This is a genomic window from Streptococcus sp. ELY_90, from assembly GCF_058314475.1.
This window is the reverse complement of sequence record NZ_JBZFUJ010000010.1, coordinates 1-57,671: the sequence shown is the minus strand read 5'-3', so window position 1 is coordinate 57,671 and position 57,671 is coordinate 1. Positions and strand designations below refer to the sequence as shown.

Below are 57,671 nucleotides of genomic sequence, written 5' to 3'. Positions count from 1 at the left end.
AGCAAAAGCGTGCTGCCTACGACCAATACGGTCCGGCGGGAGCTGGCGGAGGCTTCGGCGGCAATGGTGGTTTTGGCGGTTTTGACAGCTCAGGATTTGGCGGTTTCGAGGATATTTTTTCAAGTTTCTTCGGCGGCGGAGCGTCCAGAAATCCTAATGCCCCCCGTCAGGGTGATGATCTCCAGTATCGTGTTAATCTTCAGTTTGAAGACGCTGTTTTTGGAACGGAAAAAGAAGTTCATTATAACCGCGAAGCGACTTGCGGAACATGTAACGGATCAGGAGCTAAACCGGGCACCAGTCCTGTTACCTGTTCTAAGTGTCATGGCTCAGGCGTTATCAATATGGATACTCAGACGCCGCTTGGCATGATGCGCCGCCAAGTGACTTGTGATGTCTGTCACGGGACTGGTAAGGAAATCAAGGAACCTTGTCAGACTTGTCATGGAACGGGTCATGAAAAACAAAGCCATAAGGTTTCTGTCAAAATCCCTGCCGGTGTAGAAACCGGTCAGCAAATCCGTCTGGCAGGCCAAGGCGAAGCCGGTTTTAACGGCGGTCCTTACGGAGACCTCTTTGTCATTATCAATGTGATGAAGAGCGATAAATTTGAGCGTGACGGCTCAACCATTTACTACAGTCTGAACATTAACTTTGTTCAGGCAGCTCTCGGAGATACCATTGAGGTACCGACTGTTCACGGGGATGTTGAGCTGAGTATTCCTGCCGGAACACAGACAGGCAAGACCTTCCGCCTCAAAGGCAAAGGAGCACCGCGCTTGCGCGGCAATGGACAGGGCGACCAGCACGTGACCGTTAATGTCGTTACTCCGACAAAATTAAACGATGCTCAAAAAGAAGCCCTGCAGGCTTTTGCCAAGGCCAGCGGAATTGATCCGGTTCACCCTAAGAAAAAAGGCTTTTTTAACAAGGTAAAAGATGCTTTTGATGATATGTAAGAAATAAAAGACCAAGGGAATTCAAAACTGCCCAAAAGTTGGACAAAAATCTAACGGTTAGGACAGTTCAGGAAATCCTTTGGTCTTTTTCAATTTTAATCGTTTTAAGACAGCAGCCCAGATCAGTTTTTTTCTATATGGCTGGCGCAGCTGGCTGCGACTTGTCCCGATTTCCATGAGCTTTAAACTGTCCCCATACAGATAATAGCTCTTTATCTTGTCTCTCAGCTTTCAGCATGCTATAATGCAGCTATGGTACGTTATAAAGCGATTATTTCTTATGATGGAACAGCTTTTTCCGGCTTTCAGAGGCAGAAAAATGCCAGAACTGTTCAGGAAGAAATTGAGAAAACTCTTTGTCGATTAAATTCCGGTAAGGCTGTTAAAATTCACGGCGCAGGCCGGACAGATGCCGGCGTTCATGCTTACGGTCAGGTGATTCACTTTGATTTGGATGAAAAACGTGATTTAGAAAGACTGCGGTTTGGTTTGGATACGCAGACACCGGATGATGTTGATGTCATCAAGGTTGATAGTGTTTCTGAAAATTTTCATGCAAGATATTGCAAACACAGTAAAACCTACGAGTTTCTGGTTGACCTGGGACGTCCTAAAAATCCCCTCATGCGCCATTATGCAACGCATTTTCCCTATGCTGTTGAAGTTGCTGCTATTGAGCGAGCGATAAAAAAATTGCGTGGAACGCATGATTTTACAGGATTTACGGCTTCCGGAACGAGTGTTGACAACAAAGTAAGAACCATCAGCCGTGCAGATGTTGTTTTTGATGAGCAGAAACAATTTTTGATTTTCACTTTTACGGGAAATGGGTTTTTGTATAAGCAGGTTCGCAATATGGTCGGAACCTTATTAAAAATTGGCAATGGCCGTATGCCCATTGACCAGATTGACCGTATTTTAGAATCCGGAGACCGGCATCTGGCGGGTCCTACAGCCGGCCCAAACGGACTGTATTTAAAGGATATTAGTTATGAGGAATAAGTTTGTTTTAGCCATTTCAGGCAATGATATTTTCAGCGGCGGCGGTTTGTATGCTGATCTGGCAACCTATACCGTTAATGGTCTGCAGGGCTTTGTAGCAGTGACCTGTCTTACTGCTGTGACAGAGAAAGGCTTTGAAGTGTTTCCTGTAGACAGCGGCGTTTTTGCCAAGCAGTTAGACAGTTTGGCAGATGCTCGTTTTTCGGCAATCAAACTGGGTCTTCTTCCCAATGTGGCAATAGCTGAAAAAGCGCTGGATTTCATTAAAAAACAAACAAATGTTCCTGTGGTTTTAGATCCGGTTCTTGTCTGCAAGGAAAATCATGATCTGGAAGTCAGTGCCCTGCGAGATGAACTGATTCAGTTTTTCCCCTATGCCACTGTTGTGACGCCCAATCTGGCAGAAGCACAGCTCCTGACCCAAACAACCATCAAAAGTTTAGAGGACATGAAAGAAGCAGCTGGGATACTGCACAGTCTGGGGGCTCAAAATGTGGTTGTGAAGGGCGGCAACCGTCTCAGTAAAGATCGGGCTTTTGATGTCTTTTATGACGGGCAAAACTTTCAAGTCTTAGATTATCCTGTCTTAGAAACTAATAATACAGGAGCAGGCTGCACCTTTGCATCAAGCATTGCCAGCCATTTGGTGCTTGGAAAGACTGTTCAAGATGCGGTCAGAGAAGCTAAAGAGTTTGTCTATCATGCGATTGAGCACTCAAATGATTTCGGAGTAAAGCAGAATTATGAAAGATAACAAGGTACGACATTTAAGTCTGATTGCAGTCCTGACCGCTCTGAGCCTTGTTTTGGGGCTGTTTTTAAAGATTCCGACACCGACAGGCTTCTTAACTTTTCTGGATGTCGGTATTTATTTTACGGCCTTTTACTTTGGCAGTAAGACAGCAGCGGCTGTTGGGGGGATGTCCGGCTTTTTGCTCGATTTGACTGCCGGCTATCCCAATTGGATGGTGTTTAGTCTTTTGGCACACGGGCTTGAGGGGTATTTTGCCGGATGGAAGGGTAAAAAACGCAGTTTAGGTCTTGCTTTAGCTTCTTTGGCCATGGTTGGACTCTACTTTTTGTTTTCTATTCCTTTTTATGGTCTGGGAGCGTCACTTGCAGGTATCTGGAGCAATGTGCTGCAAAACTTTTTTGGCATGCTGATCGGTTACCTTATCTATTTAGCTTTTAAAGGTTTAGAAAGGAGATAAGATGGATTTACAAGAGTTGGAAACAAAGACGCAGGCGATTATTGCTGATTTGGCTGAACGCAGCGGAATTAAAAAAGGTCAGATTTTTGTGCTGGGCCTATCCAGCAGTGAGGTTTCTGGCGGTGTGATTGGGCAGAATTCCAGTCTTGAGATTGGCGAGGCTGTGGTTAAAACGATTTTATCTTATCTTGATGACAGAGGGATTTACTTGGCGGTTCAGGGATGTGAGCATTTGAATCGTGCTTTGGTGGTTGAGCGTGAACTGGCTGAGAAAAAAGATTTGGAAATTGTCAATGTTCTGCCGACACTCCATGCCGGCGGGAGCGCTCAGCTGGCAGCTTTTAAATACATGAACGACCCTGTTGAAGTTGAAGAAATTACTGCCTATGCGGGTCTTGATATCGGCGACACAGCTATCGGTATGCATGTTAAGCGTGTGCAGGTTCCTTTGAGACCTGTCCTGCGTGAATTGGGCGGAGCTCATGTCACTGCCCTGGCCAGCCGTCCTAAGCTGATTGGCGGGGCGCGTGCTAACTATCAGAGCGATCCTATTCGTAAATTTTAAAAAACATCCCCTTAGCAGATTGGCTCTGACAAAGGGGCTGTTTTGTTTTATTTTTGCGCTTGAGTCTGAGGCATAATATTAGCTGTAGGCAGAGCAATACCGGCAGCGGTAAGCGCTTCTTGATAAAGGCGGTAAAAAATGTAGTAAATCTGGATTTGTTTGCCGTTTTGCACAAAGATATCCACCCGAAAGACCATCTGTCCTGTAGTTGCAGAAGCTGTCGCACCCAAGATATTGGGAACGCCGACAATTTCAGGATAATTGGGAACATTTTCCTCGCTGACTTTTTTGATAATGGAAGTTACTGTTTCAAGATTGGTATTAGCATAGATAGGAATATCGATCTGCGCACGCATATCGCCGCGTGACAGATTGCTGACAATGGAAATATTGCGGTTGGGAATGAAATGCAGGGTTCCGTCAAAGTCGCGAATTTGTGTAGTTCGGATACCAACATTGGACACTGTTCCGGCAATGTTTCCGGTTACTGCATTCAGTCTGACAGAATCGCCGACATCAAACTGACGCTCAAGCAAAATGAAAAAACCATTGACCAAATCAGAAAGAAAGCCTTGGGCTCCGAGCCCGATAGCAACACCTGCAATTCCTGCACCGGCCAATAAACTGGAAACTGGCAGCCCGATAATCGCTAACATCCAGTAAATCAGCAGAAAATACAAGCTGTAATCCATCAGGTTATGAAAGAGTTTCGCCAAAGTTTTTTGCCGCGCCTGACTGTATTTAGCCAGAGAGATGGATTTTGCAATAGCTTTTTTAAAAAGATAATTGATGAGCTTTTTGGCAATTGCAAAAACTAAGAGTAAGAGGATGATGGACAAAAGTTTAGAAGAAAAAGCAAATATGATCTTCTCAAAATCAAAATTATCCAGATAAGAAGTTATAAATTTCATGGTCTTAGTGTATCAAAAAAATAGAAAATTAAAAAGAGCATGAGAAAAAAGTCTTAGCTAATTACAATGCCCAAATCAGCGGTCTTTTCCGGTTTTCATTCCTTTACGAAAACAAGATAAAAATAAAAAGCGAAGCAAAATCAGCAGCTGAAAGAAAATGATTTTGTTTCGCTTTCGTATTTTGGTTTACTGTTCCTTGTGCGGGGTTTTTGTTTGATTGAGCCAAGCGTAGGCTAAACCGATGAAAACACCGCCGCCGATCCAGTTGCCAAAGAACACGACAATCCACTGGCGCAGGACATTGATCAGTTCGAGCCCTTTAATATGTTCAACAGAGCTGAAAGCTGCCAGCATGAAAGAAGCAAAGTTGGCGATCAAATGCTCATTGACTAAGAAGACAAACATGAAAATGGCAGAAAGGGCGATTGTGATTTTGGCGCTTTCTTCTTTGAGGAGCATGTAGCCCAGAATAGCAATATTAACGAACATGTTGGCTGTAATACCTTCGAAAAAGTTTTGCCAATCCGATTTAGCTAGCTTAGTTTGAACGGCATTGACTAAAAAACTCTTGTTTGTCAGCTGATCAAAGGAGAACGACTGATTGAAAAGCCAGGCCAAAATAATGGCACCGATCAGATTGAAAAAAGTACAGGTTAGCAAAATGACTGCAGCCTTTTTGAAGGAAATCTGCTTGTAGTAAGCTCCCGAAGACAGATACATCATATTTGATGTTGCCAGCTCACCGTTAAAGAGCAGGACATAAACCAAGCCAAAACTAAAAATAAAAGCAAAAGCAAAGCGTCCAAAGGCAGGAGAAAACTGGGAAATGACGTCGGCAGCGATGGCACCGACAGCAGTACTCATTGTTAAATAGGCTCCTGCAAACATGGAACGTAAGGCATAGCGTCCGAGGCTTTCATCAAAAAGAGCTTCTTTTTTGCGGCAGGCGGCAGCTATTTTTTCCTGAAAAGGACTGGCTGCAGCAGTTGTGGTATGGACCATAAGGAAACCTTTCTAAAAACTATTTTGAAAACTTCTATTGTTTTTCTTTACAATTATACCTTTTTTCCAGGGAAATGAAAAGGGTTTCAGAAAAATCAGCGGGCTTTCTCAGTTTAAAACAGACCCTGTTGCTTTTTCCAAAATTTAGCCGCTTTTGAATGGAAGAAAAAACTTCCAAATTGACAATAAATGTGATAAACTGGAAAGTGCAAATAAATTTTAAGGAGAAATGACTTCATGTCTACATCATTTGAAAACAAAGAGACAAATCGTGGGGTTGTTACATTCACGATTGGCCAAGATAAGATTCAGCCGGCTCTTGACCAAGCCTTCAATAAAGTGAAGAAAGATATTTCAGTTCCAGGATTCCGCAAAGGACATCTGCCGCGTGCCGTTTTTAATCAAAAGTTCGGTGAAGAAGCTCTTTATGAAGAAGCTTTGAACAGTATCCTGCCATCAGCATACGAAGGAGCTGTTGCAGAGTTGGAACTTGACGTTGTGGCTCAGCCAAAAATTGATGTTAAATCAATGGAAAAAGGCCAAGACTGGGAAATCACAGCAGAAGTTGTTACTAAACCAGAAGTAAAACTCGGTGATTACAAAAATCTTGAAGTATCAGTTGAAGAATCTAAAGAAGTTACTGATGCAGAAGTGGACGAAAAAATCGAACGCGAACGCAGCAATCTGGCTGAACTCGTTCTTAAAGAAGACGCAGCCGCTGAAGGCGATACTGTCGTTATCGACTTTGTCGGTTCGGTTGACGGCGTTGAATTTGACGGCGGCAAGGGGGATAACTTCTCACTTGAACTCGGGAGCGGTCAGTTTATCCCAGGTTTTGAAGACCAATTAGTAGGCAAAAAAGCCGGAGAAACAGTTGATGTAAACGTTACTTTCCCAGAAGATTATCAAGCAGCCGACCTTGCCGGCAAGGATGCTAAATTCGTCACAACTATCCATGAAGTCAAGGCTAAGGAAATTCCTGAATTGGATGATGAATTGGCTAAAGACATTGACGAAGAAGTGGAAACTTTAGATGAATTGAAGGCTAAATACCGCAAGGAACTTGAAGCGGCTAAGGAAACTGCTTATGATGATGCAGTTGAAAGTGCAGCTATTGATTTGGCTGTTGCCAATGCTGAAATTGTTGAACTGCCGGAAGAAATGGTTCACGATGAAGTTCACCGTGCTATGCAGGAATTCATGGGCAATATGCAGCGCCAAGGAATCTCATCAGAAATGTATTTCCAATTGACGGGTACAACTGAAGAAGACCTTCACAAACAATACGAAGCAGACGCTGACAAACGTGTGAAAACTAACCTGGTTATCGAAGCCATTGCTAAGGCAGAGGGCTTTGAAGCTTCAGATGAAGAAATCGAAAAAGAAATTGCTGATCTTGCAGCTGAATACAGTATGGATGCTGAACAAGTGCGTTCACTCCTTTCACCGGATATGCTCAAGCATGATATTGCAATGAAAAAAGCTGTTGATACAATTACAGAAACAGCAACTGTTAAATAAGACTCAGCAAGAGCTGCTTTGGTTTTTTAAAATAGGACTTGGGGATTTTGCCTCAAGTCTTTCATTTTTTACGGGTTTTATAGGACAAGCAGAAGCTCCGCCGGCCCGTTCTTGCGTAAAACCGGAAAAGCGAATCTAGACACAGATTTTTTCGTGTTTTTCTAGTAAGGCGTTTAACAAGTTGTTATAATAAGGTTGAAGAAAGCACTCAATCACATTCGGTCTTATATGGAGGAGCTGCCTATGATAAAGCTAATTGTTTTTGATATGGATGGTGTCATTGTTGATACGGAATATCTGGATTTTCAATTACAGCAGGCCTATATAAAGGAAATCGCCAAAGAACCGTCTAAACTGACGCACGAAGATTTTTCGCAGCTTGTCGGACGATCCGGAAAAGATTTGGTCACGCGAATTAAAAAACTTATTCAGCTGGATCTTGCTGATGAAGAAATTGAGCAGGGCCTGCAAAAGGTTGAATTGCAAAAATACCGCAAGGAAAGCTATCTGCCGCTGTTTCGAAAAGACATTCTTGCTGTTTTAGACTATGCTAAGGCTCATGATATAGCCTTAGGAGTTGCTTCATCAACACAAAAAAAGTACATTATCGAAATTCTTGATAATTGCGGCATCAAAGACTGCTTTGATGTTATCGTCAGCGGTGAGGATTTTGAAGCAAGCAAGCCCGATCCGGCTATTTATCTGTCGATTCTTAAGCGTCTGGGGATTCCGGGAGAACAGGCACTCGCTGTTGAAGACTCTCCTTCAGGGATTGCGGCGGCTAAGAAAGCAGGCATGAAGACAGTTGCCTACGAAGAGAAACGCATGTCTGTTGATCAGTCGCAGGCTGATTATATGGCTAAGGATATGCTGGCTATTCTAGAGTATGTCAAGTCTTTCAGCTAAAAGCGGTGCTGTAAGTAAAGCGTTGGCAGGAGCGGCTCTTGCATAAATCTCTTTTGACTTACTGCTGAAAATATCGTAAAATATAAGTTAACGACAAAATAAGGAGAACCACCTTGGAATTAGAAGTATTTGCTGGACAAGAAAAAAGTGAACTCTCAATGATTGAAGTTGCCCGTGCTATCTTAGAAGAACGCGGCCGGGACCATGAGATGTATTTTAGTGACCTTGTTAATGCTATTCAAGTTTATTTAGAAAAGTCAGATGCAGACATTCGTGAAGCCTTGCCGTTTTTCTACTCAGATTTAAATGTTGACGGCAGCTTTATTCCGCTCGGTGACAACAAATGGGGTCTGCGCTCTTGGTATGGCATCGATGAAATTGATGAAGAAATTGTCACTCTTGAAGATGACGAAGACGGTGCGCCAAAACGTAAGCGAAAACGCGTCAATGCCTTTATGGACGGCGATGAAGATGCTATCGACTACAGCGATGATGATCCGGAAGATGAGAGCTTTGATTCGCCTGAAGAAGATACTGATTACGATGATGACAATCCGGATGATGAAAAATCTGAAGTTGAATCTTACGATTCTGAAATCAATGAGATTATCCCCGATGAAGATCTGGATGAAAATGTTGATTTAGATGAAGAAGATGACGAATATTCTGACGACGATGAGGAAGAGGAAGACAGCGAAGAAGAGTAGCTTGCTCTGTCTTAGATGTGTCCAATTCTTCATTGACAAATGAAGTCAGATAGTTTATATTATTTACTGGGCACCTCTTTTGAGGTCGGTATAAGCTCCCTAGTTTTAGGGGGCATTTTTCTTTTTTCTCCCAAATTAAGTAAAGGAGCATTTAATGACAAAGTATATTTTTGTAACCGGCGGTGTTGTTTCTTCAATTGGTAAAGGGATTGTGGCTGCAAGTCTCGGCCGCCTTTTGAAAAATCGCGGTCTCAAGGTGACCATTCAAAAATTTGACCCATATATCAATATTGACCCGGGGACAATGAGTCCTTATCAGCACGGTGAAGTTTATGTGACCGATGATGGTGCTGAGACAGACCTGGACCTCGGACATTACGAACGCTTTATTGATATCAATCTCAATAAATATTCAAATGTGACAACAGGAAAAATATACAGCGAAGTCCTTCGTAAAGAACGCAAAGGAGAATACCTTGGAGCGACGGTTCAGGTTATTCCGCATATCACAGATGCTCTCAAAGAAAAGATTAAACGCGCTGCTACAACGACTGATTCTGATGTGATTATCACTGAAGTCGGAGGAACGGTCGGCGATATTGAAAGTCTTCCTTTCCTGGAAGCTCTGCGCCAAATGAAGTCTGATGTAGGTTCTGATAATGTCATGTATATTCATACTACTCTGCTGCCTTATCTGAAGGCAGCTGGTGAGATGAAAACCAAGCCGACTCAGCACTCAGTGAAAGAGCTCCGCGGTTTGGGTATTCAGCCCAATATGCTGGTCATTCGGACAGAAAAGCCTGCCGGACAAGGGATTAAAAATAAATTAGCTCAATTTTGCGATGTGGCTCCGGAAGCTGTCATTGAATCGCTCGATGTAGACCATCTCTACCAGATTCCGCTTAATTTGCAGGCGCAAAATATGGATCAGATTGTCTGCAATCATTTAAAACTGAATGTGCCGGCTGCTGATATGACAGAGTGGTCTGCCATGGTTGATAAGGTGATGAACCTGAAGAAAACCACAAAGATTGCTCTGGTCGGCAAATATGTGGAACTGCCGGATGCTTACCTGTCTGTTGTTGAAGCTCTGAAGCATTCAGGCTATGTCAACGATACAGCTATTGATTTTGATTGGATCAATGCTAATGATGTTAGCGCTGAAAATGTTGGTGAATTGCTAAAAGACGCAGACGGAATTATTGTTCCGGGCGGCTTTGGCCATCGCGGTACCGAAGGCAAAATCGAAGCCATTCGCTATGCGCGTGAAAATGATGTGCCTATGCTTGGTATCTGCCTTGGCATGCAGCTGACCTGTGTGGAATACGCCCGTCATGTGCTCAATCTTGAAGGGGCTAATTCTGCTGAACTGGATCCGGACACTAAGTATCCGGTTATCGATATTATGCGCGATCAAATTGATATCGAGGATATGGGCGGTACACTGCGTCTGGGGCTTTACCCATGTAAGCTGAAACCGGGCAGTAAGGCAGCAGCGGCCTATGACAACCAAGACGTTGTTCAGCGCCGCCACCGCCATCGCTATGAATTTAACAATGCCTATCGTCAGCAGTTTGAAGAAGCCGGCTTTGTCTTTTCAGGAGTATCTCCGGACAATCGTTTGGTAGAAGTTGTGGAACTCTCAGACAAGAAATTCTTTGTTGCAGCCCAGTACCATCCGGAACTGCAATCACGTCCTAATCGTCCTGAGGAATTATATACGGCCTTTGTGACAGCAGCAGTAGAAAATAGTCATTGATAATAACATAGGATTTAGACAAATTAGGCTCTGTAATCTCCGCAGCAGATAATAGCTTTGGAGATTGCAGAGCTTTTGCTGTCTATCAAAAAAGCCCCATATAACTATAATAAACAGCAAGAGAGCCATTATCGTAAGTCATATGGGACAACCTTAAGTAGCATAGAATTGATTGAATAGATATCCGACTAACAAAATATTGTTTAATTCAAAAATGAAAAAAACATATTAGCTATTACTAAGATGCATTCCAGTATAAAAATTCCAAAACAGATAAGCTTGACAGCACCACTTTGACTGTGCTTAGAAATTAAGACTAATACTGCAAAACTTAATAATATTAACGAGTAAATAGCATATATCATATATTTAACTCAACCTCTTTATAATGGTGTATTATAGCCAACTCCAGCGCCAACCCAGCCTTGACCTTGAATTTGAGCAAGATTATCAGCATCCAAAGATTCGAACGCCTCGAAAGCTAAAGTATTCATACTGAATCTCCTTTAAATAAATGTGATTTTTATACTCATTGTGCTAAAGAAAATTGATTAACAAAACGAATACGCCTATAGTCTAGGTCTTTTGACAGAAAAATTCAAGGGGATTTTCAGTATTGTTATTAATTACTCATTTTGGAGGAATCTTTTGATTATTTTTCTGAATTTTTTAATTTACTTCTCATCGACATATAAAGACCTTGTTTTCAGTGCCTCTCTAATGTGTATAATGTCGGCTGCAGTGATGACAGGATCTCTCTGCGTCACCTTTTCAACTATCCAGCCGGCTAACTTCATGTTAGAACTTTTAAGAAAAAGACAATTTGAGGATTTTTATAAAAATATGGGAAATATCCTTGACAGCAATATAGGAAGTTGATATAATTTATTTTGTTGCTGCGGGGATGGCGGAATTGGCAGACGCGCAAGACTAAGGATCTTGTGACCGCTTTTGGTCGTGAGGGTTCAAGTCCCTCTCTCCGCATATCAGCTGGCCTTTGGCCGGCTTTTTTGTTTTGATGAGTTTTCAAGAAAAGGCTGGAAATTTTACTGTAAAAGTGATAAAATAAACAATGTAATGGGTTTGACCCAAAAAATATTTAGGAGGCCTTTAAAAATGGCAATCGTTTCAGCAGAAAAATTTGTCCAAGCAGCTCGTGACAACGGTTATGCAGTTGGTGGATTTAACACAAACAACCTTGAATGGACACAAGCGATCCTGCGTGCAGCGGAAAGCAAAAAAGCTCCAGTTCTTATCCAAACGTCAATGGGTGCTGCAAAATACATGGGCGGTTACAAACTTTGTAAAGTTTTGATTGAAACTCTTGTAGAATCAATGGGTATTACTGTACCAGTTGCAATTCACCTTGACCATGGTCACTATGAAGATGCGCTTGAATGTATCGAAGTTGGTTACACTTCTATCATGTTTGACGGTTCACACCTTCCAGTTGAAGAAAACCTTGAAAAAGCTAAAGATGTTGTTGCAAAAGCACATGCTAAAGGTATTTCAGTTGAAGCTGAAGTTGGTACTATCGGCGGCGAAGAAGACGGAATCGTCGGCCGCGGTGAATTGGCACCAATCGAAGATGCTAAAGCAATGGTTGAAACAGGCATTGACTTCTTGGCAGCAGGTATTGGTAACATCCACGGTCCATATCCGGAAAACTGGGAAGGTCTTGATCTTGACCACTTGAAGAAACTGACAGAAGCTGTTCCAGGTTTCCCAATCGTACTTCACGGCGGATCAGGTATTCCTGATGATCAAATTCGTGAAGCTATCAAACTTGGTGTTGCTAAAGTTAACGTTAATACAGAATGTCAAATTGCATTCTCAAATGCAACTCGTGCCTTTGCGCGTGCTTATGATGCAAATGAAGCTGAATACGATAAGAAAAAACTCTTTGACCCACGTAAATTCTTGGCTGATGGCGCTAAAGCTATCCAAGAAGCTGTTGAAGAACGTATTGATGTCTTTGGTTCAGAAGGTAAAGCTTAATTGTCTGACCATAGAAGTAACAAAAAATCTCGCCTAGGCGGGATTTTTTGTTATACTGAATAAAACGAGATTTCTAAAGCAGAGAATTGATAAGGAGCTTGTATGATAGAAGCAATTACTGAGATTATTTTTCATGTTTTGTTTGACGTTCCAAAAGGGAAAAAGCTTCGCTCTTTAATTGTTTGGTTGGCTTTTTATCTTGCGCTGACTTTTCTGATGGGTCTTTTAATCGGTCTTTACGTGCTCATTGTGATGATTTGGACGTTGTTGAAGCCCCTAGCTATTTTCTTGCTTCTTTTGTTGTTTGCCCTAATTGTTTTTATTGCTGTAGTGTTGAAAAGTTTGTATCAGTTATGGAAGCAAAAAGGGAACATTAACTTATTGGAGAATAGCCATTTCTCAGAAGATTCTTAAATGGCTGCGCCTATTCTATTGACAAAATTTTTAGAAATAGTAAAATATTACTGTTAGCCGATTTAGCTCAGCTGGTAGAGCAACGCACTCGTAACGCGTAGGTCACAGGTTCAAGTCCTGCAATCGGCATTAGTTAGCTGCAAGCAACACTTTAAGATTTGTGTGATAGGTCTTAAGGTGTTTTTTCATATTTTCAACTGGCTAACGTCATTTTAGAATTTTCACATCTGTGCTAAGCCGTAGTTCTGGAAAAATATTTGAAGAGGCTATTGTCAAACGGTTGGTATTTTGCTATAATATTACGGTATGTGGTGACTTCACCCTTAGACTAAGCAGGAGGATGACAGATAAATGGCGAAAGTATGTTATTTTACAGGACGCAGGACTGTATCAGCAAATAACCGTTCACACGCAATGAACAAAACCAAACGCACAGCAAAACCAAATCTTCAAAAAGTGACTGTTCTTATTGACGGAAAACCTAAAAAAGTTTGGGCTTCAGCACGTGCGCTTAAATCTGGTAAAGTAGAACGCGTTTAAAACGAAAGAAGAGTCTTAGGGCTCTTTTTTTGTTATGTTTTTACAAGCTATCTATATTATGGTAAAATAAGCTGATAAAAACTTTTTGAGGTAGCAAAATGACAGTAAAAATTAATACAAAAGACGGTCAGATTGAATTGTCTGATGACGTGATTGCCACAGTTGTTGGCGGTTCAGCCAATGAAATTTTCGGGGTTGTCGGCATGGCCAGCAAGAGCGCTATCAAAGATAACTTTCAGGCTCTGCTGCGCAAGGAGAATTATTCTAAGGGTGTTGTTATTAAATCAACCGATGCCGGTATCTCAGTTGATGTTTACACTGTGATGAGTTACGGTGTTAAAATCAGTGAAGTATCGAAAAATATTCAAGAGCGCGTCAAGTTTAATCTTGAAAATCAATTGGGCATTTCTGCTGATATGGTTAATGTCTATGTCCAAAATATTAAAGTTGTGGGAGAAGATTAGTGGCTAATATTACAACAAGTTTATTCCAAGGGATGATTCAGGCAGCTGCAACACGCCTTGGTAAACAAGCAGAATATGTCAATTCACTGAATGTCTTTCCTGTCCCGGATGGCGATACAGGTACTAATATGAGCATGACCATGGATAATGGTGCCAAGGAAGTCTCTGATAAGCCGGCTTCAACGGTTGGAGAAGTCGGTCAAATTCTTTCCAAGGGATTGCTGATGGGCGCACGCGGTAACTCAGGTGTTATCACTTCTCAGCTTTTCCGCGGTTTTGCCCAAAGCATCAAGAATAAAAAAGAGCTGACAGGCAAAGATCTGGCTCAGGCGCTTCAAGCCGGGGTTGAGGTGGCTTATAAGGCCGTTATGAAGCCGGTTGAAGGAACTATTTTGACAGTGTCGCGCGGAGCCGCGACAGCTGCCATTAAAAAGTCTGAAAATACGGATGATGCTGCTGACGTGATGCAGTCTGCGGTCAATGGTGCCAAAGCTGCTTTGGCTAAGACACCGGATCTGCTTCCTGTTTTAAAAGAAGTGGGTGTTGTTGATTCGGGCGGCCAAGGTTTAGTTTTCATCTATGAAGGTTTTCTGTCAGCTTTAACTGGCGATTATATTCTGTCAGAAGATTTTCAGGCCACTCCTGCCAATATGACAGAAATGATCAATGCCAAGCATCATAAGTCTGTTGCCAGTCATGTGGCCACAGAAGACATTACCTTTGGCTACTGTACAGAAATTATGGTGGCACTAAAGCAGGGTCCGACTTATGTCAAAGATTTTGACTACGAAGTCTTTCAAAATTACCTGAGTAATTTAGGGGATTCTCTGTTAGTTATCAATGATGATGAAATTGTTAAGGTTCATGTTCATACTGAAGATCCGGGTCTGGTTATACAAGAAGGACTCAAATACGGGGCTCTTGTCAAGGTAAAAGTTGACAACATGCGCAATCAGCATGAGGCTCTTCAGGAAAAAGAGGCAGAACCAAGAGCTAAAGAGCTGAAAGAATATGCTCTGATAGCCGTTGCGGCCGGCGACGGTTTGGCGGAAATTTTTAAATCACAAGGTGTAGATTATATCATTTCCGGCGGCCAGACTATGAATCCTTCGACAGAAGACATTGTCAAGGCTATTGAGTCTGTTAATGCGAAGAACATTATTATTTTACCGAATAATAAAAACATCTTCATGGCTGCCCAAAGTGCCGCGGACGTTGTTGATGTTCCGGCTGCGGTTGTGGAAACGCGGACTATCCCGCAAGGTTTTACCAGTCTTTTAGCTTTCAATCCTGCCAATTCCTTGGAAGATAATGTCGCTGCTATGACAGACAGCATCACAGATGTTGTCAGCGGAAGCGTAACGATGGCTGTTCGTGATACGACTATTGATGGTCTGACTATTCATAAGGATGATGTTTTGGGAATGGTTGACGGCAGCATTTTGGTTTCAACGCCAGATATGGATCAAGCCCTGCGCCAAACCTTTGATAAAATGATTGACGGTGACAGTGAAATTGCCACTATTTATGTTGGAGAAGACGGCAGTCAGGATCAAGCCCAAAGCCTGTCAGATTATCTGGAAGACCATTACGAAGATTTAGAAGTTGAAATCCATCAAGGCAGCCAGCCTGTCTATCCTTATATAATGAGTGTAGAATAAAAAATAATATCAAAGAAAGCAGATGGTGCTTTCTTTTTTGTTTTGCCAATAACTGGGTTCGCTGTCAGAGGTGAAAAATTTAAAAAGCTGATATTCGTATTTGAATATTTCTTAAAGCGGCAATTTTCTGTGATAAAGTATATTCGGAACTGTTAAACAAAAGAGTTCACTTTGTATTAGATAAGCTAACAAAAGGAAAAGTTATGCGGACATTTTTTACCGAAAATAAACACTTTACACAACTAATTGGTATTAATTTACTGTCGAAAGTCGGTGATAGATTATTTTATACTGCGATGTTAACAGCAGCGGCTTCTTTACCGAATGGCAGTTTAGCAGTTATGATTGTGTCGGCTTCAGAGACACTTCCTATTTTGATGAGTTTATTTCTAGGTGTGGCAGCTGACAGACAGCAGCAAAAACTAGGTCACTTAGTTAGCAGCTCGCTTTTTAGAACACTGATGTATCTTGGTATCGGCTTTATCTTTAGCTATCCGCCAACCCTGCTTTTAATCCTGGCAGCTTCGCTTTTAAACTTATTATCAGATATTAGTGGAAATTATTCGACGGCACTTTTTTCACCCTTTACTAAAACTTTGGTGAAAGCAGACGATATGGAAGAAGCTCAGGGACTTGTTAGTTTGGGAACCCAGTTGGTGAGTGTCTTAGCAACTTTTGCCGGAGCATCCTTGCTGACAGTTTTTAGGGAAAGTTCTTTAGCGCTGATAAATGCCTTGATTTTTTTAGCGGTGGCAATACTTTATGGGCTGATGCGGCCCTTTCTTAAAGAGCAGGAATCTAAAATAAAGACAATTAAAGAGAAAACGACTCTTTCAGCGGTTAAAGATAATTTCAAATCTTTTCTGGCTGACCGGATTTTACTGATTAACCTGATTCAGTTAACCCTGTTAAATGGTTTCTTCGGTGGCTTGATGCCTTTGTTTGCTTTATTTATCAAGGAAAATCATGAATTAGCGACGGTGAGCAGTCCTCTTAAAATTTCGCTCTTATCAGGAATCATTACCGTGTTTATGATAATCGGAAACAGTTTAACAGCTAAAGTGTTTAGAAAGCATTCTATTTTGGTTATCAATCTTTGGGCTGATCTGACGATTCTTCTGGCGGGGCTGGGGTTTATAGCTGATAATATCTGGCTAATTTTCTTGGCAAACAGTCTCCTTGCTTTTTTAGTAGGGATTGTTTCTCCGCGCTTTTCAGCTGATATTGTCAATCGTTACCCCGTCGAAAGAATTGGCGGCATTGTCACCAGTGTTAATTCTCTTTTGGTATTGGCACCGCCTGTGACAAGCTTGCTGTTTCCGCTCTTATCAACCATCAGCAGCTCTCTGGCTTACTTTGGCTTCATCATTTATGCCTTATTATTACTAATCATCAGTTTAGGTATGAAAAAGAACTCTTGATGTCTCAAGAGCTCTTTTCATCAGCTAACAGATTCGTTAAGTTTTCTTGGAGAAATGCTGCAGTTTCTTCCTGTCCCACGTTTCTGATATCATGAATATAATCGTCTAAGACAGACTTATCGGTGATTTTTCTTTCCTGATAGGCGAGAACTTTCTTTAAAAAAATGAGAACCGTCTTTGCAAACATATCTTGATAGGTCAAGGTATTTTCCAGGTGTTTCATAAAATAATCGGCATGGCTGTTCTGCTTTCTCTCTAATAACACAAAGATAATATTTAAGAAAAGCAATTGCGTTCGATGTTTGTTATTGGGGATTGACAAATAGGCGGTGGCTCTTTCAATAAAAGCTTTTCCCAGAAAAATTAAGTCACTGTCCGATAAAATGGACAAAGTGTTCCCAAAAATATAGAGCTCATATTCTGTCCACGCTTCAATATTATAAAGATAGGCTGTGACTAATTCTCTGTCCTTTTCTGTGATACGATGCTCTGGCTTTAAATCATGAATGGCACAGCGGATGACAAGTTTATTGAGCTGATTGTATGTATCGTAAACTTCAGAATTTTCGTCATAACTGTTCAGAAGTTCTTCCAATCCCGTTATATCCTTATTTGCATGGTGTTCAGCGATTTTTTTGGCCAGCTGGAAAAAGGAACTGTCTTCATACTGATGATAAGCATGTTCAAATTCAGCAAGGCTCATGTGGATAGCGGAGATGGCAGTTATTAGTTTATCTGCAGAGAGCATGGTCTGTCCGTTTTCAAATTTAGACAGCTGAGATTGTGATAGCTTGTCATTTGCAATATCTTTCATTTTAAGTCCTCTGGCTAGTCTGAGCTCTCTGTAAAGTTCGCCGAGATTGAATGAATCTAATTTGGTCAAAGCAGCCTCCTTTGCTTATCTTCATTATTATTTATTCTAGCAAAAAAATCTTCTTTGCAACAGAAGTCAGCTACGTGACTAGCCATGCTAAGTTGTTAAGCATTTGATGGATGATGCGAAAAAGCATTTGCGTCGGCACGATCATTCATAAGAATTCACCAACCTTTTTTGCCTATAAAAAGAATGAAAATAAAGCTCAGATAATTGCAGAAGGGACTTGCAAAATTTTTCAAAAATGTTATGATATTAACTAAGTGATTTGAATTTTTTGAAAATTTGAACAATAATTGCAAAGGAGGTTCCCGTGGAAAAAATACAGCTTAAAAATCCGAGATCAGGATCAGAATTACTGCTTGATACCTTGGAAAGTTTAGCAATCACAACCATTTTTGGGTATCCCGGCGGTGCTGTCTTACCGCTCTATGATGCGATCTATAAAAATGATACGATCCGCCATATTTTAGCCCGTCATGAGCAGGGAGCAGTGCACGAAGCAGAAGGTTTTGCCAAATCTACCGGAAAACTTGGTGTCGCTGTGGTGACAAGCGGTCCCGGTGCAACAAATGCCATCACCGGTATTGCTGATGCTATGAGCGACAGTGTGCCTATATTGGTCTTCACTGGTCAGGTTGCAACCCCCGGTATTGGTAAGGATGCCTTTCAGGAGGCTGATATTATTGGTGTTACGATGCCTATCACCAAGTACAATTATCAAGTCCGCGATGCAGCAGATATTCCGCGTATTGTAACAGAGGCTGTTCATATTGCAACGACCGGGCGTCCCGGTCCAGTTGTCATTGACCTGCCTAAAGATGTTTCTGAGAAAATGGTCAGCTTTTATTACAAGACCGATCTGAATGTACCCGGCTATCAGCCGACTGTTGAGCCAAACAACCTACAGGTTAAAAAGATTTTGTCTCAGCTTAAAAAAGCCAAAAAACCGTTGATTTTAGCAGGCGGAGGCGTTAATTATTCGGGAGCTTCTGCGGAATTAGTTGCCTTTGCCGAGCGCTATAATATTCCGGTTGTGTCGACGCTTTTGAGCTTAGGGGTGATGCCGATTGAACATCCTCTGTCTCTTGGTATGGGAGGCATGCACGGCTCTTATGCGTCAAACATGGCGCTGACAGAGTGCGATTTCCTGCTCAATTTTGGTTCGCGTTTTGCCGATCGGCTGACAGGCAATCCTAAAACCTTTGCTAAAAAGGCCGTGGTTGCCCATGTGGATATTGACCCTGCTGAAATTGGGAAGGTTGTCAAGACCGCTATTCCGGTTGTCGGAGATGCCAAACAGACTTTGAAACAGCTCTTGGAAGCAGATAAAGTTTCCACAAGACACCGGGAATGGACAGATAAGGTCCTGCAAAATAAGGCCAAGGCTCCTTTTAGCTATAAGTTTGATGAAGACATTATCAAACCGCAGCATGCGATTGAAACGATTGGCAAGCTGACTAAAGGAGAGGCGATTGTTATCACAGATGTCGGACAGCATCAGATGTGGGCGGCTCAGTTTTATCCTTATAAAAATGAACGTCAGATTATCACATCAGGAGGGCTTGGAACAATGGGCTTTGGTATTCCTGCAGCCGTTGGTGCCAAGTTGGCAAATCCTGACAAAGAAGTTGTTCTGTTTGTAGGTGACGGCGGTTTTCAAATGACCAATCAGGAACTGGCTATTTTGAATGGTTATGGTGTTCCAATCAAGGTCGTTTTGATCAACAACCATTCGCTGGGCATGGTTCGCCAGTGGCAGGAGTCCTTCTATGATGAGCGCCGGAGTGAGTCAACTTTTGATGATGAGCCGAATTTCCAGCTTTTGGCTGAATCATACGGTATCAGTCATTATAAGTTTTCCGACCCTTTGACGCTGGAAAAAGATCTGGAAGTTATTTTGGAAAACAAGCCGATGCTGATAGAGGTTAATATTTCCAATCGTGAGCATGTTTATCCAATGGTACCGTCAGGTAAGAGCAATGCGGAAATGTTGGGGGTGACTTTTAATGCGTAGAATGTTAACAGCCAAACTTCAAAATTCCACCGGAGTCCTCAATCGTTTTACCGGGGTACTTTCCCGCCGGCAGGTGAATATTGAGTCTATTTCAGTCGGTCATACCGAGGTGCCCAATATTTCCAGAATTACCATCATTATTGATGTCGATTCACTGGAAGAAGTAGAGCAGATTATTAAGCAGCTCAATCGCCTGATTGATGTTGTCCGTGTCCGCGACATTACGGATCAGCCTCACTTGGAACGTGAAGTCATCCTGATAAAAGTAGCGGCTCCGACCAGCAAGCGTGCAGAGATTCTAGCGATTATCCAGCCTTTTCGTGCCAGTGTTATTGATGTGGCGCCAAAGTCAATCACTATCCAGATGACAGGAGATGCGGATAAGATTGAAGCTTTGATTCGAGTGATTCAGCCTTATGGTGTTAAAAATATTGCCCGGACAGGCGCAACAGGATTCACAAGGGATTTATCTTAAAAGCTTTAAAGAAGTTATCCAACCTTAGCAATAATAAAAATAGAAAAGAGAGATATATTATGGCAGTAGAAATGTTATATGAAGCAGATGTAAAAGTTCCCGCACTTGACGGTAAAAAAATTGCCGTTGTCGGATATGGTTCGCAGGGTCATGCCCATGCGCAAAACCTGCGTGATTCCGGTCACGATGTGATTATTGGTGTGCGTCATGGTAAATCTTTTGACAAGGCGAAAGAAGACGGCTTTGATGTCTATGAAGTGGCAGAAGCTACTAAATTGGCTGATATCATCATGATTTTAGCACCGGATGAAATTCAGGCAAAACTCTATGCTGATGAGATTGCACCAAACTTGAGTGCCGGTAAAGCTCTTGGCTTTGCTCATGGCTTTAACATCCGCTTTGAATACATCAAAGCACCGGAAGATGTTGATGTCTTCATGGTTGCGCCAAAAGGACCCGGACACTTAGTGCGCCGTACCTACCAAGAAGGCTTCGGTGTACCTGCGCTCTTTGCTGTTTACCAAAATCCAAGCGGCAATGCACAAAATATTGCTATGGACTGGGCTAAAGGCATCGGTGCTGCACGCGTTGGGCTTTTGGCAACAACCTTCAAAGAAGAAACAGAAGAAGACTTGTTTGGTGAACAGGCTGTTCTTTGCGGCGGTTTAACTGCTCTTATTGAAGCTGGTTTTGAAGTGCTTACTGAAGCCGGCTATGCGCCGGAATTGGCTTATTTTGAAGTGCTGCATGAAATGAAATTAATCGTTGATTTGATTTACGAAGGCGGCTTCAAGAAAATGCGTCAGTCTATTTCAAATACCGCTGAATTTGGTGATTATGTATCAGGTCCGCGCGTGATTACAGAGCAAGTCAAAGAAAATATGAAGGCAGTCCTTGATGATATCCAAAACGGCAAATTTGCTCAGTCATTTGTTGATGATTACCAAAACGGACGTCCGCGCCTGGAAGCTTACCGCAAAGAAGCTGCAAACCTTGAAATTGAAAAAGTTGGAGCAGAGCTCCGCAAGGCTATGCCGTTTGTCAATCAAAATGATGACGATGCTTTCCAAATTTATAACTGATAGAATTACTGAAATGCCGGATTTTTTCCGGTATTTTTTTAGTTTAAAAATATCAGATGCCATAAGTTACAGGACTTTGCACTCTAAAAGTTGAATATTTCTGACGTATGCCGGAGTCTGTCTTATTTGCAGGCTCTGTCTATCATTTTATGGCTTTTTTTGTTATAATGAATAGACTGAATATTTTGAAAAAGAGGAGAATTATGATTTCAGCTAGAGATGTGGTTGCAGCCAACGAAGTGTTAAAAGATGTCGTTGTCCGTACACCGCTTGAATTTGACCGTTATTTGTCTGAAAAGTACCAAGCGACTGTTTACCTAAAACGTGAAAATATGCAAAGGGTGCGTTCGTTTAAACTGCGCGGTGCTTATTATGCCATTTCACAGCTGTCTGATGAGGAAAAGGCGCAGGGTGTTGTCTGTGCTTCTGCGGGCAATCACGCGCAGGGTGTTGCTTATACCTGTCATGAAATGAAAATTCCGGCAACTATTTTCATGCCTGTAACAACTCCTCACCAAAAGATCAACCAAGTACGATTTTTCGGTGGCTCCTTTGTTGATATCAAACTGGTGGGAGATACCTTTGATGCTTCGGCTCAGGCTGCACAAGACTATACTAAGTCCGAAGGAATGACTTTCATTGATCCTTTTGATGATGAAAACGTTCAGGCCGGGCAAGGAACCGTTGCCTATGAGATCTATGAACAGGCTCAGGAAGATGGTCTGAGCTTTGATGCCATTTTGGTGCCGGTTGGCGGCGGCGGCTTGATTTCAGGCATTGCTGCCTACATCAAAGATGTCGCACCGGAAATTGAAGTAGTCGGTGTTGAGGCTATGGGAGCACGCAGCATGAGAGCTGCTTTTGATAAGGGTCATCCGGTTAAATTGGAACACATTGATAAATTTGCTGATGGCATTGCAGTGCAAAAAGTCGGCCGTTCAACCTATGAGGTGGCCAGAAAATATGTTGACAGATTAATTGGTGTTGATGAAGGCTTGATTTCAGAAACCTTGATTGATATGTATTCTAAGCAGGGCATCATCGCTGAACCGGCAGGCGCAGCCTCTATTGCGGCACTGGAAGTCATGAAAGAAGATATCAAGGGCAAGACAGTTGTCTGTGTGATTTCCGGCGGTAACAATGATATTAACCGCATGCAGGAAATGGAAGAGCGTGCCTTGATTTATGATGGCGTTAAACATTATTTCGTTGTTAATTTTCCGCAGCGTCCGGGAGCTCTGCGTGAATTTGTTAATAACATTTTAGGGCCTGATGATGACATCACGCGTTTTGAGTATATCAAGCGTGCCAATAAAGGAACCGGACCGGTTCTGATCGGAATTACTCTGGCCGATAAGAATGACTATCAGGCTCTGATTGATCGCCTGAGTGCTTTTGATCCAAGCTATATCAACCTTCATGGGAATGAAAGTCTCTATAATATGCTGGTTTAGTTTTTCTTGTCAAGCACCAAAGAATAGTTTATAATAAGTGAAACACAGAAATAGGAGATTGTTATGATCATTTTTATCTTTCTTTGCCTTGTATTGTTATTTTGCATTATTTTAATTGCCAGCGGTCTGTATGTTGTCCGTCAGCAGACAGTTGCTATTATTGAACGTTTTGGCCGCTACCAAGTCACAGCCAGCAGCGGGATTCATATTCGTTTGCCTTTTGGTATTGACAAGATTGCTGCGCGCATTCAGCTGCGTTTGCTGCAGTCTGAGATTATCGTTGAAACCAAAACCAAGGACAATGTCTTTGTAACCCTTAATGTTGCAACGCAGTACCGTGTCAATGAACAAAACGTGACGGATGCTTACTATAAACTGATGCGCCCGGAGGCGCAGATCAAATCTTATATTGAAGATGCTCTGCGTTCATCTGTTCCCAAGCTGACTTTGGATGAACTGTTCGAGAAAAAAGATGAAATTGCCCTTGAAGTTCAGCATCAGGTGGCAGAAGAGATGTCAACTTATGGATATATTATCGTTAAGACCTTGATTACCAAGGTTGAACCGGATGCTGAAGTTAAGCAGTCAATGAATGAAATCAATGCTGCTCAGCGTAAACGTGTGGCAGCTCAGGAATTAGCAGAAGCTGATAAGATTAAGATCGTTACGGCAGCCTCTGCGGAAGCAGAAAAAGACCGTTTACACGGTGTCGGTATTGCCCAACAGCGTAAAGCGATTGTTGATGGTTTGGCTGAGTCTATCGCTGAGCTTAAACAAGCTAACGTTGGAATGACAGAAGAGCAAATCATGTCTATTCTTTTGACCAACCAATATCTTGATACTTTGAATCAATTTGCTGCAGGCGGCAATCAAACCCTCTTTTTGCCTAATAATCCGGAGGGTGTCGAAGATATGCGGACGCAGATTTTATCAGCTTTAAAAGCACAGTAATATAAAAAGAGAGTTTTCCGCTTCAGATTTCCCAGAGGGTTTGAGCGGATTGACTCTCTTTTTGTTTATAGAAAAAAGGAAATAGGGAGCTGTTCAGTCTGCTTTCTTAAAGGCATTTAGTTTTTTGTCAGGGTCAAGAGTGTCAGGATTTGTTTTTCGATGAGAGCCAGATCTTCTTGCTCGTCTGAGCTGGGGATGCCAAAAATAAAACGCTGAGCAAAGTAAGCAAAGAGCAGACCGATATTAATTCGGACAGCCTCCAAGGCACTGAGATTGCTAATCTGAGGATTGTTTTCTTTTAAAATCTGCCAATAGTCCCTAAAATCTGCGGCTATCGCTGTTTCAATAGTTGTCAGCAGTGTTTGCCGCAATTCGGTATTGACCAGACATTCCTGAATGAGAATTTTAATCAGCTCTGCATTTTGTGCTAAAAACTGAAAACGATCCTGAACGATAAAGTGGACAGCTGCTTGCAATTCGGTATGGGTCTCTAGTTGCGGAAGAAAGGCCTTTTTTAACTCTGGAATCATGGGCTGCATGATTTCTGCCAGCAGGTCGCTTTTGGTTTTAAAATATTTGAAAATAGTTGCCTGACTGACGCCGGCCTTATCAGCAATTTGCGCGGTAGAAGTACCGTTGTAGCCTCGTTGAGAGAAAAGCTCGATAGCAGCGGCCAGTGTTTTCTTTTTGCCGGCCGGCATTTGATGATGTTCCAGCCAATCACGGTAGCTGCCTAAAATGTTATTTTTATCCATAATTACCTCATTCTTATCTTCATTATACCTTGCGGTAGCGTTTAAGTCCAATAATGTTAAGACTTGTCAAACTGAAAAGAAAAAGAAAGAGGATCGATACATCGCTTTGAAGATTTAACAGACTGCTGCCGTTCAGGATAATTTTGGACAGAGCATGTCCGGCATAATACAGAGGCAGGATTTTCCCCAGAGACTGCACCCAGTCTGCCATAGAGTCCAGAGGAATGATGCCTGAAAAGAAAATTTGCGGAACGACAATAATAGGAATAAACTGCATCATTTGAAATTCTGATTGAGCTAAGGTAGACAGCAAAAGGCCAAAGGCTAAAGCAACAAGAGCAAAAAGGATGTTAATCAGGATTACATGGCTAATACTGCCGACTACCTGAAGATCTAAAAGCCAGATGGTTGAAAAAACAATGACTGTTGTTTGAAGAGCAGCGATAAGGCCGTAAGACAGCATGTAGCCAAAGACAATATCGGAGCGTTTGACTGGTGTCGCTAAGAGCCGATCCAGTGTCCCTGCTGTACGCTCTTTAAGAAGAGCCATGCCTGAGATAAGAAAAACAAAGAAGAAGACGAAAAATCCCATAAGAATCGGTATCATCTTGGTAAAGAAAGTTGTATCTTTGTTTCCGTAATTATAACTTTCAGACAGGTCAAACGCGCTTTGTTTGCTATCAATTTCGTTTTGCTTATCGTCAGTATTATTGGCAGCTGATGCCTGCGTGCGGTCATTATTTTCAGACTGCTGGGGATTAGCTTGTTCTTGTGCGGATTGTGCCTGCGCTTTCTTAGCAGCTTTGGCACTTGCTTGCCGGGCTTTTTTGAGATTTTGAACCAGTTCTTGAACTTGAGTCTGTTTCAGAGTGTTTTTGATGGCTTGGCGAGCCAGATTGGTTTTGCTGGAATCCGTATTTGCATAGGTAATGTCATAGTGTTTCTTATCTTTATAGACAAGAACAGCGTCAGCTTTTTCACCGTTTAAGGCCTTGATGGCACTGCTTTTATTATCGTAAGTTTTAAGGCTGATATGGTCGAGTTTATCCAGTGAATCATAAACGGTCTTCGGAAGATCAACTGCAGCAAATGCCACCTTAGTTTCAGTACTGGCAGAAAAAGCAGCGTTCATCAGCCACATGATGAAAACAGGTGCTAAAAACAAAAGTAGCAGCGAACGTTTATCGCGCAGCAGTTCCGTCAAAACCTTTTTTGAAATGGCTAAAATTCTCATCATAATTCTCCTTCTGCTTTTAAGAAAACCTCTTCAATAGAATGAACGCCGTAAGCTGATTTTAGGTTTTCCGGGCTGTCAAAAGCTATCATTTTGCCATCCAGCAGCAGGGCAACCTTATCTGTCAGTTCGGCCTCATCCATGACATGGGTTGTCAGTAAGATGCCGATACCGTCTTTTTTTAACTGGTGCAGTTCCTGCCAGACCTTGCGGCGCAGTGCGGGGTCAATTCCGACAGTCGGTTCGTCCAGAATCAAAAGACGGGGCTTGCCCAGCAAGGCAATAGCTAGGGACAGACGGCGCTTCATACCGCCTGAATAGCCTGAAACAGCCTTGGTTAGATGCTCAGATAAGTTGACAATTTGACAGGCATACTCAATAGCTTCCGGAATCTCACGTTTAGGGAGTCCTTTCATTTGGGCGAAAAATTTCAGATTTTCTAAGCCGGAAAGTGAATCATAAAGGGCATCGGACTGAGCCATATAGCCGATTTCTCCAAGAACATGGCGGTCGGGCATATGGCGGCTGAGAACAAGAGCGTCTCCGCTGTCTGCCTTCTCCATGCCCAGCATGGTTTTTATCATGGTTGATTTCCCTGCTCCGGACGGACCGATCAAGCCGACAATTTCACCTGAGTTTAATTCAAAACTGACTTTATTGAGAACAACTTGCTTGCCGAAGTTTTTTCTCAAAGCCTGCAAATTCAGTAGTTTTTCCATACTATAGCCTCCAACAGCAGGTTGGTGAGTAATCACTAACTTTTATGACAACTATTATAGTGAGTGTTTACTCACTTGTCAAGAAAAAGATTGTTTTTTATAAAATTTACGGCAAACAAAAAAGGAACAAGCGAGACAATCAGCCAGCGGCAGTGATTGTTCCTGTTCCTGTATCGTAAAGGGTCCGTCATTTAAAGCCTGTAAAGAGTTTGTTCAGGCTTATTGTGTTATGGCTGGTGAGCTTGGCGGACCATATGTCCTTCAATCCAGCTGGGCAGGCGGCTGATATGGAGCATATTGCCAATAAGCAGACTGATAAAGTTTAAGCTGATGTCACCTAAATCCAAAACACCGAGATGAAAGACATACTGGCAGCTTTCTAAAAGAATCAGCCCCAGCAAGGACAGACTGACATTGGTTTTTGACGGTGGGTACAAAAATCCTATAGGAATAAACATCAGTAAGTTCATTACCGGAACGAATCTGCTGCCGTTTGCCATGTCATGGATAAACGAGAAGGGATTGAGGATCAGTCCTTGGTGGCCGATATTTTTCAAGAGGATAACATAAACAAGCAGGAGGCTGTAAATGAAGTAGGAAATGACGATGCTGGTGTTTTTAATTTGCTGGGTGCAGCAGAATTTGAACAAAACAAAAGTAAAGTAAGACAGTATAAGAGTGATGATAAGATTTAAAAATAAGGCAAAGTCCATACCGTAATTTGAAATATAGTGAGCATAAACTCTTAAAAAGCTATCATAAAACCATTTTGCAGCTATAAAAGAGGTAAAAAAGAGCAGGACGTTAGCAGCAGAATTATTTTGTTTAATTACCATAGTTTTGTCCTCCTTTGCGTTTTGATCAAGTATAGCGGAGAAAACTTATAATTTCTTTAAGGCAAAAAATAAAAAAACAAGCAGCTGCCTCATGGAGCTGCTTGTTTGACTTAACTTTAGTTCAAAAAACGCTGTAAGAAAATCTTAGTTCTTTCTTCCTTAGGGTTTTCAAAGATTTGCTGAGGAGTGCCGCTTTCGGCAATAACTCCTTGGTCCATAAAGATCACGCGGTCTGATACATCGCGGGCAAAGTCCATTTCGTGGGTGACAATCAGCATGGTAAGGCCTGACTGAGCCAAATCTTTAATGGTTTTTAGGACCTCTCCGACCATTTCAGGGTCAAGAGCAGAGGTCGGCTCATCAAAAAGAATGGCTTCAGGGTTGACAGATAAGGCACGGGCAATAGCGACACGCTGCTTTTGACCACCGGAGAGCTGACTGGGTTTTGCTTTCCAGTACTGCTCAGTCATTCCGACCTTGTTGAGGTTTTCCTTAGCGATTTTCTCAGCCTCGGCATGCGGGCGTTTAAGCACAGTGGTCTGAGCAACAATGGCATTGTCTAAAACATTGAGATTATTGAACAGATTAAAAGACTGAAATACCATGCCCAGATTTTCACGGTATTTGGTAAGATCATAACCTTTTTCAAGCACATTTTGACCGCGGTAGAGAATTTCACCGCCGCTGGGTTCTTCCAGCAGGTTGATCGAGCGCAGCAGGGTGGATTTGCCCGAACCCGAGGAGCCGATGATTGAGATAACTTCCCCTTTTTTGACAGTCAGAGAAATATCCTTGAGGACCTCGTTCTTGCCGAAGGATTTTTTTAAATGGTTGATTTCTAAAATAGTATCGGTCATCAGTGCGCCTCTCCTTCAATTTGGGTGTAATTATCCTGGTCCATCTTTCTTTCAATCAAGCGAAGAATCCGCGTCACAGTAAAGGTTAAAATGAAATAAATGACAGCGATAATAAAGAATGTTTGGAAATATTGGTAGGTCTGTGTGGCTACGGTGTTTCCGGAGAAATAGAGTTCCACAACGGAGATCACATTCAGTACGGATGTATCCTTGATATTGATAACGAATTCATTGCCGGTAGCTGGCAGGATGTTGCGGATGACCTGAGGCAGAACAATTTTTCTCATGGTCTGTCCGTGGGTGAAACCAAGGGCTGTCGCAGCTTCGAACTGTCCCTTATCAACGGCAAAGATACCGCCGCGGACGATCTCACTCATGTAGGCTCCGGTATTGATGGAAACGATAAAAATTGCGGCCAGCGTACGGTCAAGAGAAATACCAAAAGCTTGGGCAGTACCGTAATAAATAACCATGGCCTGTACAATCATTGGCGTTCCGCGGAAGACTTCAATATAGACATTGAGCAGCCAGCCGAAAAGTTTTTGCAGCCAAGCCAAAATAAGATTAGAAGCCTTTGGTGCTGTGCGGTAAACACCGATTAAGAGCCCGATAAGGAGCCCTGCAACCGTACCGATGATTGAAATCAGCAGTGTTACTCCGGTTCCACGCAGCAAAGCTTTCCAGTTGTTTTTAAGAATCTTGCTGACTTGGTTGAAAAAGCTGGTTTTGGTTTTGCCTTGGCTGCTGTCATCATGACTGGGCTGCAGCGGAATAATCTTATCCATCAAAGCAATCTGTTCTTTTAAAGGAAATTGGGCGAGGGCAGCATTGACCTGACTCAAGCGCGGATCGCCTTTGCGCATACCGACAGCGATGGCAACGTCAGATTCACTGACCTTAAAGCCCTTCTTCAAAGAGACCATCTTAAAGTCTTTATTGGCCTTGATGGATGAGGTGGCTTCAGGACGTTCGGAAACATAAGCATCAATAACATTGGAAGCCAAGGCCTGCCTCATTTGAGAAAAGTCTCCCATGGCTGTTTCCTGCGAAACATTAGGAATCTGGCTGATCAGATTGTAAAGGTAGATGCCTTGCTGGGAGGTTACCTTGGCACCTGAAAAGTCATCAAGGCTCTCAGCTTTAGCATATTTTCCGTCTTTGCGAACCACAAGAACGGGCTCGCTGGTATAGTAGCTGTCAGAAAAGGCAATTTGCTTTTTGCGTTCTTCTGTCGGGCTCATTCCGGCGATAATCATGTCGATTTTACCGGATGTCAGAGCCGGCACAAGCCCTTCCCATTTTGTTTTTACAATTAACGGCTTTTTGCCTAAAGCCTTGGCAATTTTTTTAGCTGTCTGCACATCATAACCGTTGGCATACTGCTTTGTGCCTTCAATTGGAACAGCGCCGTTGCGGCTGGTGTCCTGGGTCCAGTTGAAAGGAGCATAAGCAGCCTCCATCCCAACGCGTAAGTACTCATCTGCCTGAACTCTTGTCATGCCAGCAAACAGCATAAAAAGAGCAGCAAGACAGCTTAAAAATGTCTTTTTCATTAGAAGACTCCTGTATAAAATTTTTCCTCTATCATTTTACAGGAAAAAGAGCTGTATTTCAATATAAGTATCGAAATATAGGGTATATTCCAAACAAAAAGTACCAATAATTTTTGACATCGGATTAAAGTTTTATAATGTTGCTGTGAAAAGAGACACAGTGAGTCTCAAGTGATATTGATTTGACAGAATTTCTCGGTGCTTCATCAAGCAATTGTTATAACGGCATTAATGTCAGGTGACATTAATGTCGTTTTCTTTTTGTTTTTTATCCTTTATAATAACGCCATACTGTTTAAGAAAGGAAAACGTATGAATACCCCAGTTATTGTTGCCCAAAGTATTAAAAAATCTTTTAATAAGACTCTTGCACTTGATGCAATTAGTTTTTCGATTGAAAAGGGCCAGATTTTTGGATTTCTTGGTCCTTCGGGATCAGGAAAAACGACAACTATCAATATTTTAACCGGACAGCTGACACCAGACAGCGGAAGGTCCTCTATTTTAGGACAGGATTCGCATAAATTAACGGAGCAAGAATTAAAGGGAATTGGCTTAGTCAGCGATACCAGTGGTTTTTATGAAAAGATGTCTCTTTATAATAACCTGCTTTTCTATGCTAAATATTATGGAATAGCTAAAGCCGCTGTTGATGCTCTCCTCCGGCGGGTAGGCCTCTACAACAGTCGCAAGACAGTGGCCGAAAAACTCTCGACAGGCATGAAACAGCGAATGCTTCTGGCTCGTGCACTCATTAATAAACCTCGGGTTTTATTTCTTGATGAGCCAACCTCAGGCCTTGACCCAGCCACTTCTCATACTATTCATGAGTTGATTTTAGAACTGAAAAAATCTGGGACAGCCATCTTTTTGACCACCCACGATATGAACGAAGCGACTTTGCTTTGCGATAAGCTGGCCTTACTTAATCAAGGTCGGCTGGTTGAACAGGGCAGTCCCAAAGATTTAATCCAAAAATACAATCAGGACAAACAGGTAAAGCTGAGCTATCAGAACGGCTCAGAAAGAACTGTAGATTTTGCTGAACTGGCGCAAGTAATGGCTAGTGATGATGAAAAAATAATTGCTGTGCACTCTTGCGAACCGACATTAGAAGATATTTTTATTCAATTAACAGGAGGGAAACTCAATGTCTAGACAATTTACGGCTCTTCTTTGGCTGCGCTGTCAGATTATCCTATCTAATAAGAGCGTTCTCTTGCAAGTACTTATGCCTGCGGCCTTGATTTATCTTTACCGTTTCATGATAGACAGTCAATCTGGTCCAAAAGACCAAATAGCTCTTGCCTATCTCATGATCTGTATTCCTTTTGCCATTGTCCTGGCTGTGGGCAGTCCGATCTTGACTATTTTGGCAGAGGAAAAAGAAAAGAACAATCTAAAAACGCTGTTGCTAAGTGGTGTTGGCACTAATAAATACCTCTTATCAACATTGGTTGTTCCAATAGTTTTATCAGCAATCTACCTGATAATTGCTCCGCTTATTTTGGCTGTGCCGATTGATAATTTACCGAACTATTGTATTATTGGCAGCGCTACAGCTTTAGCAATCGTACTTCTCTATTTATTGCTAGGTTTACTTGTGAAATCACAGGTTATGGCACAGGTTGTTACGGTTCCAACGATGTTAATTTCAGCTTTCTTACCGATGCTCTCCAGCATGGATAAGGCGGTTGCCAAGGTAACAGACTACAGCTTTATGGGCCTTTTTACTAAATTTTTTACCCAATGGGAAGATTTTTCCTGGCATCGTGCCATCTTACAAACATCAAGTTTGATTGTCTGGATTATGGTACTTTTAGTATTAATTGTTCTAGCAGCCAGACAGCAAAAGAAAAGTTAGAGAGTAAGCCATTGAAAGGAGGTAAGATTGTGCAAAAAGAAAATGATACAGAATTACAGATTTTTGAAGAAGTTACTGTAGAGGAATTAAACACTAACTTTGGGAAATTAATTTGGAAAGCATTGCTGCAACCGGTTATTCTATAAGCCGGTGAAATGCTCAATATGATTTTGAAAGGGGGGTGGAATGGAAGAAAAAGTTTCTCAATAGATACAATTTGAGGAAATTAATTCAGAAGAATTAAATGGTTGGGGATCTTATGCTTTAGGCGTGGCAGTAGGCGCAGGAGGAAGTTTAGCCCTTGCTGCTGCAGTTCTAACTTAAATATAGCGAGGAGTTCCTGTGAAAATATTACTTTCAAGAAAGCTATTCTATTTTGAAGTTTTTATAACATTAATATTAGTATTTTTAGGTTCAAGTTTTTTAAAGAATCATGAGGTGCTAACGAATTTTCAAATTTTATTAGTTAGTATGTTGTCGATTCTTGCTATTTTTACAGCAGGAGTTGCAGTTGCAAATTTAAAAACAAATCAAAAAATTAAAAAGAAGGAGAAAAAATGATGGAAAAAGAGTTGTTATTTGAAGAGGTCACAGTTGAAGAATTGAATGGAGTTAATCTTAATGACTTTAATAATGGGGTTCTGGCAGGAGCAGGAGTTGTTGCAGCAGGAGCGGGACTTGCTGCTGTTCTAACATAGGCAGATATAATTCTTTAAGATGGAGACAAACTTCCTTGTGGAGGCTTGTTTTTTTGTTTATTCATTTGAATAGGTTACAGTAAAAAGTGTTCTGTCCTAATCTGATAAATCAAAAAAAGCCCTGTAATACTCCTAGCAGATGAATATACCCACTAAAGATATCATAGAGCTATTTACTATCATTAATAACTTATTGGAAATTGCCTAACTAGGGGAAATGTTTCCTAATAGGTGTTCATTATTAACGCACGGCCATTACTAACATAACAAGGGTCGTTAAAACTTCCAATACTTTTTTCAAGTTCATTTGATAAGTCTATTTTACTCCAGATTCCTCAAAGCAGCAACGACATTGATGTCACCTCTTGTAAAAAGATGATGATACCTAAAATACTAAAAAGGATGTTTTCCTAAAGAGGATCATCCTTTTTATACTAGTGACTTTACCCCATTACTTTAAGAGTACAGCAGTTAAAGTCATTTGTTATGATTAGAAAGTCTAATGACATCTCTTACTAGTCTATCCCATCATTGGCCATCTCCATCTTAACATCAGCAACGATATTAGAATCGCCTAAGATCTCTCCCATCATCAAGGCTTGCTGGTAGAGTTCCTTGGCTTTTTTCTTGTCCTTAACGACCTTGATATAGTACTTGGCTTCAAGCTCTAAAAGGGCTGGTTTATAAGTGGGAAGCTGAGCCTTGTCAATAATTTGCTGAGCCTTCTCCAGCAAGGGAAGAAGATTCTGGTAATCATCATGAAGGACATAAACCGAAGCAGCTTCAATAACAGCAATCAAAAGTTCAATATTATAAAGTTCATCTCCCGTCAGTTCCTGCTTAAGCAATTTTTGTTCAAGCAGTTTGAAGGTTACCCGATCATAATCTGCTGTTTTGCCGCACTTCTGTAAAAAATAACTCATGTAAAGATAGTCATTAAAGGCAAAGATTTCTTTCTTGAGGACTTGTTCAAAGGCATCGTCGTAAATCTCCTCAATGTTAGGAATATCTTTCTCATGGAAACTGTCTAAGATGTTTTCTGAAAGATCCAAAAAGAGTAACTCATCTTCAGGCAGGATATCAAAGTACTTGTCATAAATTTCTTCGATCAGTTCCTGTTTTTGCTGGAGCCTTTCCCTGTTGGCATAGGTGGGAAACTTGACAATCTGCGCCTTTAACTCCCAGTAATCGTCTGGCAGCTGAATATCGCTGCCTTCGAGTAGATCAGCTATTTTAATTCCTAAGCGATCAGCAATGAACTCTAATTTTTCTAGAGTTGGCAAAGACTGTCCGCCCTCAATCCGCTGAAGCTGTCGAATGGTCAGCTTTGTTTCGTCTCCGCACAAAAGGCTTTGTGTCAGTTGCTGTTGATTTCTTTCGTCTTTAATCCGCCGTCCTAAGTCTTCTTTTATTGCCATGGTGGTCTCCCTAGTCTTTTTGTATGTTCATTATACCGTTCTCCCCTATATTGTGCAATATCATGAAAGGGACAATTTGATGACGATTTAAAGATCACTGGTTTATGAATATCAACAAAGTTTATCTTTAAACAGTTTTTATGATAGAATAGGGAAAAGGATTTTTGGGAGAGAGCATATGAAAAAATTACTGCTACTTTTGACCATCTGCTGCAGTCTGATGATGTCAGGTCTGGCCGCGGCTGACGATGTTGATTACAGCATCCGTCTTTATAAGGGGGAGCTGACAATCCATAAGGATAACAGTGCTGATTTTCGGCAGGATATTGTCTATGACTTTGACTCTGACTATAGAGGCCAGTATGTTACTCTGGGAACGGCGGGGAAAGTTCCTAAGGGTTTTCAAATTGACAGACATCCGGATGTTGCTGCTTACAAAATAGACAAGAAAGGACAGCGCCATAAAAGCTCAGTAAATGTACAAGTTGAACAGCTGTCTGAGGGCTATCGTGTAAAAGTCTATAATGGAGGACAGCGCGGCGACCGGATTGTCCTTTCTTTGAACTGGAAAATAGAACATTTAACGAGTGTTTATTCGGACATTGCTGAGCTCAATTGGTTTCCAATCAGTGACTGGGATGCTGCCTTGGATAAGGTAGTTCTGACTGTTAAAGGACCGGAAAGTTCCCTCAAAGGCAGCAGGCTCTATGCGCACACAGGCTATTTTAAAAGGCAGCCTAAGGTCAGCCGCAAAAACGGTACCTATAGGATAAACCTCAATCATTTAGGCGAAGGCAAACAAGTGGAACTGCATGCCTATTGGCCAAGTTCGGCGTTTTCGCTTGCAAATGCTGCGTCCGGTAAAAAATTAGAACAGTTTCAGGCTGTCGAAAGGGGAATTGCCCGCAAGCAGAAATTCTATCCTTTCCTTGTCGGTAAAATGTTGCCGCTTGCTGCAGCCGGCTTACTGTTGCTGTCTGTTATCGTTTATGTGATCTGGGTAGCGATGCTGGGACAGAAAAAAGTTTCCAGGAATACCCATCTCTTCAGTCCGCCGGCAGATTTGCCGCCCTTGCTCTTGGCACGCTATGCCTATGATTTAGAGATCAAGGAACTCGCTCCTGTTAAGGGGAGAAAACGCCGTTACGATCTGGACTTTAAGGAAGTGGTTCAGGCCGGTCTTTTGGATTTGATCGATCAAGGCAAACTTAAAATTTCCGATAATCACAAATTCTTTACCATCACTGATCAGCAGAAGCTGGAGCCTTATGAGCAGGCTTTTATCACCTTTGTTTACGGAGAAGGTGTCATGACGATTGAAGATGCTTTTGCTGATTACAAAATAGATAAAAGTATTCTCAAAAAGAGCAATGAAGCAGCGATTCGCCAGCGCGGCCAAAATATTCTTAATCTGTTTGAAGAGCGTGTTCAAAACTTAGATAATCGGATTACAGAAGCGGTTGCAGATTTAGGCCTGGAAACAATTCATCGCGAACGAACGGAAAAAGAGCAGCTTGTCCTGTCAGCAGTTTATTGGCTTGCTGGTCTTGCTTCATTGCTGTCCTTGATTGTAGCTATCTTTAGTTTGTTTAAGGGCTACTGGTTTGGCTTGGGAATCAATGCTTTCGTGTTGTCCTTATCCTTCATCTTTTTGATTGTTTATTATCGAAAAGATGACTATTACAAGGTCTCGGGTCTGCTGACTCAGGAAGGTCTTACAGTCAGACAGAGCTGGGATGCCTTTAAAAATATGATTCGCGATGTGAAGACATTTGATGATGTTGAGTTAGAAGGTGTTGTCGTTTGGAACCGAATTTTGGTTTACGCTACTTTATACGGCTATGCCGATCAGGTTCAGGACTATCTGAAACTTAAAGACATCAGATTGGATAATCCGCAGATGATCAGCTATATGGATATCAACCCCGGCTATTATGTGGGGCTGTCGGCTGGTTATTTGTCAAGCTATACCTCAGTCGCCGGTCTTGCCTCCAACTTTTCGGTATCCTCGGGAGGCTCAATAGGCGGCGGTTTCTCTGGCGGAGGCGGAGGTGGCGGGGGCGGAGCCTTTTAATCCGCAGCCTTTCACCGCCAATTGCTCAGACTAAATAAAAGGAGACGATATGTTATTAATTGAACTCATCAAAGCCATTATTTTCGGGATTGTAGAAGGCATCACGGAATGGCTGCCCATTTCCAGCACCGGACACTTGATTCTGGTAGAAGAATTTATTAAATTTAAGGATGCCAACGCTCCTTTTACCAACATGTTTAATGTGGTCATTCAGCTGGGAGCCATTTTGGCGGTTGTTGTTATTTATTTTGACAGGCTGAACCCTTTTAAAAAAGGGAAAACAGAGCGTGAAGTGCGGCTGACCTGGCAGCTTTGGCTCAAAGTCATTGTTGCTGCCTTGCCGGCCGCTGCTATTGGTCTGAAATTAAATGACTGGCTGGATGCGCATTTTCAAAACTTTTTCACCGTGGCTTTGATGCTGATTATTTACGGTGTAGCCTTTATCTATGTGGAAAAACGCCACGAAAATGTTGTACCAAGCATTACCCGCTTAGCAAACATGCCCTATAAAACAGCCATTTATATCGGGCTGTTTCAGGTTTTATCGCTCATTCCCGGCACCAGCCGTTCAGGAGCGACCATCTTGGGCGGGATTTTAGTAGGCACCAGCCGTGAAGTTGCGACAGAATTTACCTTTTTCCTAGGTATTCCGATCATGTTTGGCGCCAGTCTGTATAAGGTTTTAAAGTTCATTCAGTCAGGTACCGTTTTAATGGGCAGCCAGCTCCTGATCCTGCTTGTCGCTATGGTGGTCGCGTTTGCAGTCAGCCTTTATGTTATTCGCTTCCTGACAGACTATGTTAAAAGCCATGACTTCACCTTCTTTGGGAAATACCGCATTGGTCTGGGGGCGCTCTTAATCATGTATGGTCTGATTACAGCCATTTTTGGTTAATCTGTCTGCTTTTGCTGTTTTTCTTCTCCAAAATTGAAAAAAGTAGGCTTTTCTTGTATAATGAAATAACTACTCGCATGAGGTAAAGATTATGGAAATGAAACAAATCAGCGAAACAACGCTAAAAATCACTATCAGTATGGAAGATTTGGAAGAAAGAGGCATGGAATTAAAAGACTTCTTGATTCCGCAGGAAAAAACAGAAGAGTTTTTCTATACGGTTATGGATGAATTAGACCTGCCTGAGAATTTCAAAGACAGCGGCATGCTGAGCTTTCGTGTGACACCGAGAAATGACCGGATTGATGTTTTTGTGACAAAATCAGAAATCAATAAGAACCTCAATTTGGAGGATCTGTCTGACTTTGATGATATTTCAAAGATGTCTCCTGAGGATTTCTTCAAAACTTTGGAAGAAACCATGAGAGAAAAAGGAGACACGGCAGCTTTAGATAAACTGGCCGAAGCAGAAAGAAAAGAAGAAGAGGAAGCCCGAAAGCACCAAAAACAAAATGAGGGAAGCAGCCAGCCGGACTACATTCATTTTGTGCTTGATTTTCCAAGTTTGAGAGAAGCCGTTAACTTTGCTAAAACGGTTGATTATGATGTAGAAGCATCGGAACTCTTTAAGGAAGCCGACGCCTATCACATGACGGTCCTTCTAAACCTTGAAGACAAGCCGGATTATTATGCCGATCTGATGTTTGCCAGAATGTTAGAACATGCTGACAAAGGAACTAAGACACGGGCCTATCTTTTAGAGCACGGCGTTCAGCTCATTATGTCAGATGCTCTGCAAGAACTGCAAATGATTGGATGATATAGATGATACCAATTACACTGAAATTTGTTCTTGTACTGATTGCGACACTGCTGATATCCCTTATTTTGACGCCCTTAGTCAGATTTTTCTCTTTCAGAGTGGGCGCAGTGGACAATCCTAATGCCAGACGGATTAACAAGGTGCCCATGCCCAGTGCCGGCGGACTGGCTATTGTGATTTCTTTTACTGTCTCTGCGCTGGTGCTGATGCCCATGATTTTAAAAACGCAGATCTGGGGTCAGTCTTATTTTGAGTATATTCTGCCGGTTGTTATCGGAAGCTTGGTGGTCATGCTGACCGGCTTTCTTGATGATGTCTATGAACTGTCGCCCAAGGCAAAATTTCTGGGCATTCTGATTGGGGCTGTTATTATATGGAGTTTTACGGACTTTCGTTTTGACAGTTTTAAAATTCCTTTTGGCGGTCCGATGCTGCAGTTTAATCCCTTTTTAAGCTTCTTTCTGACTATTTTGTGGGTCGTAGCTATTACGAATGCAGTTAATTTGATTGACGGCTTAGACGGTTTGGTCAGCGGTGTTTCCATTATCAGCCTGACAACCATGGGGCTGGTTTCGTATTTTTTTCTTTACGATTCTGATATCTTTTTGACCTTTACCATTTTTGTTTTGATTTTTGCTATCGCCGGTTTTTTCCCTTATAATTACCACCCTGCTATCATTTATCTGGGGGATACCGGTGCTCTCTTTATTGGCTTTATGATTTCCGTTTTGTCTCTGCAAGGGCTAAAAAATGCTACTGCGGTTGCTGTGGTAACGCCGATTATTGTTTTGGGTGTCCCTATCGTTGACACAGCAGTTGCCATTATCAGACGGACTTTGTCGGGGAAAAAGTTTTATGAAGCTGATAATATGCACCTGCACCACAGGCTGCTGGCTATGGGATTTACCCATCGCGGAGCAGTTTTAGTCGTTTATGGTATTGCCATGTTCTTTTCCCTTGTGTCCCTGCTCTTAAATATCTCCAGCCGTCTGGGGGGGATTCTCCTTATGCTGGGGGTCGGCTTTGCCTTAGAGGTCTTCATCGAAGGTTTGGAGATTTGGGGGCCCAAGCGAACACCGCTGTTTAAACTTCTGGCCTTTATCGGCAACAGCGACTACCGTCAGTCAGTAGTGGCCAAACACCGCCAAAAGAAGAAGAAATAATTTGTGAACGCGAGAAAAGTCCAATCGGACTTTTTTTGTTATAATGATTACTGATAAGATGAAAGGAGTGTACTATGTCTGTACTAGAGATAAAAGATCTTCATGTATCAATTGAAGATAAAGAAATTTTGAAGGGGGTCAATCTGACGCTTAAAACCGGAGAGATTGCAGCTGTTATGGGACCCAACGGAACAGGGAAATCAACCCTTTCGGCAGCAATCATGGGCAACCCTGCTTTTGAAGTTACACAGGGAGAGGTGCTTTTGGACGGTGAAAATATCCTAGAGATGGAAGTTGATGAACGCGCTCGTCTAGGGCTCTTTCTTGCTATGCAGTACCCATCTGAAATTCCGGGAATTACCAATGCCGAATTTATCCGTGCAGCTATGAACGCCGGCAGAGAAGATGATGACAAGGTTTCTGTCCGTGAGTTCATTACCAAATTAGATGAAAAAATGGAACTTCTCGGCATGAAAGAGGAAATGGCTGAGCGCTACCTCAATGAAGGCTTCTCAGGCGGTGAGAAAAAACGCAATGAAATCCTTCAGCTGCTGATGCTGGAGCCTAAGTTTGCCCTCCTTGATGAAATTGACTCTGGTCTTGACATTGATGCACTTAAGGTGGTTTCTAAAGGTGTTAATGCTATGCGCGGTGAAAACTTCGGTGCTATGATTATTACCCACTATCAGCGCCTGCTTAACTATATTACGCCGGATGTCGTGCATGTGATGATGGATGGGCGTGTTGTACTGTCAGGCGGGGCAGAGCTGGCTGCTCGTCTTGAAAAAGAAGGCTATGCCCAAATTGCTGAAGAACTTGGTCTTGAGTACAGCGAAGAAGTCTAATTTGTAACTTCTGACAAGAAAGAAAGGGAGTAACAAATGACAAAAGAATCTATTTTAAATTTTTCACAGTCAAAGGCAGAACCTCAATGGCTGCAAGAGAAGCGTTTGGCAGCCTTTGACAAAATTGCTGACCTGGATCTGCCGAAAATCGAACGCGTTAAATTTCAGCGCTGGAACCTCGGTGACGGAACGATTTCAGAAAGTCCTGTTTCTGCTAATGTTCCTGATTTTACTGCTGTGGGAGACAATCCTAAACTCGTTCAGGCTGGCACTCAGACCGTCTTAGAAAGTCTGCCTGCAGCGCTGGCTGAACAGGGTGTGGTGTTCACCGATTTTCATTCAGCCTTGGAGGAAATCCCGCAGATTGTTGAGAAGCATTTTGCAACAGCCCTCAAATTTGACGAGGATAAACTGGCAGCCTACCAGACAGCCTATTTTAACAGCGGGGCTGTTCTTTATGTGCCGGACAATGTCGAAGTGGATCTGCCCATTGAAGGTATTTTTCTGCAGGACAGCACAAGCGATGTTCCGTTTAATAAGCATATTTTAATTATTGCCGGACGCAATGCTAAGGTTAGTTACTTGGAGCGCTTTGAAACAATCGGAGACGGCGATGTTAAGACCAGTGCTAACATTGCTGTTGAAGTTTTGGCTCAGGCTGGCAGTCAGGTTAAATTCTCGGCTATTGACCGTTTGGGTGACAATCTGACAACTTATATCAGCCGCCGCGGCCGTCTGGGCAATGATGCCAGCATTGACTGGGCTATAGGCGTTATGAATGAAGGCAATGTGATTGCTGATTTTGACAGTGATTTGATAGGAAACGGCAGCCATGCAGAACTTAAAGTTGTCGCTGCATCAAGCGGCCGTCAAATCCAAGGCATTGATACACGGGTAACCAACTATGGTAATAATTCTATCGGACATATTCTTCAGCACGGGGTCATCTTAGAGCGCGGCACACTCACCTTTAATGGTATCGGACATATTATCAAAGGTGCAAAAGGCGCAGATGCTCAGCAGGAAAGCCGTGTTCTTATGCTGTCTGATAAGGCCAGAAGTGATGCCAACCCTATTTTGCTGATTGATGAAAATGAAGTTACGGCAGGACATGCGGCTTCTATTGGACAGGTTGATCCGGAAGATATGTACTATCTGATGAGCCGCGGCATTGATAAGGAGACAGCTGAGCGTTTGGTTATTCGCGGCTTCCTTGGGACGGTTATTACCGAAATTCCGATTAAGGCTGTTCGCGACGAAATGATAGCTGTCTTGGATGAAAAATTGGACAAGAGATAAAATGGCTAAGTTAGATATTCAAAAAATCAGGCAGGATTTTCCGATTTTAGATCAGTATGTTAATGATGAACCGCTGGTCTATCTGGACAATGCTGCAACCACACAAAAGCCTGATCAGGTTTTGGCCTCTTTAAGGGACTATTACCATCAGGATAATGCCAATGTGCACCGCGGTGTTCATACTTTGGCAGAGCGGGCGACGCATGAATATGAGGCTGCGCGTGAGAAATTACGTGCCTTTATTAAAGCTAAATCAACCAAGGAAGTCCTCTTTACAAGAGGAACGACTACCGGGCTTAACTGGGTGGCTCGCTTTGCTGAGGAAGTGCTGCAGCCGGGAGATGAAGTAGTTATCTCAATTATGGAGCACCACTCCAATGTCATACCTTGGCAGCAAGCCTGCCGCAGAACCGGCGCTAAACTGGTTTATGTTTATTTAAAAGACGGTCAGCTGGATATGCTTGACCTTGAGAATAAAGTCAGTGATAAGACTAAATTTGTCAGTCTGGCTCACGTTTCAAATGTTCTAGGATGCATTAATCCGGTCAAAGAAGCAGCGGTGCTGGCCCATCGGCACGGAGCTTATATGGTTGTTGATGCCGCTCAGTCTGCTCCTCATATGAGTATTGACGTTCAGGATTTGGACTGTGATTTTCTGGCTTTTTCAGGCCATAAAATGCTGGGTCCGACAGGTATTGGTGTTCTCTATGGTAAAGAGGAGCTGCTCAATCAGATGAGCCCTGTCGAATTTGGCGGTGAGATGATTGATTTTGTCTATGAGCAAGAAGCGACTTGGAAGGAGCTTCCTTGGAAATTCGAAGCAGGCACGCCTAATATTGCCGGTGCTATTGCTTTAGGGACCGCGGTTGATTATTTGGAAAATTTAGGGATGGACAGTATTCATGCTTACGAACAGGAGCTAGTCCGCTATGTCCTGCCCAAACTGCAGGCTATTGAAGGCGTGACTATTTACGGTCCTCAGTCTGCTTCTAAGCGTTCAGGGGTCATTGCTTTCAATCTGTCCGGACTTCATCCCCATGATGCGGCAACGGCGCTTGATTATGAAGGGGTTGCCATTCGTGCAGGCCATCACTGTGCACAGCCCTTGATCAATCATTTAGGGATTTCTTCAGCGGCACGGGCCAGCTTTTATATCTATAACACAAAAGAAGATTGCGATAAGTTAGTTGAAGCAATCATAAAAACAAAGGAGTTCTTTAATGGCACTCTCAAGATTAGATAGTCTTTATATGGCTGTTGTGGGAGATCATTCAAAAAATCCCCACCACCACGGTTTTTTAGAAGGAGCAGAGCAGGTCAATCTGAACAATCCGACTTGCGGCGATGTGATCAGCCTGTCTGTTAAATTTGACGGCGACCGTATTGCAGACATTGCTTTTGCAGGTGAAGGCTGCACCATTTCAACAGCATCATCCAGTATGATGACCGATGCTGTTATCGGAAAGACCAAAGAAGAAGCGCTTGAATTAGCCGATATTTTTTCTAAAATGGTTCAAGGGGAAAAAGACAAACGGCAAAAAGAATTAGGAGACGCAGAATTTCTTGCAGGTGTTTCCAAATTTCCTCAGCGGATCAAATGCTCAACCTTGGCATGGAATGCCTTGAAAAAAGCCATTGAAAGACAGGAAACAGCAGAAAAATAAGGAAAGGACATTTATGCCCAAAAACATACAAGTAAAACCAAAACCCATTGATTTAGGGGACTATCAATTTGGCTTTCATGATGACGTAGAGCCTATTGCGACCACTGGGAAAGGGCCGACTGAAAGAGCTGTCCGTGAGATGTCCCGAATTAAAGGCGAACCGGAATGGATGCTGGATTTCCGCCTGAAGTCTCTGGAAGTATTTAATAAAATGCCCATGCAGGAATGGGGCCCGGATTTATCGGGAATTGATTTTGATGATATTATTTATTACCAAAAACCAACCGATAAACCGGCCCGTTCTTGGGATGAGGTACCCGAGAAGATCAAGGATACTTTTGAGAAAATCGGAATTCCTGAGGCAGAGCGTGCCTTTTTAGCCGGTGCTTCTGCCCAGTACGAATCAGAAGTTGTTTATCACAATATGAAAGATGAATATGATAAACTTGGCATTATCTTTACGGATACCGATTCAGCCCTTAAGGAATACCCGGAGCTCTTCAAGAAATATTTTGCCAAATTGGTGCCGCCGACCGACAATAAACTGGCTGCACTGAATTCAGCTTTCTGGTCCGGCGGAACCTTTATCTATGTGCCCAAGGGTGTCAAGGTTGATATTCCCTTACAGACCTATTTCCGCATCAACAATGAAGGAACCGGTCAGTTTGAGCGCACCTTGATTATTGTGGATGAAGGTGCCAGCGTTCACTATGTTGAAGGCTGTACGGCACCGACCTACTCAACAGCCAGCCTTCATGCTGCCATTGTTGAAATTTTTGCCTTGGAAGGCAGCTATATGCGTTACTCAACTATTCAGAATTGGTCGGATAATGTTTATAATTTGGTTACTAAACGTGCCAAGGCGGCTAAAAATGCGACGGTTGAGTGGATTGACGGCAATCTCGGCGCTCATACAACCATGAAGTATCCGTCCGTTTATCTTGATGGTGAGGGTGCACGCGGGACCATGCTGTCCATTGCTTTTGCCAATCAGGGGCAGCATCAGGACACAGGGGCTAAAATGATTCACAACGCTCCGCACACCTCCTCGTCCATCGTCTCAAAATCCATTGCCAAGGGCGGCGGCAAGGTGGACTACCGCGGACAAGTGGCCTTTAATAAAGCTTCCAAGAAGTCTGTCAGCCATATCGAGTGTGACACCATCATCATGGATGATCTGTCAGCATCAGATACTATTCCCTTTAATGAGATTCACAATTCACAAGTTGCGCTGGAACATGAAGCCAAGGTTTCAAAAATTTCCGAAGAGCAGCTCTACTATCTGATGAGCCGCGGTCTTACAGAATCAGAAGCTACTGAGATGATTGTCATGGGCTTTGTTGAGCCTTTTACCAAGGAACTTCCAATGGAATACGCTGTGGAGCTCAACCGTCTCATTTCTTATGAGATGGAAGGGTCTGTCGGCTAATAAAAAATTAAGCTTTAGAAACATTGTTGCGGCAATGTTTCTAAAGCTTTTTTTGTTTGCTTTCCTTTCGGCAAAAGCAAAGAGCGCTAAAAAGTAAGAAAGACCTGAAATGGCTGGCTGCAGCCAATAGATTCCTTAGTCATGCTGCTTTTGCAGTTATTCTTCTGCTGATAAAAGTCAAATCATAGGTTAAAGCTATGAAAAATATAATAAATATCAATTTGAACAATGTATACGGTTACATTATAATTGATGTAATCAAAAAAATTGAAGCCGCCTGCGATTATTTGGAAAAAGACAAGTGTTTCCTTTGGATTGCTTAACGGCTCAGTATCTTATAAAAAGGAGAAAAACAATGGGAAAAACAGTTGTTGAACAAATGGGTCAATGGGTTGCTGAAAGAAAGTTTGAGGATCTCAGTGCAGAAGAAGTAGCTGCTCTTAAAGGACGAGTGCTAGATGCAGTTGGCTGTGCTGTGGGAGCTCTCAGCAGCACTACGATTAAGAACATTCAAAAAATGACACAGGATCTGACACAAGATGGCTCTGCCACCCTAATCGGCGGCGGCAAAACCACTCCTGACTATGCTGCCTTGTTCAATGGAGCAGCTATCCGCTATCTGGACTACAATGACTCTTACTTGGCAAAAGGCGAGACTTGCCATCCTTCAGACAATATCTCAGCCGTTCTTGCAGCAACAGAACATAATAAAGGAACTGGAAAAGATTTCTTACTGGGTCTTGCCATTGCTTATCAAATTCAATGCCGCCTGTCAGATGAGGCGCCTGTCAGAAAACATGGTTTTGACCATACGGTTCAGGAAGCTTACGGGACTGCCGCCGGAGCAGCAAAGGCGCTCGGCTTGACCGAAAAGCAAATTGCCAATGCTGTTGCTATTTCAGGAACCAGCTACAATTCCTTGCGGGTAACCAGAACAGGTGCCTTATCGAACTGGAAAGGGTTGGCAGCGCCAAACACTGCGCGCGGTGCCATGTCTTCTGCCTTGCTGGCTAAATATGATATTACCGGTCCTCATGAAGTCTTTGAAGGTAATAAAGGGTTCTATGAAACCATTGCCGGCAAATTTGATATTGACTGGGGAAAAGAGGGCTTGGAACGCGTTTTAAAAACAATTATCAAGCGCTACAATGCTGAAATTCATTCTCAGTCTTCTATTGAAGGCTTGATTGAATTCAGAAATAAAGAGCATATTGCGCCTGAGGATATTAAAGAAATTCGCTTAGATACTTTTGACGTTGCCTTTCATATTATCGGCGGCGGTGAAGAAGGAGACAAGAAGCAAATCAGACTGAAAGAAGAAGCCGACCACTCCCTTCCTTACATGCTTGCTGTGGCCTATCTGGACGGTCAGGTACTGCCTGCCCAATATGAACAAGACAGAATTTTACAGCAGGATGTTCAGGATCTGCTGCAAAAAGTTACGGTTAGAGAAGATCCTGCCTTTAGTGAACGTTTTCCGGCAGAAATGGCTATTAAATTGGAAATTGAAACCAAGGACGGTCAGGTTTACACAGTCGAAAAAGATGACTATCAAGGTTTCACATCAAGACCTGCCAGCTGGGATGTGCTTTTGGAAAAATACTATTCACTGACAGCAGCTATTGACAGAGAATTGGCTGAAGAAATTGCTAAAACAATTGAAAAACTGGAAGACATTGATATCAGTGAATTGACGGAGCTTCTTGCAAAAATCTAAAAAATTGAAGCTTACAGTCAACCAAGAAAGGATGGTGAAAATATGTTGGAAGAAATACCAGTCAGTATCTATCGGGGCGGCACCAGTAAAGGTGTCTTCATTGCTGATGAGGTACTGCCTGAGGATCAAAAGGCAAGGGATAAGATTCTTCTGAAACTGATGGGGAGCCCGGATATAAGACAAATTAACGGCTTAGGCGGGGCCGTATCCACAACAAGTAAGGTTGCGATTATTTCCAAAGAAGAAAAAGCTGATTGGGACGTTAACTACACCTTTGCCCAAGTGGCTGTTGATAAGCCGGTGGTTTCTTACTCAGGCAACTGCGGCAATATTTCCTCTGCGGTAGGCATTTATGCCATTGAAAATCATCTGGTGGAAACAAGTTCACCAAAAACCATGGTTCGCGTTTACAATACCAACACCAAAAAGGTTATCAATGAGTATATTCCTACACCCGATGGAAAACTCACCTATGAAGGAGACTTTGCTATTTCCGGTGTTCCGGGCAAGGGGCTTAAGATAGAACTGCAGTTTCTTGAGCCTTCCGGTGCTTTCAGCGGCAAACTGCTGCCAACCGGCAATACAAAAGACACGCTTGTTTTGAAAAACGGTCAGAACGTAACTGTTTCGCTGGTAGATGCAGCCAATCCTTTGGTCTATGTTCGGGCTGAAGACTTGGGATTAGAAGGAACAGAAACGCCTGAGATGATTGACAGCGATGCTGAGCTTTTGGCTCTGCTGGAAGAAATCAGAGGCAGAGCAGCGCAGATGATGGGGCTTATTGATAAGCTTGAAGACAGCGCAGTTCTTACTCCGGGGGTACCAAAACTAACCATTGTTTCGGCTCCCAAAACCTATGTCACCACCGAAAACGAAACAATTGACGCAGCGGATTTTGATATTGCTGTCAGAATGATGAGCATGCAAAAAGCGCATAAGTCTATTGCGCTGACAGGAGCTTTATGCACCGGCGTAGCCAGTAAAATTAAAGGGACCATTCCTTACGAAATCGTTAATAAATCATCAGCTGATCAACTGGAAATTGCCCACAGCAGCGGTAAAGTTTCAGTTTCAATTGATTATGAAACTACCCATGATAAAACTCTGATAAAATCTGTTTCAAGTTATCGAACAGCCAGAAAAATTATGGTAGGAACAGCATTTATTGAGGAGGATTAGGCTATGTTAGCACTGCTTGGATACTTAATGATTATTATATTTATGGTCTTGCTTCTGACAAAGAAAATCAGCCCCTTTGTCGGCTTGATCCTGGTTCCGACCATTTTTGGAATTGTTGCGGCTCTTTTTAAGGGAGCACCTGTACTAAAGGCCTTCGAGTGGATTTATGAAGGGCTCTACTATGCGGTTGCAGGATCCGGTAAGATTACTACTGGGGTAGCGCCGACCATTACCCTTTTGCTCTTTGCCATTTTGTATTTCTCTGTAATGCTGGATGTGGGTCTCTTTGATCCGCTGGCAGTCATGATGATTAAGTGGGCAAAGGGTGACCCTATGAAGATTACCATTGCCTCAGCTGTTATCACCTTAGCTGTCTCTTTAGACGGTGACGGAACGACAACGGTTCTGATTGTAACCGCTGCCATGCTGATGCTGTTTAAGAAAATGGAAATGAAGCAGATTTATCTGGCCGCTATCATTGGTTTTGGCAATTCCGTTATGAACCTGGTTCCTTGGAGCGGTCCTATGGCGCGGGCCATGCCTGTTTTAAATATCGGCCCTAAAGAATTTCTGCTGCCCGTTTTACCAGGAATGTTTGTCGCTGCGCTTTTAGGTCTTTTTCAAGCCTATACCTATGGGAAAAGAGAAAGAAAACGGCTGGGTTATGTTCCGGGCAAAGGAATCCTGACAGAAAGCGAAACGACAGGTATTATTAATGATGTAACTCTGACCAATGTTGAATATAAACGGCCTAAATTAATCTACTTTAATCTTTTATTGACCCTTGCGATTATGGTCTTATTGATTATGGATTTGATTAACGGCGGTATCTTATTCTTGCTGGGGACAGCCATTGCTTTAATTGTCAACTATCAGGACTTATCTCTCCAAAATTCTCGCTTGTTAGCTAATGGTTCAGAAGCTTTGGGTCCTGTTTCCCTGGTCTTTGGTGCCGGAGTTATTATGGGGGTCCTTAATGGAAGCGGTATGAGCAGCGCTATTGCTCATCAGTTGGTATCCATGATTCCGCAAAGTCTGGGAAGTTATATTCCGTTGATTTTAGCCTTGATTTCTTTGCCGGGTCTCTTTTTCCTGCCAAATGACGCCTTCTATTTTGGACTCCTGCCGGTTATTGCTCCTATAGCTTATTCTTACGGAGCAACACCTGTTGAAGTCGGAGTAGCTTCACTTATGGGACAGGCTGTCAGATTTGCCAGCCCTTTGGTTGCCTTTCTTTATGTATTGGTTGATAGAACCGAGGTCAGCTTTATCGACTATCAAAAAGAATACTTAAAGTGGGGATTGATGAGCTTTGTCTTGCAGACATTAACGGCCGTTCTGACCGGAGCTATTCCGATTTAAATTGATTTTTTGCAGATATCAATAAAGGATTTGGCAAAGAAAGGCAGACTGCGATTCTTTCGATAAGCAACGATTAAATCAACATAAACCTTATCTTTAAGAGAGAAAAAACGAATCTTGTTTCCAATGCTGAGATGCTTAGTGTGAGAAGCATTGACAAAACAGACGCCAAAATTATTGGCAACTAAGTTAATAGCCGTTTCGATATTTCTGGTTGCCAGCACTCGCTGAGGCTGAAAATGATTTTTGGCAAAAATATCATCTGCTACCTGTCTTGAAAATTGATCGGGCTGGTGCAAGATAAACAGCTCGTCAGCCAGCAGATGCAAATCTAAAGAAGGGTAGGATTCGTGATTATCATACCTGCCAAATTTACTTAAGGGGTGCTCAACAGGAAGGGCCAATAAAATCTCTTCAGATTTTATTTTCTCAATTTCCTGCTGACGCCCCTCTTTTGTGCGATTCATCAAAGCGAGATCAACATCGCCGTTTTCAATCAAATGCGAAAAGGTCTTAGAAGAGGATTCATTTAGCTGAATCTCGACATTGGGGAACTGCTCATGAAATTTTGGCAGTAAGACAGGCACTAAATAAGAGCTTCTCAGCAAGGGAATAGCCAGTCTCAGGCGGCCAAACTTGTTATCAAGGACATTTTGCATGGTATCGTTAAAATTTTCTTGGATACGCAGAATTTGCAGGCCATACTTTAGAAATTCCTCACCTAGATAGGTCAGTTCTAATTTTTTGCCGTGCTGCACAAAGACATCAAAGCCCAGCCGCTGCTGCATATTTTTAATATAGGTGCTCAGCGAGGGCTGGGTAATGTAGAGTGCCTGAGCAGCCTTGGTCACACTGCCTTTATCAACAATGGCTTTGACGTATTCAATATCTCTGATTTCCATAAACAGCCCTTCCAAGTAAATTGATCTAATGCCTTTATTATACCACATGACGAGCAGCCTTTCTGCATGATTGCTGCATTGAAAAGGCTTTCAAAAAATGATAAAATTAAAAATACAGAGGCAGCTCCTCTTTGGAAGGGAGAAATGATGAAAAAGAAGTATTCCATTTTAGTTACTGTTCTGGCAGCCTTGCTCTTATTGGCTGGCTGCCTTCCTCCGCGTTTGGAAAGTGCCGGCAAAAATCAGCAGGAAGTTAACAAGACCGCTAAGAAGATGTCGGTTGAAGACCTTCTTGACAAGGTTGAAGAGGCCAATGATGGCATTGAAACGGTCCATTTTGATATGAATACGGAGGTTATTTCACATGGCCGTAAATATCAGCACATGGTGGCTGATTTAGGTTATGACAGTTCCGGCGAAATTATTCAAAAGGCTAATATTATTATTGATGAAACAACCAACGGAATTGGTAAGTATCAAGAAATTGTCGGAGATCAAACCACCGCTCGAGTGCGTACGTCAAAAGACGGCAGCTGGCAAACAGCTAACCCTAAGGGCAGATACACTGTTCATCCGAATTACTTCAATTTTTTAGAAGTTCTTTATTCTATGGAGGATGATTTGGTTCTCAAACAAAGCGGCAGTGAGTATAAGCTGACTCTGCGCAGTCAAAATGTAGATATCGTTTCTTTGTTTAGAGAGGAGCTGAACCTTTATGTCAGAGGAATCAGCCAAACCGAGCTAAAGAAAGATCTTGAGGTGACTTTTGATAAGAAAACCTTCTATCTGAAAGACTTTGATTTGCAGCTGTCTTATAACGGCAGAAAAGGTGAGCTTGATTTAGAAGCGGCCGGCGAGTTTTCAAAATGGAATAAAGTCAGTGATTCACGGTTTTCGGTGAGTGATTCTGAGAGTGATTCTGATTCAAATTCTGACGATTCTAATGCTATTTAGAAAAGCTTATCCAAAAAGAGCGGACAAAGGCTGTGAAAGCCTTTGTCCGCTCTTTTTGCGGTTAGCCTATATGTGACAGGCAGATTTGTTCATGTCACTAGAGTTTCTCATTGACATACTGAACAAAGTGATTCCACCAAACTTTAAGGAAGAAGCTGCGCTTAACCTCAGTTTTAGCAACTAATTTGACAGTCGGCGGAGAATCAAGATAACCTTGCCCGACAAGATTGCTGTCATTGAAACCGGCTTGTCCGACAAGCTGCCCCTTTTTAACAGCTGCAGTATAGCCTTCTTTTTTCGAATGAATAGTTACAGTGTTCTTTTGTTCGCTCAGTTTATTGCGGATGACAACAAGATCTTCTTTGGCGACAGCAGGAACGCTGCTTTTTTTGCCGTCAATAACTTTTGCGGTGCTGTTTTTGTAGGTCCGTCCTTTACGGATCAGTGTTGCCTGCTCATAAGTATTGCTGATATAATTGAGCAGATCAGTGGTAGCTTTGAAGCGGGCAGACTCATCGGTATCAGAATTATTCGCGTTTAAAACAACAGAGATGATACGCATGCCGTTTTCTTTGGCAGTAGCAACAAAAGAAGCTCCTGCAAATTCTGTCGTTCCTGTTTTTAGACCGTCAACCCCTTCGCGCGCATAAGGCATATTAGGCAGCATGTAATTGTAGGTGTCCATCTGGGTTCCGGCAAAATCACCAGTCGTTTTCTTCGTGATTTTCAGAATCTGAGGGAAGTCTTTGATCAGATGGCGTGCAATAATAGCCACATCCTTGGCACTCATCATGTTTTCTTCATCAGGATCAGATCCGGGATAAATATGGTCGCCTAAAAGTTTGTTATTGAGTCCGGAAGCATTGACCAGTTTGGCATCGGTAATTCCCCAGTCCCGAAGCTGTTTTTTCATCATATCAACAAACCTGGGTTCTGTTCCGCCGACTTTTTCAGCTAAGGCAATGGCTGCGCTGTTGGCGCTGGAAATCATGGCTGCATCTACCAACTGCTTAACAGTGTATTCTCTGGCTTCCATAGGAACATTGCTGACGCTGTAATCGGTGGTCAGCTCGTAAGGGTAATTAGAAATTTTAACCTTGGTATCCCAGGTCAACTCTCCTGCTTTGATTTCTTTATAAACAAGATAGACTGTTAAAATTTTGGTGATGGATGCAATACCGGCAGGACTTGCAGCGTCTTTTTCATAAAGAATTTTACCGGTATCGGCTTCAACAGCGATGGCATGTTTAGCAGCTGCATCAAATTGTTCTTCGGCCTTGGCCTGAAAACTAAAGAGCGACAGAAGGAGCAGTACTGAGCATAAAATCTTTTTCATCATAGGTTTAATTATAGCATATTTTATAAGAGAAAAGCTTCCCTTTAAAACTTTTCGCACTTTGGGGTGAGGCTGCCAATGTCAGAAAAAATTTTTAAAAAGCCTGGTGGAGGAACGGCTTGTCAAATTCACCCTGAATTAAACCGTTTTCTGAGCTTTTTAGAAGAAGGAAAGCTGATTTTTGAAAGCTTGCTAAAAAGATTAAAATAAGATAAAATATCTGTGACATTAGTTTTAAATTTCAAGTTATTGAAGGATAAAAAGGAGACTATTATGTTAAACACAAAGAAAAGTACGTGGAAGCATGTCGGTCTGGGCTTAGTCGCCTTAGCTTCAGCTGCTGCTTTGGCAGCCTGCGGAAACGGCAGCAAACAGTCATCAAAAGATGAAATCAATTGGTATTTCCGTACAGAAATCAACTCTTTAGACATTTCTAAGAGTACCGATACCTACTCCGGAACTGTTATCGGAAATTCAGGCAGCAATCTGCTTCGTGTAGATGCTAAGGGGAAGACTGTCCCTGACTTGGCTAAAAAGGTTGAGGTGTCAAAAGACGGCCTGACTTATACAGCCACACTTCGTAAAGGCATCAAATGGTCAGATGGCAGTGCCATTACGGCTAAGGATTTTGTTTATTCATGGCAGCGTATCATTGACCCCAAGACAGCTTCTGAATACTCAAACTTGGCACTTGATTCACATGTTAAAAATGCCAAGGCTATTAACAGCGGAAAAATCACTGATCTCAATGCTTTGGGTGTAAAGGCTGAAGGTAATAAAGTCATCTTTACCTTGGAAACACCGACTCCGCAAATGGAATATCTCCTTGCCTTCACAAGCTTTATGCCGCAAAAAGAAGCCTTTGTCAACAAGGTCGGCAAGAAATATGGAACAAATTCTGACAGTCAGATCTATTCAGGACCGTACATTGCAACAGGATGGAATGGCACAAACGGCAGCTATAAGCTTAAAAAGAATAAATACTACTGGAATGCTGACAAAGTTAAGACCAAAGTCATTAACATTCAAACCGTTAAGAAACCAGAAACTGCTGTTCAGATGTACAAGCGCGGTGAATTGGACATGGCAGAAATTTCCAACACACCGGCTCTTTATAAAGCTAATAAAAACAACAAAGATGTTGTCAATATTTATGAAGCTGTAACAACGTACTTTGAATATAACCAAACAGGCGCTAACAAAGCCCTGTCAAATAAGAAAATCCGTCAGGCGCTTAACTACGCAACCAACCGTAAGGCTTATGTTGATACTGTTGTTCCGACAGGTTCGCGTGCCGCAACCGGTATAGCTCCTTATAAACTAGCCAAAGTTGACGGCAAGGATCTATCAAAAGAAGTAGCACCCGGCTATAGCTATGATGTAGACAAAGCTAAACAACTTTTCAAAGAAGGTTTGCAGGAAATCGGTCAGACATCAGTGAAATTTACCATTACTGCTGATGCCGACTCACCAACAGCCAAGGCCGGTCTTGACTATATCAAAGGTGCCTGGGAAAAAGCACTGCCAGGTTTAACGATCGAAGAAAAACTCGTTCCTTTCAAGCAACGCCTGCAAGATTCTAAAACACAAAACTTTGATATTGTGATGACGCTTTGGGGCGGGGACTATCCGGAAGGTTCTACCTTCTACAGTCTTTTCACCGGCAGCTCTTCGCAAAACAACGGTAAATTCTCAAACTCTGCTTATGACCAAGCTTATGAAAAAGCTGTAACAACTGATGCTTTAGATCCTGCAAAAGCAGCAGAAGATTACAAAGCAGCAGAAAAAGCTTTATTTGAGGAAGCCAATGTTAACCCAATTTACTTCCGCAGTATGAAGGGCTTGCAAAATCCTAGCATCAAAGGCTTAATCCGCAGCTCTACAGGACTAAATGTAGACTTTACTTACGCTTATAAAAAATAAGGCTTAAGATAAAGACAATTTCACACATGGCAAGGATTGGCTTAGGCCAGTTCTTGTTTTTATTGGGGAAAGCGCCAATAAAAGCTAAGAAAAGGAACATTATGCTTAAATATATTCTTAAACGTATAGGAATTCTTGTGCTGACCTTATTTATAGTTGTCACCATTACTTTCTTTCTCATGAAAGCGATGAAAGGAACTCCTTTTAATAATCCTAAATTAACTCCGGAAGCCATTGCTGCCTTAAATGTGCAGTACGGACTTGATAAACCTGAATGGCAGCAGTATCTGATTTACCTGAAGAATGTCTTTACCGGCGATTTAGGGACAAGTTTTCAGTATGTCAATCAGCCGGTAACGACCCTGATTGTTCAACGCTTGGGCATTTCCGCTCAGCTCGGGATACAGGCCCTGATTTTAGGTGTGGGTCTGGGCTTGATTGTCGGAGCTCTTTCTGCGCGGCACCAAAATGATAAAGTCGACGGCTTTTTAAGTATTATTTCAACGCTTGGATACTCTGTTCCGTCTTTCATTTTGGCTGTTTTCCTGCTGAATATTCTGGGCTATCGTCTGCAGTTTCTGCCAGTTTCAGGCTGGGGCAGTTTTTCGCAAACCATTCTGCCGACTTTGGCCCTGTCCTTCAATCCTTTTGCCGTAACGACGCGCTTTGTCAGAAGTGAGATGATTGAAGCCTTGAATTCTGACTATATCCAGCTGGCGAGGGCTAAGGGACTGACAGACCGTCAGGTCGCTAACCGTCACGCTTACCGCAATTCCATGATTCCTGTTTTAACCTTGGTGGGTCCTATGGCTGCTAACCTGTTGACAGGTTCGGTCCTGATTGAAAGAATATTTTCCATTCCGGGGATTGGTGAGCAGTTTGTCAATTCGATTCCATCAAATGACTATCCTGTTATTATGGGAACAACCATTGTCTATGCGGTGATGCTGATGGGTATGATTTTATTGACTGATATTATCACCAGCATCGTTGATCCGCGTGTTCGGCTGCAGTAAGGAGAGTAACATGGCAGATAAAAATAGGACATTTGTGCTCGTTGGTGCAGGAAGCGCCAGTGCACAGGAAAAAATTGAAAAGCCGGCCTTGTCTTTCCTGCAGGATGCTTGGCGGCGTTTGAAGAAAAATAAATTAGCGGTTGTTTCGCTTTGGTTTTTAACTTTGCTTATCACGTTTTCACTGCTGTCTCCTTTGTTTGTGACGCAAAAGGATGCTAATAGTTTTGATTCGGATAAGGTATCCACTTATGGCAATTTACCGCCTAACAGCGGCTTGGGTATTCCCGGCTGGAACGGGGTCTTCAAGATGCCTGGTTCAGATACTGCTTCCAATGTTTATGAAGATCAGTCGGTTCCTGAAGGGCAGCATTTCTTATTTGGAACTGACAGTTTAGGACGCAGTCTTGGGAAGCGGATTATCGTTGGTATCCGCATTTCGCTGTTAGTTGCAGTTGCGGCAACCTGCATTGACTTGCTTATCGGTGTTGTTTACGGTCTGACTTCCGGCTATATCGGAGGGATGGTTGATACAGTCATGCAGCGGATTATTGAAATCATCTCGTCTGTGCCAAATCTGATTATTGTAACCATGCTGGGGCTCTTGCTGGGTAACGGTATATTGGCTATTATCCTTTCAATTGCTCTGACCGGCTGGACATCAATGGCCAGACAGGTCAGAAATATGACGCTGTCCTATAAAGAAAGAGATTTCGTCTTGGCCGCAAAGACCTTAGGAGAAAGCGGTCCTAAGATAGCTTTTAAACATATCCTACCCAATATTTCGGGAGTTATCATCGTTCAGATCATGATGACAATCCCTTCGGCAATCATGTATGAAGCGATTCTTTCAGCTATCAATCTGGGGGTAAAACCGCCGACTTCTTCTCTGGGATCTCTTATTTCGGATGCTCAGGAAAACTTGCAGTATTACCCTTATCAGATTATTTTACCGGCTCTTGCTCTGGTGCTTATTTCTTTAGCATTTATTTTGCTGGGTGATGGGTTGCGTGACGCATTTGATCCAAAATCAGATCAGGACTAAGGAGGACAGTATGAGTAAAGAAAAAATCTTACAGGTCAATAACCTCCATGTCAACTTCCACACCTATGCAGGAGAGGTTAAGGCTATCCGCGATGTCAGTTTTTATTTGGAAAAAGGAGAAACCCTTGCTATCGTGGGGGAATCCGGCTCCGGTAAATCTGTAACAACACGCACCTTGATGGGGCTTTCGGCTAAAAATGCTGAAATTTCAGGGAATATTGAATTTAAAGGCCGCAATCTGCTTGATTTAAAAGAAGAAGACTGGGTCACTATTCGCGGCAATGATATTTCCATGATCTTCCAAGATCCGATGACCAGTCTGGATCCGACAATGAAAATCGGCCTGCAAATTGCTGAACCTATCATCAAGCATGAAAAGCTGAGTAAAAAAGAAGCTTTGGCGCGTGCTTTGGATATCATGAAAAAAGTCGGGATTCCTAATGCAGAAGAACACATCAACGATTACCCCCACCAATGGTCGGGCGGTATGCGCCAGCGGGCTGTTATTGCTATTGCTCTTGCTACCAATCCGGAAATCCTAATTGCTGATGAGCCCACTACAGCTCTTGATGTGACGATTCAGGCACAAATTCTTCACTTGATGAAAGAAATTCAAAAGAGCACAGATTCTTCCATTATTTTTATTACGCATGATTTAGGTGTAGTAGCTGGTATGGCTGACCGTGTTGCCGTTATGTATGCAGGGAAAATTGTCGAATACGGGACGGTTGATGAGGTTTTCTATAACCCGCAGCATCCTTATACTTGGGGACTTTTAAACTCCATGCCAACAACCAGTACAGCAGCCGGGAGCCTGCAATCAATTCCCGGAACTCCGCCTGATCTGCTGCATCCTCCAAAAGGTGATGCTTTTGCTCCGAGAAATGAATTTGCGCTCGATATTGACCTTGAAGAGGAACCGCCGTTTTTCAAAGTCAGTGATTCTCATTATGCTGCTACTTGGCTGCTGGATGAGCGTGCTCCTAAAATTGTACCCCCAGAAAGAATTTTAAAACGCTGGGAAAAATGGAAAAGTTTGAAGGGAGAACAGCACAATGACTGAAAATCGTAAAAAATTGGTGGAAGTCAAGAATGTTTCTTTGATATTTAATAAGGGCAAAGCCAATGAAGTCAGAGCAATTGACAATGTCAGCTTTGATATCTATGAGGGCGAGGTCTTTGGTCTTGTTGGAGAATCGGGCTCGGGGAAAACAACAATCGGACGAGCTATCCTTAAACTTTACAATATTGATGAGGGTGAGATTGATTTTGAAGGAGAAACCATTTCCAAGCTCAAAGGCAAAGAACTCTTTGCCTTTCGCAAGAAAGCACAGATGATTTTCCAAGATCCTCAGGCAAGCCTGAACGGTCGTATGAAAGTCAGAGACATCATTGCTGAAGGTCTTGATACGCATAAGATAATAAAGAGCAGAGACGAGCGCAATGCCAAAGTTCAAGAACTGCTGGATTTGGTCGGTTTAAATAAAGACCATCTGACTCGCTATCCGCATGAATTTTCAGGCGGTCAGCGCCAGCGTATCGGGATAGCGCGTGCATTGGCTGTTGAGCCTAAATTTATTATCGCTGATGAACCTATTTCAGCCTTAGACGTCTCTATCCAAGCTCAGGTTGTTAACCTGATGCAACGACTGCAGCATGAACAAGGGCTGACTTATCTGTTTATTGCCCATGACTTATCTATGGTTAAGTACATTTCCGATCGTATCGGAGTCATGCACTGGGGGAAATTAGTGGAAATCGGAACGTCTGATGAGGTTTATCACCATCCGACTCACCCTTATACAAAAAGTCTTTTGTCAGCAGTTCCTGAACCTGACCCCGAATTAGAGCGCAAACGCGTTCACAAGGTATACGATCCTGCCGATGAATTAGACGGGCAAGCGCGTGAAATGCGGGAAATTACTCCGGGTCATTTTGTCCTATCAACCGAAGAAGAAGCAAAGGCCTATCAAAAAGAATTTAAAGTTCAGTAAAAAGCAAAACAGACAGCCATTGTGACCTGCACCCCAATCGTTAGATTTTCTGACTAACTTTTTGGGGTCAGCACACAATTTTGGCTGTCTGTTTTTTGCTGTTATGTCTATCTGCGCCGCTCCAGCCTTCGCCTGCAGTCGGATGCAGAGTTTCTAAGTGGCTTGAAACACTTCAGCAAACCCCTGCAGTCATGCAGTCTCAGAGGGCTGTTGGATCGAGGTTTAG

At 42.5% G+C, this 57,671-nt stretch carries 53 protein-coding genes, 2 tRNA genes and 1 pseudogene (1 of these 56 running past the window's edge); 44 read left to right on the top strand and 12 right to left on the bottom strand.

From position 1 onward, the window contains the following. The 5 genes from dnaJ to AC4HAF_RS07315 all read left to right on the top strand — a co-directional run. On the top strand, positions 1-959 hold the 3' portion of the coding sequence (dnaJ, locus tag AC4HAF_RS07335) for a molecular chaperone DnaJ (protein ID WP_491097246.1). It extends 175 nt beyond the left edge of the window; only the last 959 of its 1,134 coding nucleotides appear in the window; its start codon lies beyond the left edge, outside the window; it ends in the stop codon at positions 957-959. A gap of 252 nt (positions 960-1,211) precedes the next feature. Then, positions 1,212-1,961, top strand: coding sequence for a tRNA pseudouridine(38-40) synthase TruA (gene truA / locus AC4HAF_RS07330; protein ID WP_491097245.1), 750 nt, complete (start codon positions 1,212-1,214; stop codon positions 1,959-1,961). Further along, positions 1,951-2,715: a bifunctional hydroxymethylpyrimidine kinase/phosphomethylpyrimidine kinase gene (locus tag AC4HAF_RS07325; RefSeq protein WP_491097244.1), complete on the top strand. Its 765-nt coding sequence runs from the start codon at positions 1,951-1,953 to the stop codon at positions 2,713-2,715. The genes truA and AC4HAF_RS07325 overlap by 11 nt, the downstream gene beginning before the upstream one ends. After that, positions 2,705-3,172, top strand: a complete 468-nt coding sequence (locus tag AC4HAF_RS07320) for an ECF transporter S component (RefSeq protein WP_491097243.1) — start codon at positions 2,705-2,707, stop codon at positions 3,170-3,172. The genes AC4HAF_RS07325 and AC4HAF_RS07320 overlap by 11 nt, the downstream gene beginning before the upstream one ends. Before the next feature lies 1 nt (position 3,173). Further along, positions 3,174-3,737: a TIGR01440 family protein gene (locus tag AC4HAF_RS07315; RefSeq protein ID WP_491097242.1), complete on the top strand. Its 564-nt coding sequence runs from the start codon at positions 3,174-3,176 to the stop codon at positions 3,735-3,737. A 47-nt stretch (positions 3,738-3,784) separates the two neighbouring features. On the opposite strand, the gene AC4HAF_RS07310 is transcribed toward AC4HAF_RS07315, so the two are convergent. Then, positions 3,785-4,648, bottom strand: a complete 864-nt coding sequence (locus tag AC4HAF_RS07310; protein WP_491097241.1) for a mechanosensitive ion channel family protein — start codon at positions 4,646-4,648, stop codon at positions 3,785-3,787. Positions 4,649-4,834: 186 nt separating this feature from the next. After that, positions 4,835-5,650 (bottom strand): formate/nitrite transporter family protein, encoded by an 816-nt coding sequence (locus AC4HAF_RS07305; RefSeq protein WP_491097240.1) that lies wholly within the window; start codon positions 5,648-5,650, stop codon positions 4,835-4,837. Positions 5,651-5,887: 237 nt separating this feature from the next. On the opposite strand from AC4HAF_RS07305, the gene tig reads away from it, so the two are divergent. The 12 genes from tig (at position 5,888) to AC4HAF_RS07245 (ending at position 17,041) form a co-directional block, all read left to right on the top strand. Next, positions 5,888-7,171 carry a trigger factor gene (gene tig, locus AC4HAF_RS07300; protein ID WP_491097239.1) on the top strand — a complete coding sequence of 428 codons (1,284 nt, stop codon included), beginning with the start codon at positions 5,888-5,890 and terminating at the stop codon, positions 7,169-7,171. A gap of 243 nt (positions 7,172-7,414) precedes the next feature. Continuing rightward, positions 7,415-8,077, top strand: a complete 663-nt coding sequence (locus tag AC4HAF_RS07295; RefSeq protein ID WP_491097238.1) for an HAD family hydrolase — start codon at positions 7,415-7,417, stop codon at positions 8,075-8,077. A gap of 113 nt (positions 8,078-8,190) precedes the next feature. After that, positions 8,191-8,784, top strand: a complete 594-nt coding sequence (gene rpoE / locus AC4HAF_RS07290; protein WP_491097237.1) for a DNA-directed RNA polymerase subunit delta — start codon at positions 8,191-8,193, stop codon at positions 8,782-8,784. A gap of 154 nt (positions 8,785-8,938) precedes the next feature. Further along, entirely contained in the window at positions 8,939-10,543 is a 1,605-nt protein-coding gene (gene pyrG / locus AC4HAF_RS07285; RefSeq protein WP_491097236.1) for a CTP synthase, read from the top strand. 898 nt (positions 10,544-11,441) lie between these two features. Further along, positions 11,442-11,527, top strand: a tRNA-Leu gene (locus AC4HAF_RS07280). A 132-nt stretch (positions 11,528-11,659) separates the two neighbouring features. Then, positions 11,660-12,541: a class II fructose-bisphosphate aldolase gene (locus AC4HAF_RS07275; protein WP_491097235.1), complete on the top strand. Its 882-nt coding sequence runs from the start codon at positions 11,660-11,662 to the stop codon at positions 12,539-12,541. Positions 12,542-12,643: 102 nt separating this feature from the next. Continuing rightward, positions 12,644-12,955, top strand: coding sequence for a hypothetical protein (locus tag AC4HAF_RS07270; protein ID WP_491097234.1), 312 nt, complete (start codon positions 12,644-12,646; stop codon positions 12,953-12,955). 56 nt (positions 12,956-13,011) lie between these two features. Then, positions 13,012-13,084, top strand: a tRNA-Thr gene (locus AC4HAF_RS07265). Between the two features lie 222 nt (positions 13,085-13,306). Beyond that, positions 13,307-13,495 (top strand): 50S ribosomal protein L28, encoded by a 189-nt coding sequence (rpmB, locus tag AC4HAF_RS07260; RefSeq protein WP_027975489.1) that lies wholly within the window; start codon positions 13,307-13,309, stop codon positions 13,493-13,495. A 98-nt stretch (positions 13,496-13,593) separates the two neighbouring features. Then, on the top strand, positions 13,594-13,959 hold the full coding sequence (locus AC4HAF_RS07255) for an Asp23/Gls24 family envelope stress response protein (protein ID WP_003090259.1): 366 nt from the start codon (positions 13,594-13,596) through the stop codon (positions 13,957-13,959). After that, complete coding sequence (locus AC4HAF_RS07250; RefSeq protein WP_491097233.1) at positions 13,959-15,620, top strand: DAK2 domain-containing protein; 1,662 nt, start codon at positions 13,959-13,961, stop codon at positions 15,618-15,620. Before AC4HAF_RS07255 ends, AC4HAF_RS07250 begins: the two co-directional genes overlap by 1 nt. Before the next feature lie 203 nt (positions 15,621-15,823). Beyond that, on the top strand, positions 15,824-17,041 hold the full coding sequence (locus AC4HAF_RS07245) for an MFS transporter (protein WP_491097232.1): 1,218 nt from the start codon (positions 15,824-15,826) through the stop codon (positions 17,039-17,041). A gap of 4 nt (positions 17,042-17,045) precedes the next feature. Here the strand turns inward: AC4HAF_RS07245 and AC4HAF_RS07240 are convergent, their stop codons facing one another. Further along, the gene (locus tag AC4HAF_RS07240; RefSeq protein ID WP_491097231.1) at positions 17,046-17,924 is read right to left on the bottom strand and encodes an Rgg/GadR/MutR family transcriptional regulator; all 879 of its coding nucleotides are present in this window, start codon (positions 17,922-17,924) and stop codon (positions 17,046-17,048) included. Positions 17,925-18,228: 304 nt separating this feature from the next. Between AC4HAF_RS07240 and AC4HAF_RS07235 the strand changes: the two genes are divergently transcribed. From AC4HAF_RS07235 to AC4HAF_RS07215, 5 genes are all read left to right on the top strand, one after another. Beyond that, on the top strand, positions 18,229-19,932 hold the full coding sequence (locus AC4HAF_RS07235) for an acetolactate synthase large subunit (protein ID WP_491097230.1): 1,704 nt from the start codon (positions 18,229-18,231) through the stop codon (positions 19,930-19,932). Further along, positions 19,925-20,407 (top strand): acetolactate synthase small subunit, encoded by a 483-nt coding sequence (ilvN, locus tag AC4HAF_RS07230; RefSeq protein WP_003090251.1) that lies wholly within the window; start codon positions 19,925-19,927, stop codon positions 20,405-20,407. The genes AC4HAF_RS07235 and ilvN overlap by 8 nt, the downstream gene beginning before the upstream one ends. Before the next feature lie 56 nt (positions 20,408-20,463). Further along, the gene (ilvC, locus tag AC4HAF_RS07225) at positions 20,464-21,489 is read left to right on the top strand and encodes a ketol-acid reductoisomerase (RefSeq protein WP_491097264.1); all 1,026 of its coding nucleotides are present in this window, start codon (positions 20,464-20,466) and stop codon (positions 21,487-21,489) included. A 203-nt stretch (positions 21,490-21,692) separates the two neighbouring features. After that, positions 21,693-22,943 carry a threonine ammonia-lyase IlvA gene (gene ilvA / locus AC4HAF_RS07220; protein ID WP_491097229.1) on the top strand — a complete coding sequence of 417 codons (1,251 nt, stop codon included), beginning with the start codon at positions 21,693-21,695 and terminating at the stop codon, positions 22,941-22,943. 63 nt (positions 22,944-23,006) lie between these two features. After that, positions 23,007-23,894 (top strand): SPFH domain-containing protein, encoded by an 888-nt coding sequence (locus AC4HAF_RS07215; RefSeq protein ID WP_491097228.1) that lies wholly within the window; start codon positions 23,007-23,009, stop codon positions 23,892-23,894. 116 nt (positions 23,895-24,010) lie between these two features. Here the strand turns inward: AC4HAF_RS07215 and AC4HAF_RS07210 are convergent, their stop codons facing one another. The 6 genes from AC4HAF_RS07210 to AC4HAF_RS07185 all read right to left on the bottom strand — a co-directional run bounded on the left by AC4HAF_RS07210 (position 24,011) and on the right by AC4HAF_RS07185 (position 29,848). After that, complete coding sequence (locus AC4HAF_RS07210) at positions 24,011-24,649, bottom strand: TetR/AcrR family transcriptional regulator (protein WP_491097227.1); 639 nt, start codon at positions 24,647-24,649, stop codon at positions 24,011-24,013. Between the two features lie 22 nt (positions 24,650-24,671). Beyond that, entirely contained in the window at positions 24,672-25,883 is a 1,212-nt protein-coding gene (locus AC4HAF_RS07205; RefSeq protein WP_491097263.1) for an ABC transporter permease, read from the bottom strand. Beyond that, a complete protein-coding gene (locus tag AC4HAF_RS07200; RefSeq protein ID WP_491097226.1) occupies positions 25,883-26,602 on the bottom strand; it encodes an ABC transporter ATP-binding protein in 720 nt (239 codons plus the stop codon). The genes AC4HAF_RS07205 and AC4HAF_RS07200 overlap by 1 nt, the downstream gene beginning before the upstream one ends. Before the next feature lie 227 nt (positions 26,603-26,829). Further along, positions 26,830-27,438: a VanZ family protein gene (locus AC4HAF_RS07195; protein ID WP_491097225.1), complete on the bottom strand. Its 609-nt coding sequence runs from the start codon at positions 27,436-27,438 to the stop codon at positions 26,830-26,832. A 116-nt stretch (positions 27,439-27,554) separates the two neighbouring features. Further along, complete coding sequence (locus tag AC4HAF_RS07190) at positions 27,555-28,295, bottom strand: amino acid ABC transporter ATP-binding protein (protein ID WP_491097224.1); 741 nt, start codon at positions 28,293-28,295, stop codon at positions 27,555-27,557. After that, the gene (locus tag AC4HAF_RS07185) at positions 28,295-29,848 is read right to left on the bottom strand and encodes an ABC transporter substrate-binding protein/permease (RefSeq protein WP_491097223.1); all 1,554 of its coding nucleotides are present in this window, start codon (positions 29,846-29,848) and stop codon (positions 28,295-28,297) included. Before AC4HAF_RS07185 ends, AC4HAF_RS07190 begins: the two co-directional genes overlap by 1 nt. A 312-nt stretch (positions 29,849-30,160) precedes the next feature. Here AC4HAF_RS07185 and AC4HAF_RS07180 point away from each other — a divergent pair, with 312 nt between their 5' ends. From AC4HAF_RS07180 to AC4HAF_RS07170, 3 genes and pseudogenes are all read left to right on the top strand, one after another. After that, a complete protein-coding gene (locus tag AC4HAF_RS07180) occupies positions 30,161-31,006 on the top strand; it encodes an ABC transporter ATP-binding protein (protein WP_491097222.1) in 846 nt (281 codons plus the stop codon). After that, positions 30,999-31,712 carry an ABC transporter permease gene (locus tag AC4HAF_RS07175; RefSeq protein WP_491097221.1) on the top strand — a complete coding sequence of 238 codons (714 nt, stop codon included), beginning with the start codon at positions 30,999-31,001 and terminating at the stop codon, positions 31,710-31,712. Before AC4HAF_RS07180 ends, AC4HAF_RS07175 begins: the two co-directional genes overlap by 8 nt. A gap of 342 nt (positions 31,713-32,054) precedes the next feature. Further along, positions 32,055-32,295: pseudogene (locus AC4HAF_RS07170) on the top strand (hypothetical protein). A 630-nt stretch (positions 32,296-32,925) separates the two neighbouring features. On the opposite strand, the gene AC4HAF_RS07165 reads toward AC4HAF_RS07170, so the two are convergent. Further along, positions 32,926-33,828 (bottom strand): helix-turn-helix domain-containing protein, encoded by a 903-nt coding sequence (locus AC4HAF_RS07165; protein WP_491097220.1) that lies wholly within the window; start codon positions 33,826-33,828, stop codon positions 32,926-32,928. A gap of 178 nt (positions 33,829-34,006) precedes the next feature. Here AC4HAF_RS07165 and AC4HAF_RS07160 point away from each other — a divergent pair, with 178 nt between their 5' ends. From AC4HAF_RS07160 to AC4HAF_RS07105, 12 genes are all read left to right on the top strand, one after another. Then, entirely contained in the window at positions 34,007-35,902 is a 1,896-nt protein-coding gene (locus AC4HAF_RS07160) for a DUF2207 domain-containing protein (RefSeq protein ID WP_491097219.1), read from the top strand. Positions 35,903-35,951: 49 nt separating this feature from the next. After that, the gene (locus AC4HAF_RS07155; protein WP_491097218.1) at positions 35,952-36,797 is read left to right on the top strand and encodes an undecaprenyl-diphosphate phosphatase; all 846 of its coding nucleotides are present in this window, start codon (positions 35,952-35,954) and stop codon (positions 36,795-36,797) included. A 91-nt stretch (positions 36,798-36,888) separates the two neighbouring features. Next, positions 36,889-37,617: an adaptor protein MecA gene (gene mecA / locus AC4HAF_RS07150; protein WP_491097217.1), complete on the top strand. Its 729-nt coding sequence runs from the start codon at positions 36,889-36,891 to the stop codon at positions 37,615-37,617. Positions 37,618-37,622: 5 nt separating this feature from the next. Next, a complete protein-coding gene (locus tag AC4HAF_RS07145; RefSeq protein WP_491097216.1) occupies positions 37,623-38,783 on the top strand; it encodes a glycosyltransferase family 4 protein in 1,161 nt (386 codons plus the stop codon). Between the two features lie 74 nt (positions 38,784-38,857). Next, positions 38,858-39,628, top strand: a complete 771-nt coding sequence (gene sufC / locus AC4HAF_RS07140; protein WP_491092094.1) for a Fe-S cluster assembly ATPase SufC — start codon at positions 38,858-38,860, stop codon at positions 39,626-39,628. A 36-nt stretch (positions 39,629-39,664) separates the two neighbouring features. Next, complete coding sequence (sufD, locus tag AC4HAF_RS07135) at positions 39,665-40,927, top strand: Fe-S cluster assembly protein SufD (RefSeq protein ID WP_491092093.1); 1,263 nt, start codon at positions 39,665-39,667, stop codon at positions 40,925-40,927. Between the two features lies 1 nt (position 40,928). After that, the gene (locus AC4HAF_RS07130; RefSeq protein ID WP_491097262.1) at positions 40,929-42,170 is read left to right on the top strand and encodes a cysteine desulfurase; all 1,242 of its coding nucleotides are present in this window, start codon (positions 40,929-40,931) and stop codon (positions 42,168-42,170) included. Beyond that, positions 42,148-42,591 (top strand): Fe-S cluster assembly sulfur transfer protein SufU, encoded by a 444-nt coding sequence (sufU, locus tag AC4HAF_RS07125; RefSeq protein WP_491092092.1) that lies wholly within the window; start codon positions 42,148-42,150, stop codon positions 42,589-42,591. The genes AC4HAF_RS07130 and sufU overlap by 23 nt, the downstream gene beginning before the upstream one ends. A gap of 13 nt (positions 42,592-42,604) precedes the next feature. After that, the gene (gene sufB, locus AC4HAF_RS07120; RefSeq protein WP_491097215.1) at positions 42,605-44,020 is read left to right on the top strand and encodes a Fe-S cluster assembly protein SufB; all 1,416 of its coding nucleotides are present in this window, start codon (positions 42,605-42,607) and stop codon (positions 44,018-44,020) included. 355 nt (positions 44,021-44,375) lie between these two features. Continuing rightward, positions 44,376-45,737, top strand: a complete 1,362-nt coding sequence (locus tag AC4HAF_RS07115) for an MmgE/PrpD family protein (RefSeq protein WP_491097214.1) — start codon at positions 44,376-44,378, stop codon at positions 45,735-45,737. Positions 45,738-45,779: 42 nt separating this feature from the next. Beyond that, positions 45,780-46,916, top strand: a complete 1,137-nt coding sequence (locus tag AC4HAF_RS07110) for a 2-methylaconitate cis-trans isomerase PrpF family protein (protein ID WP_491097213.1) — start codon at positions 45,780-45,782, stop codon at positions 46,914-46,916. A 3-nt stretch (positions 46,917-46,919) separates the two neighbouring features. Next, positions 46,920-48,278, top strand: coding sequence for a CitMHS family transporter (locus AC4HAF_RS07105; RefSeq protein ID WP_491097212.1), 1,359 nt, complete (start codon positions 46,920-46,922; stop codon positions 48,276-48,278). Here AC4HAF_RS07105 and AC4HAF_RS07100 read toward each other — a convergent pair. Next, positions 48,275-49,180 (bottom strand): LysR family transcriptional regulator, encoded by a 906-nt coding sequence (locus AC4HAF_RS07100; RefSeq protein ID WP_027975516.1) that lies wholly within the window; start codon positions 49,178-49,180, stop codon positions 48,275-48,277. The two genes, AC4HAF_RS07105 and AC4HAF_RS07100, sit on opposite strands and share 4 nt — an antisense overlap. Positions 49,181-49,327: 147 nt before the next feature. Here AC4HAF_RS07100 and AC4HAF_RS07095 point away from each other — a divergent pair, with 147 nt between their 5' ends. Beyond that, positions 49,328-50,134 (top strand): DUF6612 family protein, encoded by an 807-nt coding sequence (locus AC4HAF_RS07095; RefSeq protein WP_491097261.1) that lies wholly within the window; start codon positions 49,328-49,330, stop codon positions 50,132-50,134. Positions 50,135-50,231: 97 nt separating this feature from the next. On the opposite strand, the gene pbp3 is transcribed toward AC4HAF_RS07095, so the two are convergent. Further along, positions 50,232-51,470, bottom strand: a complete 1,239-nt coding sequence (pbp3, locus tag AC4HAF_RS07090) for a D-alanyl-D-alanine carboxypeptidase PBP3 (RefSeq protein WP_491097260.1) — start codon at positions 51,468-51,470, stop codon at positions 50,232-50,234. A gap of 78 nt (positions 51,471-51,548) precedes the next feature. On the opposite strand from pbp3, the gene AC4HAF_RS07085 reads away from it, so the two are divergent. From AC4HAF_RS07085 to AC4HAF_RS07060, 6 genes are all read left to right on the top strand, one after another. Then, positions 51,549-51,680 carry a hypothetical protein gene (locus AC4HAF_RS07085; RefSeq protein WP_491097211.1) on the top strand — a complete coding sequence of 44 codons (132 nt, stop codon included), beginning with the start codon at positions 51,549-51,551 and terminating at the stop codon, positions 51,678-51,680. A gap of 63 nt (positions 51,681-51,743) precedes the next feature. Further along, complete coding sequence (locus AC4HAF_RS07080) at positions 51,744-53,393, top strand: peptide ABC transporter substrate-binding protein (RefSeq protein WP_491097210.1); 1,650 nt, start codon at positions 51,744-51,746, stop codon at positions 53,391-53,393. Between the two features lie 101 nt (positions 53,394-53,494). Then, on the top strand, positions 53,495-54,409 hold the full coding sequence (locus AC4HAF_RS07075; protein WP_491092359.1) for an ABC transporter permease: 915 nt from the start codon (positions 53,495-53,497) through the stop codon (positions 54,407-54,409). A 10-nt stretch (positions 54,410-54,419) separates the two neighbouring features. Next, positions 54,420-55,451 (top strand): ABC transporter permease, encoded by a 1,032-nt coding sequence (locus AC4HAF_RS07070; RefSeq protein WP_491097209.1) that lies wholly within the window; start codon positions 54,420-54,422, stop codon positions 55,449-55,451. A gap of 10 nt (positions 55,452-55,461) precedes the next feature. After that, positions 55,462-56,514, top strand: coding sequence for an ABC transporter ATP-binding protein (locus tag AC4HAF_RS07065; RefSeq protein WP_491097208.1), 1,053 nt, complete (start codon positions 55,462-55,464; stop codon positions 56,512-56,514). Further along, positions 56,507-57,445 carry an ABC transporter ATP-binding protein gene (locus AC4HAF_RS07060; RefSeq protein WP_491097207.1) on the top strand — a complete coding sequence of 313 codons (939 nt, stop codon included), beginning with the start codon at positions 56,507-56,509 and terminating at the stop codon, positions 57,443-57,445. Before AC4HAF_RS07065 ends, AC4HAF_RS07060 begins: the two co-directional genes overlap by 8 nt. Positions 57,446-57,671: the final 226 nt, after the last annotated feature.

Excerpts from the sequence above, each read along its gene's own strand:
- AC4HAF_RS07315 (WP_491097242.1), top strand. The coding sequence starts at position 3,174 with ATGGATTTACAAGAGTTGGAAACAAAGACGCAGGCGATTATTGCTGAT.
- AC4HAF_RS07205 (WP_491097263.1), bottom strand. The coding sequence starts at position 25,883 with ATGAGAATTTTAGCCATTTCAAAAAAGGTTTTGACGGAACTGCTGCGC.
- truA (WP_491097245.1), top strand. The coding sequence starts at position 1,212 with ATGGTACGTTATAAAGCGATTATTTCTTATGATGGAACAGCTTTTTCC.
- AC4HAF_RS07295 (WP_491097238.1), top strand. The coding sequence starts at position 7,415 with ATGATAAAGCTAATTGTTTTTGATATGGATGGTGTCATTGTTGATACG.
- AC4HAF_RS07145 (WP_491097216.1), top strand. The coding sequence starts at position 37,623 with ATGATACCAATTACACTGAAATTTGTTCTTGTACTGATTGCGACACTG.
- AC4HAF_RS07185 (WP_491097223.1), bottom strand. The coding sequence starts at position 29,848 with ATGAAAAAGACATTTTTAAGCTGTCTTGCTGCTCTTTTTATGCTGTTT.
- AC4HAF_RS07190 (WP_491097224.1), bottom strand. The coding sequence starts at position 28,295 with ATGACCGATACTATTTTAGAAATCAACCATTTAAAAAAATCCTTCGGC.
- ilvA (WP_491097229.1), top strand. The coding sequence starts at position 21,693 with ATGATTTCAGCTAGAGATGTGGTTGCAGCCAACGAAGTGTTAAAAGAT.
- AC4HAF_RS07275 (WP_491097235.1), top strand. The coding sequence starts at position 11,660 with ATGGCAATCGTTTCAGCAGAAAAATTTGTCCAAGCAGCTCGTGACAAC.
- sufU (WP_491092092.1), top strand. The coding sequence starts at position 42,148 with ATGGCACTCTCAAGATTAGATAGTCTTTATATGGCTGTTGTGGGAGAT.
- AC4HAF_RS07215 (WP_491097228.1), top strand. The coding sequence starts at position 23,007 with ATGATCATTTTTATCTTTCTTTGCCTTGTATTGTTATTTTGCATTATT.
- AC4HAF_RS07075 (WP_491092359.1), top strand. The coding sequence starts at position 53,495 with ATGCTTAAATATATTCTTAAACGTATAGGAATTCTTGTGCTGACCTTA.
- AC4HAF_RS07060 (WP_491097207.1), top strand. The coding sequence starts at position 56,507 with ATGACTGAAAATCGTAAAAAATTGGTGGAAGTCAAGAATGTTTCTTTG.
- pyrG (WP_491097236.1), top strand. The coding sequence starts at position 8,939 with ATGACAAAGTATATTTTTGTAACCGGCGGTGTTGTTTCTTCAATTGGT.
- AC4HAF_RS07155 (WP_491097218.1), top strand. The coding sequence starts at position 35,952 with ATGTTATTAATTGAACTCATCAAAGCCATTATTTTCGGGATTGTAGAA.
- AC4HAF_RS07195 (WP_491097225.1), bottom strand. The coding sequence starts at position 27,438 with ATGGTAATTAAACAAAATAATTCTGCTGCTAACGTCCTGCTCTTTTTT.
- AC4HAF_RS07095 (WP_491097261.1), top strand. The coding sequence starts at position 49,328 with ATGAAAAAGAAGTATTCCATTTTAGTTACTGTTCTGGCAGCCTTGCTC.
- AC4HAF_RS07270 (WP_491097234.1), top strand. The coding sequence starts at position 12,644 with ATGATAGAAGCAATTACTGAGATTATTTTTCATGTTTTGTTTGACGTT.
- AC4HAF_RS07115 (WP_491097214.1), top strand. The coding sequence starts at position 44,376 with ATGGGAAAAACAGTTGTTGAACAAATGGGTCAATGGGTTGCTGAAAGA.
- AC4HAF_RS07100 (WP_027975516.1), bottom strand. The coding sequence starts at position 49,180 with ATGGAAATCAGAGATATTGAATACGTCAAAGCCATTGTTGATAAAGGC.
- AC4HAF_RS07160 (WP_491097219.1), top strand. The coding sequence starts at position 34,007 with ATGAAAAAATTACTGCTACTTTTGACCATCTGCTGCAGTCTGATGATG.
- tig (WP_491097239.1), top strand. The coding sequence starts at position 5,888 with ATGTCTACATCATTTGAAAACAAAGAGACAAATCGTGGGGTTGTTACA.
- AC4HAF_RS07105 (WP_491097212.1), top strand. The coding sequence starts at position 46,920 with ATGTTAGCACTGCTTGGATACTTAATGATTATTATATTTATGGTCTTG.
- AC4HAF_RS07310 (WP_491097241.1), bottom strand. The coding sequence starts at position 4,648 with ATGAAATTTATAACTTCTTATCTGGATAATTTTGATTTTGAGAAGATC.
- AC4HAF_RS07165 (WP_491097220.1), bottom strand. The coding sequence starts at position 33,828 with ATGGCAATAAAAGAAGACTTAGGACGGCGGATTAAAGACGAAAGAAAT.
- AC4HAF_RS07305 (WP_491097240.1), bottom strand. The coding sequence starts at position 5,650 with ATGGTCCATACCACAACTGCTGCAGCCAGTCCTTTTCAGGAAAAAATA.
- ilvN (WP_003090251.1), top strand. The coding sequence starts at position 19,925 with ATGCGTAGAATGTTAACAGCCAAACTTCAAAATTCCACCGGAGTCCTC.
- AC4HAF_RS07245 (WP_491097232.1), top strand. The coding sequence starts at position 15,824 with ATGCGGACATTTTTTACCGAAAATAAACACTTTACACAACTAATTGGT.
- AC4HAF_RS07175 (WP_491097221.1), top strand. The coding sequence starts at position 30,999 with ATGTCTAGACAATTTACGGCTCTTCTTTGGCTGCGCTGTCAGATTATC.
- AC4HAF_RS07180 (WP_491097222.1), top strand. The coding sequence starts at position 30,161 with ATGAATACCCCAGTTATTGTTGCCCAAAGTATTAAAAAATCTTTTAAT.
- AC4HAF_RS07325 (WP_491097244.1), top strand. The coding sequence starts at position 1,951 with ATGAGGAATAAGTTTGTTTTAGCCATTTCAGGCAATGATATTTTCAGC.
- sufB (WP_491097215.1), top strand. The coding sequence starts at position 42,605 with ATGCCCAAAAACATACAAGTAAAACCAAAACCCATTGATTTAGGGGAC.
- AC4HAF_RS07080 (WP_491097210.1), top strand. The coding sequence starts at position 51,744 with ATGTTAAACACAAAGAAAAGTACGTGGAAGCATGTCGGTCTGGGCTTA.
- AC4HAF_RS07110 (WP_491097213.1), top strand. The coding sequence starts at position 45,780 with ATGTTGGAAGAAATACCAGTCAGTATCTATCGGGGCGGCACCAGTAAA.
- pbp3 (WP_491097260.1), bottom strand. The coding sequence starts at position 51,470 with ATGAAAAAGATTTTATGCTCAGTACTGCTCCTTCTGTCGCTCTTTAGT.
- rpmB (WP_027975489.1), top strand. The coding sequence starts at position 13,307 with ATGGCGAAAGTATGTTATTTTACAGGACGCAGGACTGTATCAGCAAAT.
- mecA (WP_491097217.1), top strand. The coding sequence starts at position 36,889 with ATGGAAATGAAACAAATCAGCGAAACAACGCTAAAAATCACTATCAGT.
- AC4HAF_RS07210 (WP_491097227.1), bottom strand. The coding sequence starts at position 24,649 with ATGGATAAAAATAACATTTTAGGCAGCTACCGTGATTGGCTGGAACAT.
- AC4HAF_RS07065 (WP_491097208.1), top strand. The coding sequence starts at position 55,462 with ATGAGTAAAGAAAAAATCTTACAGGTCAATAACCTCCATGTCAACTTC.
- sufD (WP_491092093.1), top strand. The coding sequence starts at position 39,665 with ATGACAAAAGAATCTATTTTAAATTTTTCACAGTCAAAGGCAGAACCT.
- AC4HAF_RS07130 (WP_491097262.1), top strand. The coding sequence starts at position 40,929 with ATGGCTAAGTTAGATATTCAAAAAATCAGGCAGGATTTTCCGATTTTA.
- sufC (WP_491092094.1), top strand. The coding sequence starts at position 38,858 with ATGTCTGTACTAGAGATAAAAGATCTTCATGTATCAATTGAAGATAAA.
- AC4HAF_RS07200 (WP_491097226.1), bottom strand. The coding sequence starts at position 26,602 with ATGGAAAAACTACTGAATTTGCAGGCTTTGAGAAAAAACTTCGGCAAG.
- AC4HAF_RS07070 (WP_491097209.1), top strand. The coding sequence starts at position 54,420 with ATGGCAGATAAAAATAGGACATTTGTGCTCGTTGGTGCAGGAAGCGCC.
- AC4HAF_RS07320 (WP_491097243.1), top strand. The coding sequence starts at position 2,705 with ATGAAAGATAACAAGGTACGACATTTAAGTCTGATTGCAGTCCTGACC.
- AC4HAF_RS07255 (WP_003090259.1), top strand. The coding sequence starts at position 13,594 with ATGACAGTAAAAATTAATACAAAAGACGGTCAGATTGAATTGTCTGAT.
- AC4HAF_RS07085 (WP_491097211.1), top strand. The coding sequence starts at position 51,549 with ATGTCAGAAAAAATTTTTAAAAAGCCTGGTGGAGGAACGGCTTGTCAA.